At 62.3% G+C, this 57,671-nt stretch carries 50 protein-coding genes (1 of these 50 running past the window's edge); 29 read left to right on the top strand and 21 right to left on the bottom strand.

Annotation, left to right across the window (positions count from 1 at the left end; genetic code table 11):
- A protein-coding gene (locus FBX99_RS21805) for a metallophosphoesterase (RefSeq protein ID WP_178112028.1) crosses the window boundary here: on the bottom strand, positions 1 to 341 show its 5' end (the start). 634 nt of this gene lie to the left of the window's left edge; only the first 341 of its 975 coding nucleotides appear in the window; the start codon lies at positions 339 to 341; the stop codon falls past the left edge of the window.
- Complete coding sequence (locus tag FBX99_RS21800) at positions 338 to 1,228, bottom strand: NAD(+) kinase (RefSeq protein WP_024776985.1); 891 nt, start codon at positions 1,226 to 1,228, stop codon at positions 338 to 340. The genes FBX99_RS21805 and FBX99_RS21800 overlap by 4 nt, the downstream gene beginning before the upstream one ends.
- Before the next feature lie 103 nt (positions 1,229 to 1,331).
- Here FBX99_RS21800 and FBX99_RS21795 point away from each other — a divergent pair, with 103 nt between their 5' ends.
- Positions 1,332 to 2,297, top strand: coding sequence for a DUF1853 family protein (locus FBX99_RS21795; protein WP_144929887.1), 966 nt, complete (start codon positions 1,332 to 1,334; stop codon positions 2,295 to 2,297).
- A gap of 105 nt (positions 2,298 to 2,402) precedes the next feature.
- Here FBX99_RS21795 and FBX99_RS21790 read toward each other — a convergent pair whose 3' ends face one another.
- The 6 genes from FBX99_RS21790 to FBX99_RS21770 all read right to left on the bottom strand — a co-directional run bounded on the left by FBX99_RS21790 (position 2,403) and on the right by FBX99_RS21770 (position 8,663).
- Positions 2,403 to 3,686, bottom strand: a complete 1,284-nt coding sequence (locus FBX99_RS21790) for an arsenic transporter (RefSeq protein ID WP_144924977.1) — start codon at positions 3,684 to 3,686, stop codon at positions 2,403 to 2,405.
- Positions 3,668 to 3,820, bottom strand: coding sequence for an ArsR family transcriptional regulator (locus tag FBX99_RS29665; protein ID WP_371921396.1), 153 nt, complete (start codon positions 3,818 to 3,820; stop codon positions 3,668 to 3,670). The genes FBX99_RS21790 and FBX99_RS29665 overlap by 19 nt, the downstream gene beginning before the upstream one ends.
- A complete protein-coding gene (locus FBX99_RS21785) occupies positions 3,784 to 3,924 on the bottom strand; it encodes a hypothetical protein (RefSeq protein WP_371921397.1) in 141 nt (46 codons plus the stop codon). Before FBX99_RS21785 ends, FBX99_RS29665 begins: the two co-directional genes overlap by 37 nt.
- 172 nt (positions 3,925 to 4,096) lie before the next feature.
- The gene (locus tag FBX99_RS21780) at positions 4,097 to 4,426 is read right to left on the bottom strand and encodes a DUF6124 family protein (RefSeq protein ID WP_144924980.1); all 330 of its coding nucleotides are present in this window, start codon (positions 4,424 to 4,426) and stop codon (positions 4,097 to 4,099) included.
- A 566-nt stretch (positions 4,427 to 4,992) separates the two neighbouring features.
- A complete protein-coding gene (locus tag FBX99_RS21775) occupies positions 4,993 to 7,905 on the bottom strand; it encodes a hypothetical protein (RefSeq protein WP_145132863.1) in 2,913 nt (970 codons plus the stop codon).
- Between the two features lie 200 nt (positions 7,906 to 8,105).
- Complete coding sequence (locus FBX99_RS21770; RefSeq protein ID WP_144924989.1) at positions 8,106 to 8,663, bottom strand: NADPH-dependent FMN reductase; 558 nt, start codon at positions 8,661 to 8,663, stop codon at positions 8,106 to 8,108.
- Between the two features lie 183 nt (positions 8,664 to 8,846).
- Between FBX99_RS21770 and FBX99_RS21765 the strand changes: the two genes are divergently transcribed.
- Both FBX99_RS21765 and FBX99_RS21760 read left to right on the top strand, forming a co-directional pair.
- Positions 8,847 to 9,080 (top strand): hypothetical protein, encoded by a 234-nt coding sequence (locus tag FBX99_RS21765; RefSeq protein ID WP_024776992.1) that lies wholly within the window; start codon positions 8,847 to 8,849, stop codon positions 9,078 to 9,080.
- Between the two features lie 78 nt (positions 9,081 to 9,158).
- Positions 9,159 to 10,052 carry a LysR family transcriptional regulator gene (locus tag FBX99_RS21760; protein ID WP_145132861.1) on the top strand — a complete coding sequence of 298 codons (894 nt, stop codon included), beginning with the start codon at positions 9,159 to 9,161 and terminating at the stop codon, positions 10,050 to 10,052.
- On the opposite strand, the gene FBX99_RS21755 is transcribed toward FBX99_RS21760, so the two are convergent.
- The 4 genes from FBX99_RS21755 to FBX99_RS21740 form a co-directional block, all read right to left on the bottom strand.
- Positions 10,018 to 10,632, bottom strand: a complete 615-nt coding sequence (locus FBX99_RS21755) for a GNAT family N-acetyltransferase (RefSeq protein WP_145132859.1) — start codon at positions 10,630 to 10,632, stop codon at positions 10,018 to 10,020. The genes FBX99_RS21760 and FBX99_RS21755 overlap by 35 nt on opposite strands.
- Before the next feature lie 282 nt (positions 10,633 to 10,914).
- Positions 10,915 to 11,667 carry a DNA polymerase III subunit epsilon gene (gene dnaQ, locus FBX99_RS21750; protein ID WP_145132857.1) on the bottom strand — a complete coding sequence of 251 codons (753 nt, stop codon included), beginning with the start codon at positions 11,665 to 11,667 and terminating at the stop codon, positions 10,915 to 10,917.
- Positions 11,668 to 11,807: 140 nt separating this feature from the next.
- Positions 11,808 to 12,260 (bottom strand): ribonuclease HI, encoded by a 453-nt coding sequence (rnhA, locus tag FBX99_RS21745; RefSeq protein WP_047700958.1) that lies wholly within the window; start codon positions 12,258 to 12,260, stop codon positions 11,808 to 11,810.
- An 88-nt stretch (positions 12,261 to 12,348) separates the two neighbouring features.
- Positions 12,349 to 13,107: a class I SAM-dependent methyltransferase gene (locus tag FBX99_RS21740; RefSeq protein ID WP_047700957.1), complete on the bottom strand. Its 759-nt coding sequence runs from the start codon at positions 13,105 to 13,107 to the stop codon at positions 12,349 to 12,351.
- 65 nt (positions 13,108 to 13,172) lie between these two features.
- On the opposite strand from FBX99_RS21740, the gene gloB reads away from it, so the two are divergent.
- The 9 genes from gloB to FBX99_RS21695 all read left to right on the top strand — a co-directional run bounded on the left by gloB (position 13,173) and on the right by FBX99_RS21695 (position 24,879).
- Positions 13,173 to 13,940, top strand: a complete 768-nt coding sequence (gene gloB, locus FBX99_RS21735; RefSeq protein ID WP_144925002.1) for a hydroxyacylglutathione hydrolase — start codon at positions 13,173 to 13,175, stop codon at positions 13,938 to 13,940.
- A 99-nt stretch (positions 13,941 to 14,039) separates the two neighbouring features.
- Entirely contained in the window at positions 14,040 to 15,500 is a 1,461-nt protein-coding gene (locus tag FBX99_RS21730) for a transglycosylase SLT domain-containing protein (RefSeq protein WP_144925005.1), read from the top strand.
- Positions 15,501 to 15,677: 177 nt separating this feature from the next.
- Positions 15,678 to 17,510: an extracellular solute-binding protein gene (locus FBX99_RS21725; RefSeq protein ID WP_145132855.1), complete on the top strand. Its 1,833-nt coding sequence runs from the start codon at positions 15,678 to 15,680 to the stop codon at positions 17,508 to 17,510.
- Positions 17,507 to 19,360, top strand: coding sequence for an extracellular solute-binding protein (locus FBX99_RS21720; protein WP_144925012.1), 1,854 nt, complete (start codon positions 17,507 to 17,509; stop codon positions 19,358 to 19,360). The genes FBX99_RS21725 and FBX99_RS21720 overlap by 4 nt, the downstream gene beginning before the upstream one ends.
- Before the next feature lie 4 nt (positions 19,361 to 19,364).
- Positions 19,365 to 20,438 (top strand): microcin C ABC transporter permease YejB, encoded by a 1,074-nt coding sequence (locus FBX99_RS21715; RefSeq protein ID WP_144925015.1) that lies wholly within the window; start codon positions 19,365 to 19,367, stop codon positions 20,436 to 20,438.
- A gap of 1 nt (position 20,439) precedes the next feature.
- Positions 20,440 to 21,459: an ABC transporter permease gene (locus FBX99_RS21710; RefSeq protein WP_145132853.1), complete on the top strand. Its 1,020-nt coding sequence runs from the start codon at positions 20,440 to 20,442 to the stop codon at positions 21,457 to 21,459.
- Between the two features lies 1 nt (position 21,460).
- On the top strand, positions 21,461 to 23,071 hold the full coding sequence (locus FBX99_RS21705; protein ID WP_144925021.1) for an ABC transporter ATP-binding protein: 1,611 nt from the start codon (positions 21,461 to 21,463) through the stop codon (positions 23,069 to 23,071).
- Positions 23,072 to 23,090: 19 nt separating this feature from the next.
- Complete coding sequence (gene fabI, locus FBX99_RS21700) at positions 23,091 to 23,885, top strand: enoyl-ACP reductase FabI (RefSeq protein ID WP_003202751.1); 795 nt, start codon at positions 23,091 to 23,093, stop codon at positions 23,883 to 23,885.
- A gap of 169 nt (positions 23,886 to 24,054) precedes the next feature.
- A complete protein-coding gene (locus tag FBX99_RS21695) occupies positions 24,055 to 24,879 on the top strand; it encodes an AraC family transcriptional regulator (protein ID WP_144925024.1) in 825 nt (274 codons plus the stop codon).
- 91 nt (positions 24,880 to 24,970) lie between these two features.
- Here FBX99_RS21695 and FBX99_RS21690 read toward each other — a convergent pair whose 3' ends face one another.
- A complete protein-coding gene (locus FBX99_RS21690) occupies positions 24,971 to 25,558 on the bottom strand; it encodes a LysE family translocator (protein ID WP_144925027.1) in 588 nt (195 codons plus the stop codon).
- Between the two features lie 178 nt (positions 25,559 to 25,736).
- Between FBX99_RS21690 and FBX99_RS21685 the strand changes: the two genes are divergently transcribed.
- The 4 genes from FBX99_RS21685 (at position 25,737) to FBX99_RS21670 (ending at position 29,678) form a co-directional block, all read left to right on the top strand.
- Positions 25,737 to 27,191, top strand: a complete 1,455-nt coding sequence (locus FBX99_RS21685; protein ID WP_144925030.1) for a TrkH family potassium uptake protein — start codon at positions 25,737 to 25,739, stop codon at positions 27,189 to 27,191.
- 76 nt (positions 27,192 to 27,267) lie between these two features.
- Entirely contained in the window at positions 27,268 to 28,350 is a 1,083-nt protein-coding gene (locus tag FBX99_RS21680) for a bifunctional transcriptional activator/DNA repair enzyme AdaA (RefSeq protein WP_145132851.1), read from the top strand.
- Between the two features lie 23 nt (positions 28,351 to 28,373).
- A complete protein-coding gene (locus tag FBX99_RS21675) occupies positions 28,374 to 28,988 on the top strand; it encodes a DNA-3-methyladenine glycosylase (RefSeq protein WP_145132849.1) in 615 nt (204 codons plus the stop codon).
- A 201-nt stretch (positions 28,989 to 29,189) separates the two neighbouring features.
- Complete coding sequence (locus FBX99_RS21670) at positions 29,190 to 29,678, top strand: GFA family protein (RefSeq protein ID WP_144925039.1); 489 nt, start codon at positions 29,190 to 29,192, stop codon at positions 29,676 to 29,678.
- 96 nt (positions 29,679 to 29,774) lie between these two features.
- On the opposite strand, the gene FBX99_RS21665 is transcribed toward FBX99_RS21670, so the two are convergent.
- Positions 29,775 to 30,380 carry a tRNA-(ms[2]io[6]A)-hydroxylase gene (locus tag FBX99_RS21665; RefSeq protein WP_145132847.1) on the bottom strand — a complete coding sequence of 202 codons (606 nt, stop codon included), beginning with the start codon at positions 30,378 to 30,380 and terminating at the stop codon, positions 29,775 to 29,777.
- Between the two features lie 158 nt (positions 30,381 to 30,538).
- Between FBX99_RS21665 and FBX99_RS21660 the strand changes: the two genes are divergently transcribed.
- A complete protein-coding gene (locus FBX99_RS21660; RefSeq protein ID WP_145132845.1) occupies positions 30,539 to 31,402 on the top strand; it encodes a universal stress protein in 864 nt (287 codons plus the stop codon).
- Positions 31,403 to 31,588: 186 nt separating this feature from the next.
- Here the strand turns inward: FBX99_RS21660 and FBX99_RS21655 are convergent, their stop codons facing one another.
- Positions 31,589 to 32,059 (bottom strand): DUF1289 domain-containing protein, encoded by a 471-nt coding sequence (locus FBX99_RS21655; protein ID WP_055128585.1) that lies wholly within the window; start codon positions 32,057 to 32,059, stop codon positions 31,589 to 31,591.
- A 405-nt stretch (positions 32,060 to 32,464) separates the two neighbouring features.
- Between FBX99_RS21655 and acnB the strand changes: the two genes are divergently transcribed.
- Positions 32,465 to 35,065 (top strand): bifunctional aconitate hydratase 2/2-methylisocitrate dehydratase, encoded by a 2,601-nt coding sequence (acnB, locus tag FBX99_RS21650; RefSeq protein WP_144925048.1) that lies wholly within the window; start codon positions 32,465 to 32,467, stop codon positions 35,063 to 35,065.
- 259 nt (positions 35,066 to 35,324) lie between these two features.
- Here the strand turns inward: acnB and FBX99_RS21645 are convergent, their stop codons facing one another.
- Entirely contained in the window at positions 35,325 to 36,605 is a 1,281-nt protein-coding gene (locus FBX99_RS21645) for a serine/threonine transporter (protein WP_145132843.1), read from the bottom strand.
- 229 nt (positions 36,606 to 36,834) lie between these two features.
- On the opposite strand from FBX99_RS21645, the gene FBX99_RS21640 reads away from it, so the two are divergent.
- Positions 36,835 to 37,785 carry a 2-hydroxyacid dehydrogenase gene (locus tag FBX99_RS21640; RefSeq protein ID WP_144925055.1) on the top strand — a complete coding sequence of 317 codons (951 nt, stop codon included), beginning with the start codon at positions 36,835 to 36,837 and terminating at the stop codon, positions 37,783 to 37,785.
- Between the two features lie 104 nt (positions 37,786 to 37,889).
- Here the strand turns inward: FBX99_RS21640 and tssA are convergent, their stop codons facing one another.
- Genes tssA through FBX99_RS21615 form a run of 5 tightly spaced genes read right to left on the bottom strand, consistent with a single transcriptional unit; the run spans position 37,890 to position 45,465 of the window.
- Positions 37,890 to 38,978: a type VI secretion system protein TssA gene (gene tssA / locus FBX99_RS21635; protein ID WP_144925058.1), complete on the bottom strand. Its 1,089-nt coding sequence runs from the start codon at positions 38,976 to 38,978 to the stop codon at positions 37,890 to 37,892.
- Entirely contained in the window at positions 38,975 to 42,841 is a 3,867-nt protein-coding gene (locus FBX99_RS21630) for a type VI secretion protein IcmF/TssM N-terminal domain-containing protein (protein ID WP_145132841.1), read from the bottom strand. The genes tssA and FBX99_RS21630 overlap by 4 nt, the downstream gene beginning before the upstream one ends.
- Positions 42,838 to 43,599, bottom strand: a complete 762-nt coding sequence (locus tag FBX99_RS21625) for a DotU family type IV/VI secretion system protein (RefSeq protein ID WP_144925067.1) — start codon at positions 43,597 to 43,599, stop codon at positions 42,838 to 42,840. The genes FBX99_RS21630 and FBX99_RS21625 overlap by 4 nt, the downstream gene beginning before the upstream one ends.
- An 18-nt stretch (positions 43,600 to 43,617) precedes the next feature.
- A complete protein-coding gene (gene tssK, locus FBX99_RS21620) occupies positions 43,618 to 44,949 on the bottom strand; it encodes a type VI secretion system baseplate subunit TssK (RefSeq protein WP_144925070.1) in 1,332 nt (443 codons plus the stop codon).
- A 51-nt stretch (positions 44,950 to 45,000) separates the two neighbouring features.
- Complete coding sequence (locus FBX99_RS21615; RefSeq protein WP_144925075.1) at positions 45,001 to 45,465, bottom strand: type VI secretion protein; 465 nt, start codon at positions 45,463 to 45,465, stop codon at positions 45,001 to 45,003.
- Between the two features lie 224 nt (positions 45,466 to 45,689).
- On the opposite strand from FBX99_RS21615, the gene tssB reads away from it, so the two are divergent.
- From tssB to FBX99_RS21560, 10 genes are all read left to right on the top strand, one after another.
- On the top strand, positions 45,690 to 46,250 hold the full coding sequence (gene tssB, locus FBX99_RS21605) for a type VI secretion system contractile sheath small subunit (RefSeq protein ID WP_144925081.1): 561 nt from the start codon (positions 45,690 to 45,692) through the stop codon (positions 46,248 to 46,250).
- A 30-nt stretch (positions 46,251 to 46,280) separates the two neighbouring features.
- Positions 46,281 to 47,762, top strand: a complete 1,482-nt coding sequence (gene tssC, locus FBX99_RS21600) for a type VI secretion system contractile sheath large subunit (RefSeq protein ID WP_047700928.1) — start codon at positions 46,281 to 46,283, stop codon at positions 47,760 to 47,762.
- 216 nt (positions 47,763 to 47,978) lie between these two features.
- A complete protein-coding gene (locus FBX99_RS21595) occupies positions 47,979 to 48,476 on the top strand; it encodes an Hcp family type VI secretion system effector (RefSeq protein WP_014337905.1) in 498 nt (165 codons plus the stop codon).
- A 10-nt stretch (positions 48,477 to 48,486) separates the two neighbouring features.
- A complete protein-coding gene (tssE, locus tag FBX99_RS21590) occupies positions 48,487 to 48,930 on the top strand; it encodes a type VI secretion system baseplate subunit TssE (RefSeq protein WP_144925085.1) in 444 nt (147 codons plus the stop codon).
- Positions 48,914 to 50,704 carry a type VI secretion system baseplate subunit TssF gene (gene tssF, locus FBX99_RS21585; protein WP_144925088.1) on the top strand — a complete coding sequence of 597 codons (1,791 nt, stop codon included), beginning with the start codon at positions 48,914 to 48,916 and terminating at the stop codon, positions 50,702 to 50,704. Before tssE ends, tssF begins: the two co-directional genes overlap by 17 nt.
- Positions 50,668 to 51,693 carry a type VI secretion system baseplate subunit TssG gene (gene tssG / locus FBX99_RS21580; RefSeq protein WP_144925091.1) on the top strand — a complete coding sequence of 342 codons (1,026 nt, stop codon included), beginning with the start codon at positions 50,668 to 50,670 and terminating at the stop codon, positions 51,691 to 51,693. The genes tssF and tssG overlap by 37 nt, the downstream gene beginning before the upstream one ends.
- A gap of 1 nt (position 51,694) precedes the next feature.
- Positions 51,695 to 54,238, top strand: coding sequence for a type VI secretion system ATPase TssH (gene tssH, locus FBX99_RS21575; protein WP_145132839.1), 2,544 nt, complete (start codon positions 51,695 to 51,697; stop codon positions 54,236 to 54,238).
- A 55-nt stretch (positions 54,239 to 54,293) separates the two neighbouring features.
- Complete coding sequence (locus FBX99_RS21570) at positions 54,294 to 54,779, top strand: hypothetical protein (RefSeq protein ID WP_144925098.1); 486 nt, start codon at positions 54,294 to 54,296, stop codon at positions 54,777 to 54,779.
- Between the two features lie 25 nt (positions 54,780 to 54,804).
- Entirely contained in the window at positions 54,805 to 56,814 is a 2,010-nt protein-coding gene (gene tssI, locus FBX99_RS21565) for a type VI secretion system tip protein VgrG (RefSeq protein WP_144925102.1), read from the top strand.
- A 13-nt stretch (positions 56,815 to 56,827) separates the two neighbouring features.
- On the top strand, positions 56,828 to 57,370 hold the full coding sequence (locus tag FBX99_RS21560) for a toxin-antitoxin system YwqK family antitoxin (RefSeq protein ID WP_145132837.1): 543 nt from the start codon (positions 56,828 to 56,830) through the stop codon (positions 57,368 to 57,370).
- Positions 57,371 to 57,671: the final 301 nt, after the last annotated feature.

The following is a 57,671-nucleotide window of genomic DNA, read 5'->3' as shown; positions in this document are numbered from 1 at the left end:
TCCTTGAGCAGGCGGGCATGGCGCGGCGTGTGTTCGCGCACATGGCGCTGGCCGCTGCCGGGCGGTGCCGGCGTGCTCCAGCCCAGGGCGTTGAACTCGTGGTTGCCCATGATGCACAACGCCTGGCCGGCCACGACCATGTCGTGGACGATGTGCAACGCCTCGCGGATCCGCGGCCCACGGTCGATGATATCGCCCAGGAATACAGCCATGCGCGACGGATGCCGCCAGACCCCGCCCTGCTTGTGGTAACCGAGTCGGTCCAGCAGGTGTTCCAGGGTCAGGGCGCATCCGTGCACGTCACCGATCAGATCGTAACTGCGCGCAGGATCGAGCATCAGTCGCCTCTACCTCCCAATCGACTGCCCCAGCCGAGCTTGGTCCGGCAGACTTCGTAGTAATTGTGATCCAGAGGATGGATCAGGCGCAGCTTCTGCGCCTTCTTGCTGACGGTGATGGTGTCGCCCGGCGCGCAGGTGAAATGGTTCTGGCCATCGCAGGACACTTGCGGGTAGATCTGCATATCCTTGGACACGACGATTTTCAGCTCACTGTTGCCATCGACCACGATAGGTCGCCCAGACAAGGTATGGGGGTACATGGGCACAATCACAATAGCGTCGAGCTTGGGATGCATGATCGGGCCACCGGCGGACAGCGCGTAGGCGGTGGAGCCGGTGGGCGTGGCGACGATCAGGCCGTCGGCCTTCTGGCTGCAGACGAACTGACCGTCGATGTACAACTCGAATTCGATCATGCGCGTGGATTTGCCGGGATGCAGCACCACGTCGTTGAGGGCGTCGCCCTGGCCGATGGCCTCGGCATGACGGCGGACCTCGGCTTGTAGCAGAAAGCGGTTTTCCACCAGATAATGGCCGTCGAGCACCTCGGCCACTTTGGTTTCCAGCTCATCGGGGCGGATGTCGGTGAGGAAACCGAGGCTGCCTCGGTTGATCCCCAACACCGGAATGTTGTGCCGCGCCAGGGCCCTGGCGGCCCCCAGCAGGCTGCCGTCGCCACCGACCACAATGACCATGTCGCAGACTTCACCGAGCATCTTGCGCGACGACGTCTGCAGGCCATGCCCCGGCAGGACTTCGGCGATGGTATCTTCGAGGATCACATGCAGGTGTCGCTCCAGGAGAAACCGTTTGAGGCGGCGAACGGTATCCAGGACCTGCGAACTGCCCAGGCGACCGATGATGCCGATATTGCGAAATTGCTCCATGGGGCTCCTGCGAGGGTCTGCGGCGGGCGAAAAACCCGATTATGGGCGAAAGCGGCCCATAGACAAAATGCTTTAAGCCTTCCCTAAAGGCTATGCTCGCAAAATGATCCTGTTTCCCGAACTGCTGGACCTGCCCCGCCGCTTGCGCCACCCCGAGGTGCGCGATCTTGCGTGGGTGATACTCGCCCCACCGATGCTCATCGACGCGCCCTGGCCCCAACGTCATCCCCTGACCGGCAGCGATTGGGTGCAGCATCCCCACCAACTGGAACATTGGCTGCAACAGCTGGACCGCGACAGTTACCCGCTGCTGCACTGGCTGTCCCAGGGCCGGACCCAACGCCTGGGCCTCTATTACGAACGGTTATGGCAATTTGCTGTGCGGCATGCGCCGGGCATCGAGCTGATTGCCGCGAACCTGCCGATCCGCCGCGACGGCCAGACCCTGGGTGAACTCGACCTGCTGCTGCGCGATAAGGATGGCATCCATCATCTGGAACTGGCGATCAAGCTGTACCTGGGGCCGCAGCAGGGTGACGGCCGCGACCCCGCGCAGTGGCTTGGTCCGGGCTGCCACGACCGGCTCGACCGTAAACTGACCCATCTGCGGGAGCACCAGCTACCGATCTCGGCGCGCCCGGAGAGCCGTGAAGCCCTGGCGGCACTGGGCGTTGAATCCTCGGGCCTCGAGCGGTTCCGCTCCGAGCTGTGGCTGGGGGGCTACCTGCTCTATCCCTGGCCCGGACAGGCCGAACCGCCAGGGGGCGCGCATCCCAGGCATCTGCGCGGCAGTTGGCTGCGCCAACGCGACTGGCCGGCGTTCATTGCCCAGCGCCCGCCGGGCCGCTGGCAACCCCTGCCCCGCGCCGCCTGGCTGGCGCCGGCCCACTATCCGGCGGAGCAGACCTGGAATACCGGGCAACTGGACGCCTGGCGAATGGCCCTGGACCCGATGGCGCCTGCACAGTTGATGGTGCGCCTGAGTGAAAACGCCAGCGGTGAGTGGGAAGAGGCCGAGCGGGTGTTCCTGGTGGCGGATCCGTGGCCGGATGTGCCGGGTAATGGTTGAGCTTTGCGGCGTCTGAGCGGCCGACTTCGCGAGCAAGCCCGCTCCCACAGAAGGAAGGCATTTCAAATGTGGGAGCGGGCTTGCTCGCGAAGGGGTCACCACAGTTTAAAAGGACAAGCGCAACGCCAGCGCCGCCAACGTCACCAGCAACACCGGCACCGTCAACACAATCCCAACCTTGAAGTAATACCCCCAGCCGATCTGAATATTCTTGCGCTCCAATACATGCAACCAAAGCAAGGTCGCCAGGCTGCCGATGGGTGTAATTTTCGGCCCCAGGTCGCTGCCGATGACATTGGCGTAGACCATCGCTTCCTTCACGGCACCAGTGGCATGGCTGGCATCGATGGACAACGCACCGACCAGCACCGTCGGCAGGTTGTTCATGACCGACGAGAGCAACGCCGTCAACACCCCAGTGCCCATGGCCGCGCCCCACACGCCATAACCGGCGAAAGCGTCGAGCCACCCGGCCAAGTAGTCAGTCAGCCCCGCGTTGCGCAGGCCATAGACCACCAGGTACATGCCCAGGGAAAAAATCACGATCTGCCACGGCGCTTCCTTCATGGCCTTGCGGGTGGAGATCTTGTGACCGCGCGCGGCGACGGCCAGCAGCAACGCGGCGCAAACGGCCGAAATGGCGCTGATGGGAATGCCCAGGGGCTCCAGGGCAAAGCACCCCAACAACAGAATCACCAGCACGGCCCAACCGGCATAGAACGTGGCGCTGTCGTGGATGGCACTGGCCGGATCGTCCAGTTGATGCGGGTCGTAGTCACGGGGGATATCGTGGCGGAAAAACCACATCAGGATCGCCAGACTGGCCGCCACCGCCACCAGGTTCACCGGCACCATCACCGCCGCGTAGCGGTTGAAACCGATGCCGAAGAAGTCCGCCGAGACGATATTCACCAGGTTCGACACCACCAGCGGCAGGCTCGCGGTGTCGGCAATGAAACCGGCCCCCATCACGAACGCCAGGGTCGCCGCCGGGGAAAAACGCAGGGCCAGCAGCATGGAAATCACGATAGGCGTGAGGATCAGCGCCGCGCCGTCATTGGCGAACAACGCCGACACCAGGGCACCGAGCAGCACCATGTAGGCAAACAGCTTGCGCCCGCTGCCCCGCCCCCAGCGAGCCACATGCAGGGCCGCCCAGGCGAAGAACCCCGCTTCATCCAGCAACAGGCTGATGATGATCAGCGCGACGAAGGTACCGGTGGCATTCCAGATGATCTGCCACACCAACGGGATGTCGGAGATCTGCACCACCCCGCTCAACAACGCCAGCAGCGCGCCGAACGTCGCGCTCCAGCCGACGCCGAGCCCTTTGGGTTGCCAGATCACCAGGGTTATGGTCAGCAGGAAAATCAATGACGCGACAAGCATGCGCTACAGCCTTGGAAAGAGGGATTGATAAAAAGCGTCGGCCACCGATCCAGTTGGCGTGACGCAACTGCCAGGTGCCTGGAGATGTTCGGCTGGCTCAGGTCCAGCGCCGCAGTGAGTGCATAGACGCACATTCTTCCTCGCGGGCCACCAACAGCGCAATGCGGGTGCGGGTGCGGGTGCGGCTGTCGTCGGCCAGAGCCTTGAAGACATCGACGGAATTGTGGGGACTGGACATGACGGCAAAAAGTCTGGGCAAGCGAAGGGCGAATATAGGGAAACCCGAATATCCAGTAAAGTAATGGATTGGCATTGCACGCCCCCCGTGGTGAGGGGATTACTTGACCAGTTCAAAGCGCCCCCTGTGGCGAGGGGATTTATCCCCTCGCCACAGGTTGATGCCTGGCAAGTTAGCGCGGATCGCCGTTATCCAGCGCCCGGTTGGCCAGCAATCCGCCCAACTCGATCAACTGCTGAATGCCCAATGCTACATGTCGTCGCGAACCATCCAGCTCGAAGGCCAGGTCGCTGATCATCGCGTCGGCAGAGGCCAGGGTTTCACTAAGGTTGGCGAGCAGGCACTCGGTGTCGACGCCATTCACAACGGTGAAGAGCTGGCCTGGCGGTGGATTCGGGTCGGATTCAGGTTTTAGGTAGAAGTCGAGGGCTCGTTTGGCGGCTTTGTCGAAGTCGGCGGGGTTTGGATCGGTGTCTGGTGGATTGGGTGTTGGTTTGAACATGATGAAACTCCGATGCATTCTGAAAAGGAGCCATCACCCTCTCGCTACCAAACGAATTGGGCGGTGGCCATACGAAGGTTGGTAGACCGGGCATCGGAGCCGGCGCCTCCGAAAAGGCCCTGCGCATGGCCACCAAAAGGCGAAGCGCATGGCTGCGCTTGCAGAAGATGACGCTATGCACCCAAAGCCCGGGCTACCAAACCCGATCACTGATCAATCAGCGACCCGCAAACGATAGAACCCGCCCCCCAGGCGCACAAGCCGGCGGATTCTGGCGCAGTTGTAGGCAATGGCGCAAGGCGGTGTAGCCTGGGAGCGGCTACGTCCTACGCAGGAACTTTCATTCTCGAAATAAATGCGTCCCCTTTCCTCCTACTGTCAGAGCTGACAGTAGAGCGGGGATTTGAAGCGATATATAAAGCCCGTGGCGAGGGAGCTTGCTCCCGCTCGGTTGCGCAGCGACCGCCAAAGGGGCCTGCTGCGCAGTCCAACGGGAGCAAGCCCCCTCGCCACGGAGAGGTGGAAGGTGCCATCTGGCGTGGATCAATTACTTGTCTGATCCGCTGTCAAAGCGAACGAATGCGGATGTCGTCGACTTCAGTCACTTGGTTTTCCGCTTGCTGTTTTCCATTAAAAATTTCTATCTGCACCGTTTCGTGGGTCGGTTCAAAAGTAATTGAGAACGGTCTCCAAATAGAAGTGAGCCCGCTGGGCTCATGTAAATGCCCGGCCACCCTAAATTTTAACAGCCCCTCATGCCCAGCCCCCCTACGAGCGAGCAGACTGAACTCATACCTGGCTCCGGGACGCAACCCTTCTATGTTCCTTTGTATAGTTGACAGCTGTGTAGCTGCAGATCCAAGCCGGCAGTAGTAATTACCGGCCTCCTGTCTGATCGCAACGATTCCGCCAGATAGCCAGCCATTCATGTCCCCATTCGTAAAGGGAGTGTAGTGTTCGAAAGGAGCTTGATTGGCCAAGGCATAGATACGCAACGGGAAGACCACCGCCTCGCTCTCGCTGGTACTGCGGTTGAAGGTAACCTCCAGCACAACCTTCAGCTCGGAGCCATCAAGCAATTTTTCAAGTTCAGCGCGCGGGATGGACCTCGACAGCCCCGCAGTCACTTCGCTCGAATCAACCTCAGTGCCGGTGGCAAGCGTAATCGTCTGGTCCGAGCCATCACTGGCAGTGCCCTCACAACGCAGCCAGACCCGCTGGCCAGCGGCAATCAGCGGCCAGGGTGCCGCCGTGACTCGGGCATCCCCCGTGAAGCTACCCAGGTCCAACTCATTACCGATCCCCCCCTGGGCCGCCTCCAGAATCAGCGGCATCGCCAGGCTGGCCACGGGCATCGCTTGCACATTCAATGTAAACGTATCCGAGGGAGGCGACTCCACGCCAGCCTGGATCACCGTATAGGTGACGGTCACCGCCTTGCCCAAGCTAAACGCCACTACGCGGTTGTCGATCGGCACTTCCCAACCGTCCCTGACCGGCCATTCGTCCGAGGTGTAGGAACCTTCGGCGGGCGTGCCCGGAGCACCGGTCCAGGTGACTTTCAGTTTGTCGTCAGGCAGCAGCGCGGCATTGGTCGGCACCACGACCGTCAGCGTGTCCCTGGCATTGACCGGGTTCAGGGTGGCACCGTTGGCTTCTTTCACCGAGGGGGCCGTCAGTTCCAGGGCCGAACCGACCGTCAGGTGTCGGACGATGGAATTACCCAGCAAGGTAGTGCCCCGGGTGACGGAGTAGCTGACATCCACGGTGCCGTTGAGGTTTTCAGTGACGTACCTGAACGGCACGGTAAAGGGCACCACCTTGCCCGCCGTGTTGCCCGTCAAGGTTCTCGACTGGTCCGGGGCATTGCTCGACGAGCCGCGCCAGCGCAGCACGACGACATCCTCGGGCAGGGTCGCGGTGTAGGTGGCGATGACGTTGGCGCCGATGGCGGGGTTGACGTCGTCCGGGTTCAGCACGTCATTGGGCGCTTCCACCACCGTAGGGATCGGCAGCGACGGCGCGGCCGCACCCACCGTCAAGATCAAGGACTCTGACTCGGGCTGACCGTTCACGCTGTAGTACACCGTGAGCGAGCCGCCATCCAGACGTTTGACCTGTTCTTTTTCCAGGTTCGCCAATACCGGCGCACCAACCGCTTCATCGCCCACGATCGCTATCACTTCATGGTAAGTCGGAAGCGTGGTGGAGGTACGGCCGTCGCAAATGATGATGATCTCATCGCCAGCGACACGTCCCGGATAATAGGGAACGGAAAGCGTGTAGAAATTCAAGTCCGGGTCCAGCGTACCGCCCACGGCCTCGACAATTTCAGGCGCCAGGTATTGGCGGGCATCACCGACCACGGTCACGGACTTGCTTTTCGACGGCTGATCCTCCTCACCACTGCGCACCCGCACGTAACGCACCGAGGCACGGCCCATGGCGATGGCCGCGACATCGGCATATGGGATGGTGAAGTCGTAGAAGTAAGGAATGGTGGTCACCGTCTGTTCCAGCGGGCCGACGATCACCGGAGAACTGTCCGCGGCCGTGCCGCGCCAGGTCAGGCGCAACAGATCATCCACGGCATGTTCATAGCGGTTGGCGGCAACACGCACGATGACAGGGTCCCCGGCCAGCTCGGCGAGATCAATTTCGTCGACGGGAGAACCGTTGACCAGCACCAACGGCGGATCGAGCCCGTCGTTGTTGAGGTCGACGAGAATCTGGGTCACTGCTGACCAGCGCCAGTATCCGCCTGGATAATTACCGCACTCATCCACCACCTGATAAGCGATGGCAAGGCCATCGCTGTCACCGGCTCGTTCGATGGTTTCAAGGGGAATAGTGACGATAATGTCCTGGCCCTCCTCGCCATCGAGCACCTTGCGATAGACATTCTCAGAACCCCAGGCCACATTGATCCTGTCGTTGCGACGCATATGATCGTAAGCCTTGATGGTAATCTCCACGCCGGCCGCGGCCTCTTCCGGTCCAACACCGTTGTCAAGGATGTCCTGAGGTATGGAATAGCGTAAACCCGAGTGGCCCGGCGTGCCTTGGTCCTCATCGAAACCGCCGGGCGGGTCGAGTTTGACCAACAGTTTCCACTGCGGCTGCGACTCTATGGGAATGCTCCCACCGACGCGCAGCACACTGTAGAACACCGGAAAAGCATCGCCCCTGACGATGTGCCCCTCATCGATACGGAAAGTCAGTTGCTGGTCCTTTTGCGCCAGATCGATCGTGGTACTCCAGACGGGGGTGGCCGTGTCATTCCAGTAGAACTTGAAGGTGTCGCCCACTTCCATCGATGTCCAGGGATCGACGACGCAGAGCAAACCGCCTTCCGCCAGCCGAGCCGGGATACCGGCATCATAGTTCTCGACGGGAATCGTCCAGCCGGGGAGCCAAGGGGGATCAAGGCTCAGAGGGTTGTTGTCGGGCACATAACGCGGAGGAAATCGCTTTTTCATGGGAAAACACCTCGACGCTTGAAGGGCTGCCAATAAAACAGTAGAGGCGCAGTGAACGTGAGGTCATTAGGACGCGTTGGGATAAGAGCGTCTACTGTCAGAGCTGACAGTAGAGTGGGGATCTAAATCGATATATAAAAAACCCGTAACGAGGAAACAAGCGCCCCTCGCCACGGGCATCCCTCATGGGTGGGGACGGATCAGACCTTTTTGTACTGCTCGACCCACTGGCCATAGGCATTGATGAATGTCTGCAGGAACGGCTTCACCGACTCCGACACATGACCCGCTTCATCGAACGCCGTGCCCGCATTGCTCAGGTAGCCTTCTGGTTGCTGCATGCACGGCACATTAAGGAACACTAGAGACTGGCGCAGATGGTGATTGGCGCCAAAACCGCCGATGGCACCCGGCGATGCGCTGATCACCGCACCGGGTTTGCCACTCAGGCAGCTCTGGCCGTAGGGGCGCGAACCGACGTCGATGGCGTTCTTCAACGGTGCTGGCACGGAACGGTTGTACTCCGGCGTGACGAACAGCAAGGCATCGGCTGCGCCCACCTGCTGGCGGAAGGTGCTATAGGCAGCGGGGGGCGAGACGTCGATGTCTTCATTGTAGAGCGGCAGGTCGCCTATCTCGACGATCTCCAGCTTCAGGTTGGCAGGCGCCAGATCCGCCAGCGCCAGTGCCAACTTGCGATTGATCGAGGCCTTGCGCAGGCTTCCCACTAAAACGGCCACTGTATAGACATTACTCATTGGATGTTCTCGGCTAGGGATCAAAGGGGACTCTATTTATAGATGATCGGGCGGATTATTGGACCAGCGGAAAACCGAAAACCTGCCGTCTGGACTATTTTTTTCTTGTAGGAAAACTTACCGCGCATGACCTGGGTCTACAGAACCGTAAATCGAGTGATCTATTTCCAGAGGTTCTAAGCAATGGCAGCAGTACTTGTCGGACAATTCCATGCGCGGGACGCCGAAGGTCGCGTCTATTCGGTGCATGAATTCCAGGAATCGACCCCGTCGCCGGACGGAAACGGCAAGGAGCCTGTCACCACTTACAAGCTGGCCATCGGTGATCGTGTCAGCAAGCTCGATGAAGACAGGTTCCTGCTGGTGCAGTCCGGCATTGAATTGGTGCGTGAACCCGAAACGCAAATAGCTTTATGACATAAGCAGAAGTCATGCCCGGACTTGGGTTAGGATTCAGCCATTGAATGGCTCCCCCGCCGCACTTGGACTTCTTGCATGCGACTACGCCACATCGAAGTGATCCAGGCGCTGCTGCAGACTGGCCACCTAGGCACCGCGGCCGAATGGCTGCAATTGCCGGTGGCTGAAGTCGAGTCGACCCTGCGCGATGCCGAAGCTCAGTTGGGCTTCATGTTGTTCGCCAGCGTTCGCGGACGCTTGCAGGCTACTCGAGAAGCCCTTGAACTGCGCGACGGCATCACTGGCGTGTACGACGCCCTCGAGCCGGTGCAGCGCTTGGCCAGCAGTTTGAAACACTATCAGGCGCCGCCCCTGCGGATCATCTGCACCCCGCCACTGGCCCAGCAATTGTTGCCCCGCAGCATGGCCGCCCTACGCCGCCGCTACCCGGATGCGCCGTGTACGCTGCTGAGCCAGCCGACCCGTGAGATCGTCCGCAGCCTGCTGCTGCGCGACAGCGACCTGGGCCTGAGCCTGCATGACCCCGAGCACCCCGACATCCATTGCCAGATGATTGCCCAGGGCAAACTGCAATTGCTGGCCCCCCACGGCTGGCTGCAGCCACGGCAAAAGTACATTTCGCTTCAGGATCTGGCGGGCCAGTCGCTGGTGGGGCTCGATGGCCAGGACCCACTGAGCCCTGCGTTCGACAATAAACTCGGAGCGCTGCGCCCGGCGCCGGTGATCCAGATTCGCGTCCAGACCCACCAGATGATGCGCGCCATGGTCGAGGCCGGCGAAGGCCTGGCCGTCGTCGATCCCTTTACCGCCTCGGGTGCCAAGGATGGCGGGCTGGACGTATGCCCGGTGTCGCCCGCCATCCCCATCTGCCTCTACGCCCTGCACCTGACCGCCGCCTCTCCTTCACCCGCGCTTCAAGCGCTGCTGGAGCTGGTTACGGAACAAGCCGAGGCGTTGCTGAGCCATTGACCGACATGCCCAGCGGATCGTCGAACAACCGGTACCAGAACAACGCCACTTCAGCGGTATGCCGGTCGATGCCGCGATAGCGCAACTGATCGATGCCGCCGAGCACATAGCCACAGCGCTCGTAGAGCCGACAGGCTCCCAGGTTGTTGTTCTGGGTTTCCAGCATGATCCCTGGCAATTTTTTCTTGCGGCTCCAGAATTGCGCCACGTCGAGCAGGGCCTTGGCCACCCCGTGACGACGGGCCGGGGCATGCACCGCCAGTTCGTCGATGTGGGCAAAGCCGTTCCAGTTGGTGCTGATCACCAGATGCCCCACCGGCTGATCGTCCAGGTAGGCCATGAAGATTTCGCTGTCCGGGGCATCGTGGAAGCTGCTGAACTCTTCCGGATCGATGCCATAGCACTTTTGATAGGGAACAATGGGCGTTACCGGCCATTGGCTCACGGGTCGACCGATCTGCGCCGTGCCGTAGGCGCTGACTTCGAAACTGAAATCACTGCCCCATATGTACGCAGCGAAGCCGTCATCGACGACCCGCACCGACAGGCCGGGGTGTTTGGGATTCATGACCGACTGCATACTAAAAAACGTCCTCATTCCTTGAGCCAACCGACGGCGCGTCGCAATCCATTGCCCTTGCCTCTCGAAACTGTGTACATCAAGCGGCTACCCATGGACTGCCGTTTACCTCAGGTTAGAAGGTACTGACGATTGTGGCGAGCGATGAACAATAAACAATGACACTACTGCCCCTGTAGGAGCGGGTTTGCTCGCGAAAGCGGTGGGTCAGACAACAATTGGTCGCCCGATACACCGCATTCGCGAGCAAGCCCGCTCCCACAGGGGGCACTGGTCAATTCCTCACTGGCTGGCCTCAGCCAACTGCGTCCACAGTGCCGGGGCACCGGCGGACTTGGCGATGGCTTCCAGACGTGCGGCATGTTCGGCCAGGTCGTTTTCACTGGCACGGATGATCCGGGCGGGCCGACGGTCGGCGGGCAAACGCCGGATTTCGCTGGCCTGTGCACCCGAGCCCTCGCCGGTCCCATTACCGTCCGACGCGTTGCCGGCCAGGGACAGGCTGGTCTGGCCGCCGGTCATGGTCAGGTAGACGTCGGCAAGGATCTCGGAGTCGAGCAAGGCGCCGTGCAGTTCACGGCCGGAGTTGTCGACGCCATACCGCTTGCACAAGGCATCGAGGCTGTTGCGCTGCCCCGGGTGCCGCTCGCGGGCCATGACCAGGGTATCGAGGATGGTGCAATGCTGGCTGATGTCGGCCCGGTCGTGCTGGCCCATCAAGGCGAATTCGTTGTTGATGAAGCCAACGTCGAACGCCGCGTTATGAATGATCAGCTGCGCGCCCTGGATGAATTCGAAGAACTCATCGGCCACCTCGGCGAAACGCGGCTTACCCACCAGGAATTCGTTGGTGATGCCGTGGACGCCGATGGCGCCCTCGTCACTTTCGCGGTCCGGTTGCAGGTAGACGTGGAAATGGCGACCGGTCAGCCGTCGACCGATCAGCTCGACACAGCCGATCTCGATAATCCGGTGACCATCGGTCACCGGCATGCCGGTGGTTTCGGTATCCAGTACAACAGATCTGTTGGCCATCAGTGTTCAGCTCTCAACGGGCATGCTTGCAAAAGCGGGGATGGTAACACGCGCCTGCCGGGAATCGCGGAACACGCTTTTGTGGCGAGGGATTTATCCCCTCGCCACAAGGTATATATGCCCAATTAAACAGGGCTGCATCAGGCCTGCTTGTATCCCCGCACCTCATCCACCCCACGGTTGGCCAACTGGTCGGCCCGTTCGTTGCCGTGGTGGCCGATGTGCCCGCGTACCCACTTCCAGGTCACGTTATGGCGGTTGACCTGTTCGTCCAGCAGCTTCCAGAGGTCGGCATTCTTGACCGGTTCCTTCGCGGCCGTCTTCCAACCGCGCTTCTTCCAGTTGGCCATCCATTCGTTGATGCCTTTCATCACGTACTGGGAGTCGGTCACCAGCAGTACGTCGCAGGGGCGCTTGAGTTCTTCCAGGCCGCGGATGGCGCCCATCAGTTCCATGCGGTTGTTGGTGGTATTGGCTTCGCCTCCCCAGAGTTCCTTCTCCACGCCCTTGAAGACCAACAGCGCGCCCCAGCCGCCCGGACCGGGGTTGCCCTTGCAGGCGCCGTCAGTGAAGAGTTCTACGCTATCGCTCATGCCCATCCATCCAGAAAAAATGCAAAGGCCTGCCGGTGGGGACCGCCAACCTCCAGGTTGACGACGCCGGGCAGGCCATCAGAAACGGTTATGGCTCGATATGGCGACGATTGACCTTGGCCATCGGCAAGGGAATCAGCTTGCCCATCGGCTCGCGCCGGACCTGGCGCACCGGGCGCAACCCGACTGCGATCTTGCGCGCCACCAGCAGATAGAAGCCACCACCGGACAGTTGCCAGTCGCCCGCCCTGCGCTCCCACCCCGCCAGGCGGGCTTGCCACTTGGGCGACGCAAGCGGCGGACGATAGCACCCGAAGCGGCGTTTCTCCAGCGCGAAGCCCAGCAGGTTGAGCCAGTCGCCCACCCTCGATGCCGAGATGCAGCGAGCCTGGCGCAAGCCATCATGGGCGAAGACATGGCGTAGTCCCCAACTGCTCCAGGGGTTGAGCCCGATGATCAACAGATGCCCACCCGGACGCACGCTGCTGGCGGCTTCACGCAGCAGGCCGTGGGGCGACAGGCAGAAATCCAGGCCGTGCTGCATCACCACCACATCGGCGGCGTGCTCGCTCAACGGCCAGGCCTGTTCCTCGCAGACGATCTCCACCCCGGGCAGCGGTGCGCCCAGGCGCACGTTGCGCTGGACCTGCGGTGCCGACGGCGGTGTCTGCGCCGACGGACCGTAGTGCACCAGGTAACCGCCGAAGAAGCGACCCAGCTCATCTTCGAGCATGCGCCGTTCCTCTTCCAGCAAAAATTGCCCGACGGGGCCGGACAGCCATTCACGGGCTGCGCTGATCAACGCCAGCCAGTCGGGGTCAGCCTGAGCGAACGCTTCGTCAGTCATTGCATTCTCCAACGCGTCAGGAAGTTCTAAGATGCGCCTTTGTTTTCCGCTTGGCGAATTCCACGATGATACAGATCAGTGCCCTGCCCGCCTTCACCGATAACTACATCTGGTTGTTACAGGACCACTCCAGCCGCCGCTGCGCCGTGGTCGACCCGGGTGACGCCGCACCGGTCCAGGCCTGGCTCGAGGCCCACCCGGGCTGGGTCTTGAGCGACATCCTGATTACCCACCATCACCATGATCATGTCGGCGGCGTCCAGGCGCTGAAAAATGCGACGAACGCCACCGTGCACGGCCCTGCCAGCGAGAACATTCCGGCGCGGGACGTCGCGCTCAAGGACAACGACCAGGTCAAGGTGCTCGGCCTGGACTTCGATGTCTACGCCGTGCCCGGCCATACATTGGGGCATATCGCCTATTACCACCATGGCCTGCTGTTCTGCGGCGACACCCTGTTCGCCGCCGGTTGCGGACGGCTCTTCGAAGGCACGCCGGAACAGATGCACCATTCCCTCGGCCGCCTCGCCGCCCTGCCGGACGATACGCTGGTCTACTGCACCCACGAATACACCCTCGGCAACCTGAAGTTCGCCGCCGCGGTGGAGCCCGGCAACCCGGACATCGCCGCCCGCCTTGAAAAAGTCGGCCGGCAACGCAGCGAGGGCGTCATGACGCTGCCGTCGACCCTGGCCCTGGAAAAACTCACCAATCCATTCCTGCGCACCGCTGAAACATCCGTTAAACAAAAAGCAGACGAACGGAACGGCCAGCGAAACGGGACGCCGAGCGAGGTTTTTGCGGCCTTGAGGGCCTGGAAAGATAAGTTCTAAGGCAGCCATCGGCTGATACAAAAATTCTGAATGGTTGACCTGTTGGGGTGCGCTTTCTAGAATCGGCCGACATTTTTGCCCGGAACTTACTTCCAGCCAATGTCGTCATCCATACGCAGGTCCGTCCCGTCAGCTACTTTGACCCGCCTGGCTCAAGCCATCGCGGTGGCTGTGTCCGCCATCCTGGCGGGCTGCCAGAGCTCGGGCCAGATGCCCCAGACCGACACGGCCGCGCCAAAGAACATGGCGGCCCGCGCCAAGCAGAAGCCGGTCTGGCTCAGCGAGAAGCCCAGCCCCCAGGTTCCCCAGGACATCTGGGAACGCATGCGCCAGGGCTTCCAGTTGCAGGAGACCGCAGGCGTCAACCCGCGTATCGAGCAACAGCGCCTGTGGTTCGCCAGCAACCCGTCGTTCCTCGAGGGGGCCGGTGAACGCGGCAGCCTGTACATGCACTACATCGTCGAACGCCTCGAAGAGCGCAACATGCCGCTGGAGCTGGCGCTGCTGCCGGTGATCGAAAGCGCCTACAACCCCATGGCCTACTCCCGGGCCAACGCCGTTGGGCTGTGGCAATTCATTCCGTCCACCGGGCGTTACTTCAACCTGCGCCAGACCCGCTTCTACGACGGGCGTCGCGACATCACCGCCTCCACCACGGCGGCCATGGATTACCTGACGCGCCTGCACGACATGTTCAACGGTGACTGGCTGTTGGCGCTGGCCGCCTACAACGCCGGCGAAGGCACGGTCAGCCGCGCCATCGAGCGCAACGAAAAACTCGGCCTGCCCACCGACTACTGGAACCTGCCGCTGCCTGCCGAGACCCAGGCCTATGTGCCCAAGCTGCTGGCATTGTCCCAGGTAGTGCTCGCCCCCGATGCCTATGGCGTGAACCTCAACCCGATCGCCAACGAACCCTATTTCCAGGTCGTCGAGATCAACCAGCGCATGGACCTGTCCAAGGTCGCGGCGGTGGCGAACATCGACGAAGACGAGCTGTTCCAGCTCAATCCGGCCTTCAAGCAGCGCACCACCATCGATGGCCCTCAGCACCTGCTGGTGCCCACCTCCAAAGCCCAGTTGCTGACCGCCAGTCTGTCGACCATGCGTCCGGAAGAACTGATCAGCCAGCGCTCGCTCAAACCGGTCTTCGAAAGTGCCGATGACAGCGAAGTCGAAGGTGCCCGGCGCAGCTACCGGGTCAAACGCGGTGACAACCTGGCCCAGATCGCCAAGGCCAACAACGTCCAGACCAAGGACCTGCAACGCTGGAACAAGCTCAGCGGCAACAAGCTCAAGGTCGGCCAGACCCTGGTCATGCAGGACGCCAAGGCGACCAAGGCAACCAAGGCCAGCGGCAAGCGCATCAACACCGTGGTGGCCGCCAACAGCAAGGACCCGAAGAAGCAGCAGACCCAGTACAAGGTCCAGCAGGGTGACTCGCTGTACGTGGTGGCCAAGCGCTTCAATGTCGAGATGCAACACCTCAAACGCTGGAACCCGCGCATGGGCAAGGCCCTCAAGCCTGGGCAGATGTTGACGGTCTACTCCCCACATTGACAGGCTCGAGGGATTCTTGTGGCGGTGCGACGTTTCGATAAATCCCCTCGCCACAGGCTCAGCGCCTGGCTGATGCCCTTCAACTGACTGACTCCCTGTTACCTGCCTTTTTCCTGTCGATACAAGCTGTTACTGTACAGGCCATAAAAGCCCAAGCCGCCTGGATCGGTACCAGACTTGATACGTCCCCTCCTCCTGTTCCTGATCAGCCTGGCCCTGAGCTTCCCCGCCAGCGCAACCATCAGCGAAAGCCATGGCTACGCACAATTCGGCACGCTCAAGTACCCGGCCAGATTCACCCACTTCGACTGGGTCAACCCGCTAGCGCCCAAGGGCGGTACCTTGCGGGTCATGGCATTCGGCACCTTCGATACGCTCAACCCGTACACCTTCAAGGGCAGCAGCCCGGTCTCCACGGCGAATTTTCTGCAGTACGGCATCAACGAACTGAACGAGCCACTGATGGTCGGCACCGGCCAGTACGCGCCTTCCGGCGATGAGCCTACGTCGAGCTATGGCCTGATCGCCCAGAGTGTGGAATACAACGAAAACCGCAGTTGGGTGGTCTTCAACCTGCGGCCCGAGGCGCGGTTTCATGATGGCGTGCCGATCACCGCCTATGATGTGGCGTTCTCCTACCGGACGCTGCTCAAGGAGGGCCACCCGCAATACCGCACCAGCCTGCAGGAAGTGCTGCGGGTCGACATCCTCAATCCGCTGAAAATCCGTTTTGTCTTCAAGCGCGCGGGCAATCCCTTGTTGATCCTGCGCCTGGGCGAGCTACCGGTGCTGCCCCAGCATTATTGGGAGCACCGCGACTTCAAGGCCACCACGTTCGAGCCGCCCCTGGGCAGCGGCCCGTACCGTATAACCCAAGTGCAGCCGGGTCGCCAGCTGGTGTTCGAGCGGGTCAAGGATTACTGGGGCAAGGACCTGCCGGTCAATCGCGGCAAGTACAACTTCGACCGGATGGAAGTGGAGTTCTACCGCGACAGCGACGTGGCCTTCGAAGCCTTCAAGGCGGGCGAGTTCGACATCTACATCGAGCACCAGGCCAAGAACTGGGCCAACGGCTACGACTTTCCGGCGGTCAACCGCGGCGAGGTGATCAAGGCGCAGATTCCCCACCAGATCCCGACCCAGACCCAGGGTCTGTTCATGAATACCCGGCGCAGCACATTTGCCGAGGTCAAGGTACGCGAGGCGCTGGGGTTGATGTTCGACTTCGAGTGGACCAACCGCACGCTGTTCAGCAGCGCCTACAAGCGCACCCTCAGTTATTACCCCAACAGCGAGTTCTCCGCCAGTGGCCTGCCGGTGGGGCACGAATGGCTGTTGCTCAAACCGTACCGCGAACAATTGCCGCCCCGGCTGTTCACCGAGCCCTTCAGTCTGCCCCATACCGACGGTCGCGGCATCCCCCGGGAAACCCTGCGCAGGGCCCTCGGGCTGCTGAAAGAAGCCGGATGGACTCTCAACGGCCAGCGCCTGTTGAACGCCGACGGCCAGCCCCTGAGTTTCGAGATCCTGCTGGTGAACCCGAACCTGGAGCGCATTCTGCAGCCCTACATCGAGAACCTCACCAGCATTGGCATCCAGGCCCGTCTGCGCACGGTGGACCGCGCCCAGTACAAACAGCGCCTGGACCAGTTCGACTTCGACATGGTCCTGCTGACCCTGAACCAGACGCTCAGCCCGGGCCTGGAGCAATGGCAGTATTTCCACTCCAGCCAGGTCGGGGTCAAGGGCAGCAAGAACTACGCCGGGATCGCCAACCCCGTGGTCGACCATCTGCTGGAAAAGCTGCTCGCCGCGCAGACCCGCGACGAACAGGTCGCCGCCGGCAAAGCCCTCGACCGTGTGCTGTTGTGGCAACACTACTGCATTCCCAACTGGTATCTGAATTATCATCGCCTGGCCTACCGTAACCGGTTCGCCTTTGTCACCACGCCGCCCTACACTTTGGGCCTGAGCGCGTGGTGGCTGAAATCTTCGGAGAAAGATCAATGAAGCCTTTACGCGCCCTGCTCCTGCAGGCTGGCGGCCTGCTTTTCGCCGGGCTGGCCTGTGCCGCGCCGCAGCACGCCGTGACCTTGTACAACGAGCCGCCGAAATACCCGGCCGATTTCAAGCATTTCGACTATGTGAACCCGGACGCGCCCAAAGGCGGGATTTTCCGCCAGGGGGGCTTTGGTGGTTTCGACAGCCTCAACCCATTCATCAGCAAAGGCGTGCCGGCCGATGACATCGGTCTGATCTACGACACCCTGGCCAAGCAAGGCCTCGACGAACCGTTCACCGAATACGGCCTGATTGCCGAAAAAATCGAGAAAGCCCCGGACAATGCCTGGGTGCGCTTCTACCTGCGCCCCGAAGCCCGTTTCAACGACGGCCATCCGGTACGCGCCGAAGACGTGGTCTTCAGCTTCCAGACCTTGACCAAGGACGGCGCGCCGATGTTCCGCGGCTATTACAACGACGTCGCTGAGGTCATCGCCGAAGACCCGCTCAAGGTGCTGTTCAAGTTCAAGCACACGAATAACCGTGAACTGCCGCTCATCCTCGGCCAACTGCCGGTCTTGCCCAAGCATTGGTGGGCCGATCGCGATTTCAACAAGGGCAACCTGGAAATCCCACTGGGCAGCGGCCCCTACAGGGTCACCGAGGTGAAAGCCGGGCGCTCGGTCCGCTATGAAAGGGTCAAGGACTATTGGGGCAAGGACCTGCCGGTCAATCGCGGCTTCTACAATTTCGACGTCCTGACCACCGACTACTACCGCGACAACACCGTCGCGGTCGAGGCGCTGAAAGCCGGGCAGTTCGATTTCTGGCTGGAAATGACCGCCAAGAACTGGGCCAACGCCTACAACATCCCGGCCGTCACCGAAGGCCGGTTGATCAAGGAGCAGATTCCCAACGGCAACCCCACCGGCATGCAGGGCTTCGTCTACAACCTGCGTCGCCCGGTGTTCCAAGACGTGCGGGTGCGCAAGGCCCTGAGCCTGCTGCTGGACTTCGAATGGACCAATAAACAACTGTTCAACGGTGCCTATGCCCGCACCCGCAGTTATTTCGAGAATTCGGAAATGGCCGCCACCGGCCTGCCCGGCGAGGACGAACTGAAGATCCTCGAGCCCCTGCGCGGCAAGATTCCCGAGCAAGTCTTCACCGAAGCGTTCCAACCTTCGATGTGCGATGGTAGCGGCATGATCCGCGACCAGCAGCGCAAGGCCTATCAATTGCTGCAGGAAGCCGGCTGGCGCATCGTCGACGACAAGATGGTCGATGCCCAGGGCAAACCGGTGGTGCTGGAGTTCCTGCTGGCCCAGACCGAGTTCGAACGGGTACTGCTACCGTTCAAGCGCAACCTGAGCGACCTGGGCATCGAGCTGGTGATCCGCCGGGTCGACGTGTCCCAGTACATCAATCGCGTGCGCTCCCGGGATTTCGACCTGATGGTGGGCAGCTTCCCGCAGTCCAGCTCGCCGGGGAACGAACAGCGCGAGTTCTGGATGTCAGCCGCGGCCGACAAGCCCGGCAGCCGCAATACCATGGGCTTGAAGGATCCGGCCGTCGACCAGTTGGTGGAACAACTGATCAACGCCGATTCGCGCAAGAGCCTGGTCGCCCACGCCCGCGCCCTGGATCGCGTGCTGCAATGGGGCTACTACGTGATCCCCAACTGGCACATCAAGACCTGGCGCGTGGCCTACTGGAACCACATCGGCCATCCGAAAGTCACGCCGACCTATGACATCGGCACGACCACCTGGTGGGTCAAGCCGGACACCAAACCTGCCGATGAAGTTAAGCAAGTAATCGAACAACAGAACAACGCTGCCCCGGCGAGCGTGGAGTAACCCGATGCTGGCTTATATTTTCCGGCGGCTGCTGCTGATCATCCCGACTCTGTTCGGCATTCTGCTGATCAACTTCGTCATCATCCAGGCCGCGCCCGGCGGGCCGGTGGAGCAGATGATCGCCAAGCTCGAAGGCTTCGAAGGCGCTACCAGCCGCATCGCCGGCGGCGGTGCCGAAGTCTCGGTGGCCGGTTCGTCGTATCGCGGCGCCCAGGGCCTGGACCCGGCGCTGGTCAAGGAAATCGAACGGATGTACGGCTTCGACAAGCCGGCCCCCGAACGCCTGTGGATCATGATCAAGAACTATGCCCACCTGGATTTCGGCGACAGTTTCTTCCGCGACGCCAAGGTCATCGACCTGATCAAGGAAAAGATGCCGGTGTCCATTTCCCTCGGGCTGTGGAGCACGCTGATCATGTACCTGGTGTCGATCCCGCTGGGGATCGCCAAGGCGACGCGACATGGCAGCCATTTTGATGTGTGGACCAGTTCGGCGATCATCATCGGCTATGCGATTCCGTCATTTCTGTTTGCCATTCTGCTGATCGTGGTGTTCGCCGGCGGCAGCTATTTCGACTGGTTCCCGTTGCGCGGCCTGACCTCGAATAATTTCGATCAATTGAGCTGGGGCGGCAAGATCCTCGATTATTTCTGGCACCTGGCCCTGCCGGTGACTGCCCTGGTGATCGGCAACTTCGCCACCATGACACTGCTGACCAAGAACAGCTTCCTCGATGAGATCAACAAGCAATACGTGGTCACCGCCAAGGCCAAGGGCCTGACGCGCAACCGGGTGCTCTACGGCCATGTGTTTCGCAACGCCATGTTGCTGGTCATCGCCGGTTTCCCTTCGGCGTTCATCGGCATCTTCTTCACCGGTTCCTTGCTGGTGGAGGTGATCTTCTCCCTCGACGGGCTCGGGCTGATGAGTTTCGAGGCGGCGATCAACCGCGACTACCCGGTGGTCTTCGGTACCTTGTTCATCTTCACCCTGCTGGGGCTGGTGGTGAAACTGATCGGTGACCTGACCTATACCTTCGTCGACCCACGCATCGACTTCGAAAGCCGGGAGCATTGAGATGAACCTGTCCCCCCTCAATCGCCGCCGGTTCGAACTGTTCAAGGCGAACAAGCGTGGCTGGTGGTCGCTGTGGCTGTTCATGATCCTGTTTGTCCTCAGCCTGGGCGCCGAACTGATCGCCAACGACAAGCCACTGGTGGTGCATTACGACGGCGGCTGGTACTTCCCAGCCCTCAAGCGCTACCCGGAAACCACCTTCGGCGGCGAATTCCCGCTGGAGGCCAACTACAAGAGCCCCTACATCCGCGAACTGCTGGCGGCCAAGGATGCCTGGGTGCTGTGGGCACCGATTCCGTTCAGCTACCAGAGCATCAATTACGACCTGAGGGTCCCCGCCCCCGCACCACCTTCTGCGGTGAACTGGCTGGGCACCGACGACCAGGGCCGGGATGTACTGGCCCGGGTCATCTATGGTTTCCGCATTTCGGTGCTGTTCGCCCTGACCCTGACACTGCTCAGCTCGATCGTCGGCGTCATTGCCGGGGCCTTGCAGGGCTTCTATGGCGGTTGGGTCGACCTGGCCGGCCAGCGCTTCCTGGAGATCTGGTCTGGCCTGCCGGTGCTTTACCTGCTGATCATCCTGGCCAGTTTCGTCCAGCCCAACTTCTGGTGGCTGCTGGGGATCATGTTGCTGTTCTCCTGGATGAGCCTGGTGGACGTGGTGCGCGCCGAGTTCCTGCGCGGGCGCAATCTCGAATACGTGCGTGCCGCCCGAGCCCTGGGCATGCAGAACGGCGCGATCATGTTCCGGCATATCCTGCCCAATGCCATGGTCTCGACCATGACCTTCATGCCCTTCATCCTCACCGGCGCCATCGGCACCCTCACCGCCCTGGACTTCCTCGGTTTCGGCCTGCCGGCCGGCGCGCCGTCCCTGGGCGAGCTGGTGGCCCAGGGCAAATCCAACCTCCAGGCGCCCTGGTTGGGCATGAGCGCGTTCGCCGTACTCGCGATCATGCTGAGCCTGCTGGTATTCATCGGCGAGTCCGCTCGCGATGCCTTCGATCCGAGGAAGTGACATGAACCAGGACAATCTGATCGAAGTCCGCGACCTGGCGGTAGAATTCGTGGTCGGGCAACATCGCCAGCGCGTGGTCGAGGGCGTCAGTTTCGACATCAAGCGCGGCGAAACCCTAGCCCTGGTGGGAGAAAGCGGCTCGGGCAAGTCGGTAACGGCCCACTCGATCCTGCGGTTGCTGCCGTATCCGCTGGCCCACCACCCCACCGGCGCCATCCAGTACGCCGGGCAGAACATGCTGGGGTTGAAGGAAAAAACCATCCGTCACATCCGCGGCAACCGGATCGCGATGATCTTCCAGGAGCCGATGACCTCCCTCAATCCGCTGCACTCCATCGGCAAACAGATCAATGAAGTGCTCGGCATCCACAAGGGCCTGACCGGCAAGGTCGCGACCCGACGGACCTTGGAGTTGCTGGAACTGGTGGGCATCCCCGAGCCGCACAAGCGTCTCAAGGCCCTGCCCCACGAACTGTCCGGCGGCCAGCGCCAGCGGGTCATGATCGCCATGGCCCTGGCCAACGAGCCGGAACTGCTGATCGCCGACGAACCGACCACCGCCCTGGACGTCACCGTCCAGCTGAAAATCCTCGATCTGCTCAAGGATCTGCAGGCACGATTGGGCATGTCGCTGCTGCTGATCAGCCACGATTTGAACCTGGTCAGAAGAATTGCGCACCGTGTATGTGTCATGCAGCGCGGTTGCATCGTCGAACAGGCATCGTGCGCAGAATTGTTCCGCGCGCCGCAGCATCCGTACACTCGGGAACTGCTGGCCGCCGAGCCCAGCGGCAACCCGACGAGCAACGTGGTCGGCCCGCCGCTGTTGCAGGTCGAGGACCTGAAAGTCTGGTTCCCGATCAAAAAAGGCCTGTTCAAGCGCACGGTGGACTACATCAAGGCCGTGGATGGCATTCGCTTCAGCCTGCCCCAGGGCCAGACCCTGGGGATCGTTGGCGAAAGCGGTTCCGGCAAGTCCACCCTGGGGCTGGCGATCCTGAGATTGATCGGCAGCCAGGGCGGGATCCGCTTCGAAGGCAAGCAGCTGGATAACCTGACACAGCAGCAGGTGCGACCGCTGCGCCGGGAGATGCAAGTGGTGTTTCAGGACCCGTTTGGTAGCCTGAGCCCGCGGATGTGTGTGGGCCAGATCGTCGGTGAAGGCCTGCGGATCCACAAGATCGGCACCGAAGCCGAACAGGAACAAGCGATAATCGCGGCATTGAAGGAGGTAGGCCTGGACCCGGAAACCCGGAACCGCTACCCCCATGAATTTTCCGGAGGGCAACGGCAGCGTATCGCCATTGCCCGGGCCCTGGTGCTCAAGCCGGCGTTGATTCTGCTGGATGAACCGACGTCGGCCCTGGACCGTACCGTGCAACGCCAGGTGGTGGAGCTGTTGCGGTCGCTGCAAACCAAGTACAACCTGACGTACCTGTTTATCAGCCATGACCTGGCTGTCGTCAAAGCGCTGAGCCACCAATTGATGGTGGTCAAGCATGGCCAAGTGGTCGAACAAGGTGATGCCCGCAGCATATTCGCCGCGCCGCAACACCCCTATACACAGCAGTTGCTGGAGGCCGCCTTCCTGGCCCCAACAACTGCCGAATAACCTGAAAGAGGAGCAACACATGGGTTTTCTCGCCGGTAAGCGCGTACTGATCGTCGGTGTCGCCAGCAAGCTGTCCATCGCATCCGGCATCGCCGCCGCCATGCATCGCGAGGGCGCTGAACTTGCCTTCACTTATCAGAACGACAAACTCAAGGGTCGTGTCGAAGAGTTCGCCCAAGGCTGGGGTTCGAGCCCTGAGCTGTGCTTCCCGTGCGACGTGGCCAGCGATGAAGAAATCGCCAAGGTCTTCGAAGAACTGAGCAAGAAGTGGGACGGCCTGGACTGCATCGTGCACTCCGTGGGCTTCGCCCCAGGCGACCAGCTGGACGGCGACTTCACCGAAGCCACCACCCGTGAAGGCTTCCGCATCGCCCACGACATCAGCGCCTACAGCTTCGTGGCCCTGGCCAAGGCCGGCCGCGAGATGATGAAGGGCCGCAACGGCAGCCTGCTGACCCTGTCGTACCTGGGCGCCGAGCGCACCATGCCGAACTACAACGTCATGGGCATGGCCAAGGCTTCCCTGGAAGCCGGCGTGCGCTACCTGGCCGGCTCCCTGGGCCCGGACGGCACTCGCGTAAACTGTGTCTCGGCAGGTCCGATCCGCACCCTCGCCGCTTCCGGCATCAAGAACTTCCGCAAGATGCTGGCCGCCAACGAAGCGCAAACCCCGCTGCGTCGCAACGTCACCATCGAAGAAGTCGGCAACGCCGGCGCCTTCCTGTGCTCCGACCTGGCATCGGGCATCAGCGGTGAGATCATGTACGTGGACGGCGGCTTCAATACCACCGCCATGGGCAACATCGAAGAGTAATCTGCGCCGCGCATGAAAAACGCCGCTCGTCCTGGAAGGGACGAGCGGCGTTTTTCATTCCCGGTGCCCTGCCCCCCATTCCGCTCGCGATAGCATGACTGAATCGGACGGGCATTTGCCGACAAGGGCTTATACACTGAGGCACAGGTTCAATAAGAGGCGCTGACCAATGAAGCCCATTTCCCTGGATTCCGCCCCTCGTTTCTGGCGCGACGCGGCCTTGCCCTTCATCGAAGCCAGGGCCATCGCGGATGGGCGCAAGGTCTGTTATTCGCGGCATTCCCATGATCATTTCTCCATCGGGGCAATCACCGCCGGATGCAGCACCTACATGCATGGGCAGTCGAACTTCAAGATCGAAAGCGGCACCGTGGTGCTGATGAACCCTGGTGATGTCCACGCCTGCAACCCGATTGACAACCAGCCATGGTCATACGTGATGCTCTACGTCGACACCCTATGGCTCAGGGACCTGCAGCGACGGATCGGCTTTGACGAGCAGTTGGATTTCCAGGGCTTTGCCACCACCCACAGTCGCGATGCCGAGCTGTTTGCCGCATTGCAAGGGTTGTACGGGCAATTGGTGGATGAACGGCTCGCCCCCTCGTCCAAACAGGCCGCCACCGAGGCGTTCTTCATCGATCTGCAGCAACGTCTCAACCCCGCGGGGCGTCCGGACCGGGGCAGCCATCCGGGGTTGATGCGGGCGGCACAGTTCATCCATGACCATTGCACCGAGGCCTTGACGCTCGAAGACATCTGCGCCGCCGCAGAGCTGTCGCCGTCGTACCTGAGCCGGGCTTTCAAGCGCCACTACGGGATGACGCCCCATGCCTTCCTGGTCAATCGCCGGATCCAGTACGCTCGCCGGCAATTGCGCGAAGGCAAGCTGATCGCCGATGTCGCTCTGGACAGCGGTTTTGCCGACCAGGCGCACTTCCAGCGAGCCTTCAAGCAGCATCTGGCGGCTACGCCGGGGCAGTATCGCGGCTGATATCGTCTTCGCGAGCAAGCCCGCTCCCACAAAGCTCACGCGAACTCCTGTGGGAGCAACTGTCTTGGATGATTTATTTAGCCATTCTTTTTCAAGGCACCAACAGATACACCGCACTCGCCACCAGCAACACCGCCATCGCCCGATTGAACAGCCGCATGGTTGCCGGATTACCCAGCCAGTTGCGCAGAAAACTGCCGGCATACGCCCAACAGCCCACCGAGACGTAGCAAATCACCAGGTAGATGGCCGCGAACTGCCAGACCAGCCTTGCCTCGCCATCAGCCACGAAGGCGCCCATTCCCGCGACACAGGCCAACCAGGCCTTGGGGTTGAGCCATTGCATCAGTGCACCGTAGAACATCGAGGGTGCCCGCCCCTCGTCATTGGCGCCCAGGTGACCATTATCCATTACCAACTTCCAGGCCATGAACAACAGGAACGCCACGCCGCCCCATTGCACCACCCGCGTAAGAGCGGGCCAGCGCTGTAGCACTTCATGCAACCCCAGCCCCATCAGCACCAGCAACAGGACGAACCCCAGGGTGGCGCCGGCCACATGGCGCAACGTCGCACGAAAGCCGTACCGAGCCCCGGAACTGAGGGCCACGATATTCACAGGGCCCGGCGTGATGGAGGCGACCAGGGCAAATGCCGCCATGGAGAAAAACAGAGTCATCGCATACCTTCTTCATGTTGGTGAGGTAGCGCACACAGTAAATCTGCGAAAGCCGCGGGTATTGAATAAAACTGCCCCATCGCAACCACGCTGTACCGTGGTGATTTTTACGTAAACTTTATGCAGTATCCGGCCAGCGGAGCCGATACTGTGCGGCTTACTCAATCAGGCGTGCCCTATGTCCTTTGCGGTAGTGCGATTCATCGGCTTCATTCTCGGTATTTTCCTGATCACGCTGGCCGCAAGCATGGTTATTCCACTCATCACCCTGATGATCTATGGGCGAAACGATGACCTCTCGGCGTTTTTATGGTCGAGCCTGATCACCTTCACCTGTGGCATCGCGCTGGTGGCCCGCGGACGGCCCGCGCACACGCAGATGCGCCCTCGGGACATGTACCTGTTGACGACCGCCAGTTGGATTGTTGTCTGCGGGTTCTCCGCGCTGCCGCTGGTGCTCATCCAGCACATCAGCTACACCGACGCCTTTTTCGAGACGATGTCAGGCATCACCACCACCGGCTCGACCGTCCTGACCGGGCTGGACAACGCATCCCCCGGCCTGCTGATCTGGCGCTCGATGCTGCACTGGCTTGGCGGGATAGGCTTTATCGGTATGGCGGTGGCGGTCCTGCCGCTGCTGCGGGTCGGCGGGATGCGACTGTTCCAGACCGAGTCATCGGACTGGTCGGAAAAAGTCACTCCACGCTCCCATGTCGCGGCGAACTACATTCTGTGGATCTATATAGGATTGACCGCTCTGGCAGCCCTGGCCTTGTGGCTGGCAGGCATGACGCCTTTCGAAGCGATCAATCATGCGATGTCCCTGATCTCCACGGGCGGCTTTTCCACGTCGGACGCCTCCCTGGGGCATTGGCCTCAACCGGCGATTCATTGGGTATCGGTCGTTGTCATGATGGCCGGTTCGCTGCCATTTACCTTGTATGTAGCCACCTTGCGCGGCAACCGGCGAGCGTTGTTCAAGGACCAGCAAGTCAAAGGGTTTGTCGGTTTCCTGGTCGTCACCTGGCTCGTGGTCGGAACCTGGCTGAGCCTGAACAGCGACTACACATGGTGGGACTCGGTTCGTATCGTGGCCGTCAACGTGACTTCCGTGGTCACCACCACCGGCGTTGCGCTGGGTGACTACACCCTGTGGGGCAGTTTTGCCTTGTTGTTGTTCTTCTACCTGACGTTCGTCGGCGGTTGTTCCGGCTCGACCGCAGGCGGCCTGAAAATCTTCCGCTTTCAGGTGGCCCGAGCCTTGCTGATGGGCAGCTTGAAACAACTGATCCATCCGCGGGCAGTGATTCAGAAAAAATACAACAACCATCCCATCGATGAAGAAATCGTTCGCTCGCTACTGACGTTTTCATTTTTCTTCACCATCACCATCGGCGTTATCGCCCTGGGTCTGGCACTGATCGGCCTGGACTGGACAACCGCCTTGACCGGCGCTGCCACCGCCGTGTGCAACGTGGGACCGGGGCTGGGATCGATCATCGGGCCAGCGGGTAACTTCTCGACCTTGCCGGATGCCGCGAAATGGCTGCTGACCGTTGGCATGTTGCTGGGTCGCCTGGAGATCCTGACGGTCTTGGTATTGTTTACCCCGGTGTTCTGGAAGTACTGAATCCTTCGCCTTTTGCACAATATTCACTGTCGATTTTTCGGTGGAGCTGTACCGGACGCAGTTCTATGCTCAGCCCATGAACAGACAAGACTCGCTGCTCCCACCCCATGCCGAGATGGTCCGCGCCATGCTCGAACGAGACACCACCTACGAGGGGGTGTTCTTCACCGCGGTCAAGACCACCGGCATTTTCTGTCGCCCTGCCTGCACGGCGCGCAAACCCAAACCGGAGAACGTGGAGTTCTTCGCCCACGCCGACGAAGCCCTGTCGGCCGGCTACCGCGCCTGCCTGCGCTGCAAACCCCTGGACGCTGCCGCCATCGCACCGGACTGGATCCAGGCGCTGCTCAAGGCCGTGGACGCCGAACCCGATCTGCGCTGGACGGACGCCCTGCTGCTGGAACAAGGCATCGAGCCCTTGAAATTGCGGCGCTGGTTCAAACTGCATTTCGGCATGACCTTTCACGCCTACCTGCGCACCCGGCGCCTGGGTATCGCCCTGGGTGGCATCAAAGAAGGTAACTCCATCGACAACGCGGCGTTCGATTCGGGCTACGAGTCCCTGAGCGGGTTTCGTGACGCGTTCGTGAAGTCTTTCCACATCACGCCCGGCCGCGCAGCCCACCGTGAACCCCTGCTGTTCACACGTCTGACCACGCCATTTGGACCCATGCTGGCCATGGCCGAACGACGCGGACTGGTGCTGCTGGAGTTTCTCGACCGCCCGGCCCTGACCCGGGAAATAGAGGAACTGCAACAGCGCTACGGCTACACCGTCGCGCCGGGGCACAACGCGCACTTGCAGCAGATCGAAACCGAGCTGACGGATTATTTCGCCGGAAACCTCACGACCTTCAGCGTCCCTCTGCATATGCCGGGCAGTACCTTCGCCGTCCGGGTCTGGACCGAACTGCAAAAGATCCCCTATGGCGAGACTCGCAGCTACGGCGCCATCGCCGCCGTACTCGGCAGCCCTGGCGCCAGCCGCGCCGTGGGGCTGGCCAATGGGCAAAATCGCCTGGCCATAGTCGTACCATGTCACCGGGTGATCGGTGCGGACGGTTCCCTGACCGGCTATGGTGGCGGACAACCGCGCAAGGCCTTCCTGCTGCGACTGGAAAAAGCCGCCGTGCAGGTTTCACTGCCCCTGGCGTTTTGATTGACATGCCGAACGAGTATCTGATGCCAGCGCCCTACCATGACGCCAGTGTCTTCCTGGCAAGTCTGGACGAGGACTGGTGCCGTCATATCGAGGCAATTGGCCCTTGCCTGCTGCAACCCAAGCCGGCCCGCGATCCCTACGAAGTCCTGGTGCGGGCCATTGCCTACCAGCAACTGCACGCCAAGGCCGGCGACGCGATCCTCGCTCGGTTGCTGGCACTGTTCCCGGCGCTGACATTCCCCAGGCCTGAGCAGATCCTGGCGACTGATTTTGCGCAAATGCGCAGTTGTGGGTTTTCCGCCAGCAAGATCGCGACCATCCAGGGCATCGCCCAGGCGGCCCTCGACGGCGTAGTGCCGGATTACGCCACCGCACGGGCGATGGAAGACGAAGCGTTGATCGAGCGCTTGGTCAGCCTGCGCGGCGTCGGGCGTTGGACCGTGGAAATGCTGCTGATCTATAGCCTGGAGCGGCCGGACATCCTGCCAGCCGATGACTTTGGGGTGCGCGAGGGCTATCGACGACTCAAGGGATTGGCGCACCCACCCAGCCGCAGGCAAATGGTCGATGTCGGCCTGGCCTGGCGCCCTTATCGGACGGTGGCGGCGTGGTATTTGTGGCGGGTGCCGAAGTGATGTTGGCTGTACCGACGCCTTCGCGAGCAAGCCCGCTCCCACAGAGGATCTGCGTCGCTTATGGATCTTCTGCCCACTCTCGGTCAGTGTGGGAGCGGGCTTGCTCGCGAAGGCGGTCGCATGGCCACTCTCAATTCAACTATCAAGACACAGATTGTCTAGGCTGTACTGAGTGATTTCCAATCCCACTGGAGGTTCCCCATGCAGCTAGAAGGATCCTGCCACTGCGGCGCCGTATCGTTCAGCCTGGCCTGCGCCCACCCCTACCCATACCAGCGCTGCTACTGCTCGATCTGTCGCAAGACCCAGGGCGGCGGCGGTTTCGCGATCAACCTGGGCGGCGATGCCCGCAGCCTCAAGGTGCGCGGTCGCAGGCACATCTCGATCTACCATGCGCGGCTCAAGAACGAAAGTGATAAACGCGCCCACCGCAGCAGTGCCGAACGGCATTTCTGTTCTCTTTGCGGTTCGGGATTGTGGCTGTTCAGCCCTGAATGGCCGGAATTGATCCACCCTTTCGCCTCGGCCATCGACACGCCACTGCCGGTTCCGCCGGAGCACACCCACCTGATGCTCGGCTCCAAGGCCCCCTGGGTGGAAGTCGACGCACAGCCGCGCGACCAGCGGTTCGAGGTTTATCCCGAGGAATCCATTGCCCAGTGGCATGAACGCCTGGGGTTGACGGCTTAACGCCCCCATCGCGAGCAGGCTCGCTCCCACAGGAGGAATGCGTTTCCATGTGGGAGCGAGCCTGCTCGCGATGGCGTCAGTACAAACGACGCAGTACTAAAGCGCCGGCACCCCACTGTGAAACCGAAACTCCACATCCGGCGACTCGATCAAGTCCCGCTCGGCCTCACGCACCTTGTCGATCACCTGGACGATGTCCTTGGCATCGCCATACTGGTAGGCCAGTTTCAGGTAACCCTGGAAATGCCGGGCCTCGCTTTTCAGCAGGCCGAAATAGAATTTGCCCAGTTCTTCGTCCAGATGCGGGACCAGTGCTTCGAAACGCTCGCAACTACGGGCCTCGATGAACGCACCGACCACCAGGGTATCCACCAGCTTGACTGGCTCGTGGCTGCGCACCACCTTGCGCAAACCCGAGGCGTAGCGCCCGGCGGAGAGCTGGCGCAAGCCGACCTTGCGCTTTTTCATCAGGCGCATGACTTGCTCGTGGTGCACCAGTTCTTCCCGGGCCAGGCGTGACATCATGTTGATCAGATCGACATGGGAATGGTACTTGGCGATCAGGCTCAGGGCGGTGCTGGCGGCCTTGAATTCGCAGTTCTTGTGGTCGATCAGCAACGTTTCCTGGTCGGCCAAGGCGGCCTGGACCCAGGCATCGGGGGTGCGGCAGCCAAGGAACTCGTGGATTTCGGGAAGGATCATGGGGCTCACGGGAAAGGTAGTCGAGCGAAGGGCGCCGATTATACCGGGCTGCCTCCAGACCACCAGTCACGGCCGTTGATATGCATCAAGTCGACGACTCACCGGCAAGAACTATAGTTGAGCAACACCATGCCTTTTCATCGCTGGAGACGCCGATCATGCAAGCCATTCGCAGCATCCTGGTGGTCATCGAACCCGAACACTCGGAAAGCCTGGCGCTCAAGCGCGCCAAGTTGATCGCTGGCGTGACCCAGGCCCACCTGCACCTGCTGGTATGCGATAGACAGCACGACCATGCTGGCATGCTCAGCGTACTGAAAGCCGCGCTGCTGGCAGATGGCTACAGCGTCACCACGGAACAGGCCTGGAACGAGAGCCTTCACGAAACCATCATCGACGTGCAGCAGGCCGAAGGCTGCGGACTGGTGATCAAGCAGCATTTCCCGGACAGCCCGCTGAAGAAAGCCCTGCTGACGCCATCGGACTGGAAACTGCTGCGCCATTGCCCGACCCCGGTATTGCTGGTGAAAACCGCAGGTTCCTGGCGGGACAAAGTGATCCTGGCCGCCGTTGACGTGGGCAATGCCGACGGTGAGCACCGGCACCTGCATACCACCATCATCGACCACGGCTATGACATCGCCCGCCTTGCCAAGGCCCACCTGCACGTCATCAGTGCCCACCCTTCGCCCATGCTCTCGGCGGCCGACCCGACGTTCCAGCTCAAGGAAACCATCGAGGCCCGCTATCGCGAGCAGTGCCGCTCGTTCCAGGCAGAGTTCGACATCGATGACCAGCACCTGCACATCGAGGAAGGCCCGGCGGATGTATTGATCCCGTTCATGGCGCATAAACTGCAGGCGGCGGTGACCGTGATCGGCACCGTGGCCCGCACGGGGTTGTCAGGGGTACTGATCGGCAATACCGCCGAAGCGGTGCTCGATGCCCTGGAAAGCGATGTGCTGGTGCTCAAGCCGCAGGAGGTGGAGGATCACCTGGTGGAGTTGGCAGTCAAGAGTTGAAGCGGGTCGCCATTGGCCATTGTGGCGAGGGGATTTATCCCCGTTGGGGCGCGGAGCGGCCCTAAACCAGGCGACTCGTGGGTCGATTAGATCCGGGGGCTGCTTCGCAGCCCAACGGGGATAAATCCCCTCGCCACAATAAATCCTATCGCCACAGAAGTGTTTCTACAGTTTCTCTGTGGAGCATCAGCCGCCCATCGCATCCTTCAGGAACCCCGGCGCGATGTAGCGCTGGTAATGGGCTTCGGATAGCAGGAAGAATTCCCGATCGATGGCATCGCGCAGGTCCGGCAGTTCCCAGTCGCGGAATTCAGGTAGCAGCACCATGCCGTAGGCTTCGAGGTTATTGATCACCCGGGCGCCCCGGGCGATCAACTGATAGGCCCAGCAGTATTCCGACTGATGCGCCACGAAGCGGATCTGGCGCGCGACCAGTTGCTCGCGCAGCAGCACCGGGTCGAACACCTCGAGCTTGGCCACCATGACTTGCACCAGCAGTTGCTCCAGGCGCATCCACACCGCGCGTTTCTCGTCCTCGTTGTAGCCGTTCCAGTGAATCACCTCGTGGTGGAAGCGCTTGCAGCCACGGCATACCAGATCACCGTAGACAGTGGAGCAAAGGCCGACGCAGGGGGTCTTGATGAGCTGGTTGGGCATAACGGAACGCACACGCAAAAGCAGGACAGGCCGGCATGTTAGCCCTTTGTCTAAGATTGATCACCCCTCAAACTTCCCGGCCCAACTTACCTTTAATTTTTTTTTCCCGTAGAATCAGCCAGCCTTTTAAGGCGCCAATGTCCGTTAGAAGCTGTTTTCAAAGCGTCACGAGCACAGTCGTTCCTTCAGAACGGTGTTGGCGAAGGGTCTTTCCAGCGGGGAAAGCCCGACGCCAACCCTCATCAGCTCCCCGTTCTGCAGGCGTAAAACTTTGAAAGCAGCTTCTGTGAGGAACCCCGGAAACCCTGGCGTGGTGGCCCAAAAAGCCCCCGACGTGCATGGGTACCGCGGTTTCTGGATGAGCGTCCCGGACACCCATTTGGGACCACTGATGAGGGTAATACTGTGCTTGAAGCCTACCGCAAACATATCGAAGAGCGTGCAGCACTGGGTATCGTTCCCCAGCCGCTCAACGCCGAACAAACCGCAGGCCTGGTCGAGCTGCTGAAGAATCCCCCGGCTGGCGAAGAAGCTTTCCTCGTTGACCTGATCACCAATCGCGTTCCACCGGGAGTCGACGAAGCCGCCTACGTCAAGGCTGGTTTCCTCTCCGCCCTGGCCAAGGGCGAAGTCCAATCCCCTCTGCTGGACAAGAAGCGTGCCGTTGAACTGCTCGGCACCATGCAGGGCGGCTACAACATCGTGACCCTGGTGGAACTGCTGGACAACGCCGAGCTGGCGCCAGTGGCCGCCGAAGAACTCAAGCACACCCTGTTGATGTTCGATGCGTTCCACGACGTGGCTGAAAAAGCCAGGAACGGCAACGTCCACGCCAAGGCCGTGCTGCAATCCTGGGCCGATGGCGAGTGGTTCAAGAAGCGTCCGGTACTGGCCGACAAGATCAGCCTGCGGGTTTTCAAGGTTCCTGGCGAAACCAACACCGACGACCTGTCCCCTGCCCCGGACGCCTGGTCGCGCCCCGATATCCCGCTGCACGCCCTGGCCATGCTGAAAATGGCCCGTGACGGTATCGTTCCGGATGAGCAAGGCAAGACCGGCCCGATGAAGCAGATCGAAGAGATGCGCGGCCAGGGTTTCCCGATCGCCTACGTCGGTGACGTGGTCGGTACCGGCTCCTCGCGTAAATCCGCCACCAACTCGGTGCTGTGGTTCTTCGGTGACGACATTCCGTACGTGCCGAACAAGCGTGCCGGTGGTTTCTGCTTCGGCAGCAAGATCGCCCCGATCTTCTACAACACCATGGAAGACGCCGGCGCCCTGCCGATCGAATTCGACGTTTCGAACATGAACATGGGCGACGTGATCGACCTGTACCCGCATGCCGGCAAGGTCTGCAAGCACGGTACCGACGAAGTCATCACCACCTTCGAAATGAAGACCCCAGTCCTGTTGGACGAAGTCCGCGCCGGCGGCCGTATTCCGCTGATCATCGGCCGCGGCCTGACCGAGAAGGCCCGTGCCGAGCTGGGCCTGCCGCCGTTCGACCTGTTCAAGAAGCCTGAAGCCCCTGCCGCCAGCACCAAGGGTTTCACCCTGGCGCAGAAAATGGTCGGCAAGGCGTGCGGCGTAGCCGGTGTGCGTCCTGGCACCTACTGCGAACCGAAGATGACCACCGTGGGTTCCCAGGACACCACCGGTCCGATGACCCGTGACGAGCTGAAAGACCTGGCCTGCCTGGGCTTCTCCGCTGACCTGGTGATGCAGTCGTTCTGCCACACCGCGGCATATCCAAAGCCGATCGACGTGACCACCCACCACACCCTGCCTGACTTCATCATGACCCGTGGCGGCGTTTCCCTGCGTCCGGGCGACGGCATCATCCACTCGTGGCTGAACCGCATGCTGCTGCCAGACACCGTCGGTACCGGTGGCGACTCCCACACCCGTTTCCCGATGGGCATCTCGTTCCCGGCCGGTTCCGGCCTGGTAGCGTTCGCCGCTGCCACCGGCGTCATGCCGCTGGACATGCCGGAATCGATCCTGGTGCGTTTCAAAGGCAAGATGAAGCCTGGCATCACCCTGCGTGACCTGGTTCATGCCATTCCTTACTTCGCCATCCAGAACGGCCTGCTGACTGTCGAGAAGAAAGGCAAGAAAAATGCCTTCTCCGGCCGCATCCTGGAAATCGAAGGCCTGGAAGGCCTGACGCTGGAACAGGCTTTCGAGCTGTCCGACGCGTCGGCCGAACGTTCGGCTGCCGGTTGCACCATCAAGCTGTCGAAAGAGTCGATCACCGAGTACCTGCAGTCCAACATCACCCTGCTGCGCTGGATGATCGGCGAAGGCTACGGCGATGCCCGTACCCTGGAGCGTCGTGCCCAAGCGATGGAAGCCTGGATCGCCAACCCTGAGCTGATGGAAGCCGATGCCGACGCCGAATACGCCGAAGTCATCGAAATCGATCTGGACAACATCAACGAGCCAGTGCTCTGCGCGCCGAACGACCCGGACGACGCCCGTCTGCTGTCCAGCGTGGCTGGCGAGAAGATCGACGAAGTGTTCATCGGTTCGTGCATGACCAACATCGGTCACTTCCGCGCTGCCGGCAAGCTGCTGGATCAGGTCAAGGGTCAGCTGCCAACCCGTCTGTGGCTGTCGCCGCCGACCAAGATGGACGCTCACCAACTGACCGAAGAAGGCTACTACGGCATCTACGGCAAGGCCGGCGCACGCATGGAAATGCCAGGCTGCTCGCTGTGCATGGGTAACCAGGCACGCGTCGAGCCGAACAGCACCGTGGTGTCGACGTCGACCCGTAACTTCCCGAACCGTCTGGGCGACGGCGCGAATGTCTACCTGGCCTCGGCCGAATTGGCATCCGTTGCGTCGATCCTGGGTCGCCTGCCGACCGTCGAGGAGTACATGGAATACGCCGGCAAGATCGACAGCATGGCAGCGGACGTGTACCGCTACCTGAGCTTCGACCAGATCGCCGAGTTCCGTGAAGCGGCTGCAAACGCCAACATCCCGGTCGTTCAAGCCTAAGGCTTCGACGCTCGACTGAAAACGCCGCCCTTCTCGCGAAGGGCGGCGTTTTTTTATGCCTGGGCTTTTGATGCAAGCCGGGCCGCCGCTATCGCGAGCAGGCTCGCTCCCACGGGGGATTTGGAGTGGCTGCAATTTCCATGAACACCCCAAAACTCAGTGTGGGAGCGGGCTTGCCCGCGAAGACGGCGGCATATCCAACATCGCTGCCAGCTGAACCACCGCTTTCGCGAGCAAGCCCGCTCCCACAAGGTGATGGTCAAGCCATCAGCGAGTAGACCAGCGCAGTAATCGCCACCAGCCCCACCAACACCACGAACACATTCGATGCCTGGCCACGATAGCGGGCCATGGCCGGGACTTTGCGGATGGCGTACATCGGCATCAGGAACAGGATGGCCGCGATCACCGGGCCGCCCAGGGTTTCGATCATGCCGAGGATGCTCGGGTTGAGCGTGGCGACGATCCAGCACACCAGCAGCATGAACACTCCCGTCATGCGGTCCAGGGTCTTGGTTGCCGGGCGCCGGCCGCTCTTGACGATCAGCCCCTTGAGGCCTTCACTGGCGCCGATGTAATGGCCCAGGAACGACTTGGAAATCGCCACGAAGGCAATCAATGGCGCCGCAAACGCGATGGTCGGGTTGCTGAAATGGTTGGCCAGGTAAGACAGGATCGACAGGTTCTGCGCCTTCGCTTCGGCCAGTTGCGCCGGCGACAGGGTCAGCACGCAGCTGAACACGAAGAACAGCACCATCACCACCATCAATATATGGGCGCGGGACAGGATCTGCGCGCTGCGCGCCTCGGCGCCGTCCCCGTAGCGACGTTTCTGGTCCACCGCGAACGCCGAGATGATCGGCGAGTGGTTGAACGAAAACACCATCACCGGAATCGCCAGCCAAAGAGTGTGCAGCAGCGCCGAAGGGGCCGGCAGCGTGGCCGCGGTGCTCAGGATGCCACCGCTCCAATGCGGGATCAGGAATACCGCCAGGAACAGCAAAGCAACGATGAACGGGTAGACCATCAGGCTCATCGCCTTGACGATGGCCTGCTCGCCACACCGCACCACCGCCAGCAGGCCCAGGATCAATACCAGGGACAACACTGCGCGGGAAGGCGGCTGGATATGCAGTTGATGCTCCAGGAAGCTGCCCACCGTGTTGGTCAGCGCCACGCTGTAGATCAGCAGGATCGGGAAAATCGCAAAGAAATACAGCAAGGTAATCAGCGCGCCGGCCTTGATGCCGAAATGCTCCTCCACCACTTCGGTGATGTCCGCGCCATCACGACCGGACAGCACGAAACGGGTCAGGCCCCGGTGGGCATAGAACGTCATGGGGAACGCCAGCAACGCCAGGATCAGCAGCGGCCAAAAGCCACCCAGGCCCGCATTGATGGGTAAGAACAAAGTGCCTGCACCGATGGCGGTGCCAAACAGACCCAGCATCCAGGTGGTGTCCTGGCGACTCCATTGGCTGAGGGTGGCTGGGGCTGTCGATTCAAAGCGCTCTTCGACGCTATTGGCCTGATCATTCATCCGGTCGGATCTCCGCTTTCCGGTCACATGCACCCGGCCGGGACGAGTCGGAAAACCCCGACAGGCAGCGCCCTGGCCGAAACAGGGGCGCGATTGTCCGGGATTAGCGAGCAGAAGCAAAGGCTTAGCTGAGGAGCGGTGGTGAATGGCAAAAAATGCCAGTGCATGAGGTATCGCCGCTTTGCCCCAGCTCCTACACTCAGGAGGAGAATCCACACAGGAGCCCAGCATGACCGCAACCGTCCTGGTACTGGTTGAAACCGTCAACGACTACCTGCCGATCCTCGAACGCCAGGGTTATCACCTGGAGCTGGCACCCACGCCAGCCGAGCGCAAAGCGGCGATTTTCGAGCATGGCGAGCGATTCAATGCGGTGCTGACACGCGGTCCCTTGGGTCTGACCGCTGAGGAAATGGCCGCCCTGCCCAACCTGCAGATCATCTGCGTGATCGGTGCCGGCTATGAACAGGTGGACCTTCAGGCTGCCCGTAGTCGCGGTATCGTGGTCACCAACGGTGCCGGGGTCAACGCGTCGTCGGTGGCCGACCATGCCATGGCGCTGCTGCTGGCGCTGGTGCGCGACATCCCCCGGGCCGATGCCTGCATGCGCCGGGGGGAATGGACCAAGGTCATGCGCCCATCCCTGGCCGGCAAACGCTTGGGCGTGCTGGGCCTGGGCGCGGTGGGCATGGCGATTGCCAGGCGCGCGGCCTTGGGTTTCGACATGAGCGTCAGCTACCACAGCCGACGGGTGCGCAAGGATGTGCCCTACACTTTCTGCGCCACGCCCACCGAGCTGGCCCGGGTGTCGGACTTCCTGATCGTCGCCACGCCCGGTGGCCTCGACACCCGGCGCTTGATTAACAAGCAGGCCCTCGATGCCCTGGGTCCCAAGGGCTTCCTGGTGAACATCGCCCGGGCCAGCGTGGTCGCCACCGACGAGTTGATCAGCGCTCTGGAACATCGACGCATCGCCGGAGCGGCCCTGGACGTATTCGATCACGAACCCGAAGTGCCCGAAGCGCTCAAGCACCTGCCCAATGTGGTCCTGACGCCCCACGTCGCCGGCCTGTCGCCGGAGGCGACCCGAGGCACGGTGGAATTGGTGGGCCAGAACCTGAACGCGTTCTTTTCCGGCAAACCGGTGCTGACACCGGTACCGATGCCAGAGCCGGATTGATCACTGGCCCTGTCCACTGATCATTGGACCGGTGCAATCATTGAACCTGTGGCGAGGGGATTTATCCCCTCGCCACAACAACCCGTTCGCCTGACAGATTAAACCTACAGAACCCCCAACAGCGTCCACAACCGCCGGGACTCGGCGTCGGCGCTGATCAGTTCCCCCAGCAACTCGCTCAACGGCTTATTGCCCCATTCCACACCCCGTCGGATCAGGTAAGGCACCGGGCTGTGGGGTTCGGTGCGCGACAGGTAGCCGGCGATGACCAGCAACTGCCGGTAGGCTTCTTCGCGACTGGCCGGTTCCTGGAAGACCTGGGCCGGCGCTGCAGCCGCCTGGGGCTGGGCAGACGACGGTGCGGCCTCGGGTGAGGCAGGCACCGGCACGACGCTGGGTTGCTGTGGATGCATCGCGATGAACTCCTCTACCAGCGCCAGCAAGGCCTGGATCACGTCCTGCAGGGATTTGTAACCCGGGGCCAGGCTGCCCAGGTAGGCGTCGCTCCAGGCTTCGAGCCGTTGCAGATGCTGCTGGCTCAACATGAGGCTGCCCTGGCGATGCAGCCAGAACGACAAAGGCGTGCCACGAATCAGCTCACTGAGCTTCTTCTGATCGCTGCGTGCCGCTTCCGCCGAGGCCTTGGCATTCTTGCTGTCGTTGGCCTGGACTTGCTGACGCTGCAAGCGTTGCCAGTCGTCCAGGCAGAAACCGTCGAAGGCCGAGTCGCGGCCATTGAACAATGGCACCCGCGTCAACAGTACCTCGCTGTAGCGCCGGGCCAGCCATTCCAGCGGGATCACCCGCCATGACTGGTCACCCTCTTGGGCCTGGGGATGCAGCTGATCGGGGTAGCGCTCGCACAAGCCCGCCACCAGCGCCAGGCTGCCCGGCAAGCCCTCCAGCCCGGCCAGGTGCAGCCAGGCCTCCCCCAGCCAGGCGCTGATCATCAGGTCCTTGCTGCGTTCGAGCAGCAGCGCGGTGGCGAGTTTTTCCAGCTCCGGCCACTGCGCACGCTTGACCTGGGACTGCCACACGCCGGTGGGCAGGCTGGTGTCGTCCTCCCGGCGTAGTTCCCGCAGTTGATCGTATTCCGGCTCATAGCGCAGGTCCTGGCCACAAGGCGATTCGGCGCTGACCGGTTCGAGCAGCTGGCTGATCAGCTCGGGCAAGGGAGAGATAGGTACGCTCACAGACCCTCCTCACGGGTGGCGACGGCGGGGCTCGACGAGGTCGCCATGAAAGGTGAACGGGGTGCCCGGGTTGGCAGCGGCGGTATCGACAGCGGCAACTTCGAGCCCTGGCTCATCAGTGACAGGCGCAGGAACATCAACGTCTGCTGCGTCGTGCGGGCCTGGAGCTGAGCCTGGGCCGGGCTCTGGGCTGGAATCTGGCCCGTTACCGGCAGTTGCAGGGTCAGCGGGAAATCGGTGTAGTCGACGTTCGGCTGGCGTTGCACCGACACCAGCGAACGCATCAGGCGCAGCAACGACCACGGCCCCTGGTATTCCCAACCGGCCTCCAGGTCGCGCACCACCAGGTTCGGCTGCAATGGGTCGTTGACCGGTCGCTGGTAACCGTTGCGGGCCCAGCGCAGGGTCAGCCGCACGGGCTGGCCGACCATCCAGCGCAGGTTCTGCTGGGCGTCGCCGGGGTAGTTGATCTGTTGGTTGCCGGCGTTCAGTCCCCAGGCGATCACCTGGTCGGCGCCGCGCTCTTCGTTGCGGTCGGTGCGCCAGCGCACATCCATTTCCACGCCGAGAATGCCGCTCTTGTCCCGCACGAACAGCGGCCCCAACCAGGTGCCGGCCTGCTTCAATCGGTTGAGAAAGTCCTCGGCGGCCAGACGCTCCGGAGTCTGGCTCAGCGCCAGCCCGGCCTGGGCCAGGGGCAGACGCGTATCGATCAGTTCCAGCAAGCGTTGCACCCGCGCCGGGTCGGCGTCACTGGCCCGCAGGTCCTGGGAAAACGGAAAGCGCCCGGCCAGGTATTGATTGAAATAGTTGGCCACGTCGTTCCAGGCCGTCGCCGCCTGATTCTGTTGCAGGTACAGGCAGCGTTGCAGCGCACTCTGCTGCAAGCTGACGGCGCGCTGGGCCAGGTCGCCACGACCGCCGGACAGGTTGGAGGTCTGCAGAATCTGCGCACAGGAGGCGGTGTCCATCTGGTTGAAGTCCCGGCTCACCAACTGCTCCAGTTGCGCCGCCGAACTGGCCGGATTCTGGCTCTTGTACTTGAGCAACTCGTCGTTGATGGCCATGAAGCGCGACACCCGATCATACTCCAGGGCCGAGAGATCGTCCTGCTGGACGATCAACCATTCCAGGGCCGGCGTGCGTTGCTCGGCGATCTGTACCATAGCGTCGAACTGCTGATTCAGGCTCAGTTTCAGACCTTGCGGGTCGCTGGCCCCGTAGAGCTGCAAACCGAAATTCTTCGAGCCGTCCCAGCGCTGGACATCGGCCCGTTGGCTGAACAGGGGCTGGGCATCGATTTCATCCAGCCCACTCTTGATCTGCGCCAGGGCACGGCGGTTGAGCAGACGCTGGAAGCGTGTCGCCAGGTCGCCACGGTGCACATCCATGAACGCCTTTTGCAGCGCGACGGCCTGGCTGGTCTGGACATTGAAGCCCATACCCGGCAACTGCTCCTCGCTTTCATCCAGGCTCAGCCACATCGCCCGGGCCGCGGCACCTTCGGCCGCCTGGATCAGGGCGTCGCGGTAGTCCGGCGGGATGCGCGGCAGTTCCTCGCTGGTATAGCTCTTGTAGCTGGCGAAATAGTTCAGGGCGACGCTGAAGTCGTCGCTGCCGCCCTGTCCCATGGCGTCGGAATTGTTGCCGGACGGATCCTTCTGCAACGCCAATGCTACGAAATCACGCTTGAACAAGGCCTTCACCGCCTCATCCAGGGCCGTGACATGCTCCTGCAACACCAGCAAGCCACTGCCCTGCTGGACCAACAGGTTATCGCGGGAACCGCTCTGGACGATCCACTGGTCGCGAAAGCTCTGTTGCAGCTTCGCCGCCTGGCTCTCCAGGTCCTGGGCAAGCTCCGGCCCGAGCAAGGTACTGTGGCTAACCTTGTCCATCATCTGGGTGTAACCGGGCACCAGGTCCTGACCCTTGCCTCGCCCCCAGGCTGCGTTGGTCAGGTTGACCAGGGTCTGCAAATCGTCAACCAACGCCATCAGGTCTTCGAGCTCGCTCAGCGAGTTGCCACTGCCCGCCTCCAAGCGTTGCAGATGCAACTTGAGATAACCGGCCTGGCGCACGAAATTGTCGGCCAGGAAGTAATGATCGAGCCAACGCTGCATCAGGCCGGTGAAGTTATCGCCGATCACCGTGCGCGCCGCATTCAGGTCCAGCCCTTGCAGGTCCTGCTCTTGTGCGCCCATGTTTTTTGCATCGAACAGCACCCGGTTGTAGAACCGCGCCCGACTCAGCGTGCCGGCATTGAGGCTCAGCGACAGGGCGTTATTGCTCAATTGCACCAGCTCATCCAGCGGTGCCTTGGGGTTGCTCACCGCCTGGCTGAACATCTGGTTCTGCTGCTCGAGGCGCACCGCACGTTCCACCAGGTCCTTGGCCTTTACATAGCTCTGCCATTGCGCCGGGTCTTCGCTTTCCACATTGCCCCGCCGCTCGGTGTTGCGGATGGCCTTGAGCTGCTCCAGGTCCGACACCAGCAGGTCACGCAGGGGCAAGACCCAGTGATGCCGGGCGGTCAGGCGCAAGCCCTGTTCCAACTGCGTGTCCACGTAGGAGAACCACGAGGTCGGGAACACCACCGCAACGAAGCGCCAGCGTGGGGCTTTTTCCAGCATGTTCCAGTAGGCCTGCACGTTGTAGCGGGTCGGCTCCAGCTGCGGTTGATCAGGGTCGACCACCACGTAGTTCTTATGGGTGCGCAGGATCAACTGCGACAGCTCCCCGGCCTCTTCCACCGAATCGTGCCAGACCCAGAGCATGCCCCCCAGCCAGACCAACCCGACCACCAGCGCGACCCCACCGGCCAGCCGATGCCAGCGCTGACGCAGACGCAACAGGCGCGGTACGGGCTGGGCGAGGCCGCGTTCAGCGACGAAGCGCCGCGCCCACAGCTGCCGGGCGAACACCGTCTGGCGCAAGCCCTTGTCGCTGGGGGCAAAACCATCCCCAGTGACGGTCGAGGCCTGGCTCGCGGTGAAGTAAATACCGCGAAAGCGTGGCGCCTCGCCCTGGGCATTGCCCTGAAACACCGGCTCCAAGAGGACCTGCAAGGCCCGCCGCAACCCCTCGAAGCGCTCCGGCAACCCATACAGATCGCCGCTCAGTTGCCCGGATAGCGCGCCGATTTCGACGATCGACTGCGACAGCGCGGCGTTGACCTGGTCCAGCGCCTGATCGCTCCAGTGCGACTGCCAGGCTGCGTCCGGCGAGTACGGCGACGACCAGCCCAGGGTCGATTCCCGGGCGTCGGCGGGCAACGCGCTGACCAATTCCTGGAAACCGGGCAACTCTTCCATTCCGGTAATCACCACGTACACCGGCAGGCTGAGGCCGAATCGCTGCAGCAAGTCGATGAAGCAGCGGCGGACCTTGAGGCTCAGTTCAGTGGTGTGCTCGATGTCGTCGAGCCGGCCGAATGGCACGGTCCAGATCACTGCATCCATCGGCCGCCGGCTGCGCAACCGCAGGATCAGCCCCAGCAGGCGCCACCAGTTGCCCCGCTGCCGGTTCATGCCTTCATCGGGCAGGAACAGTGCCTGGGGCACCACCAGCACCGCGCCCTCGGCATCCGACCACCAACGCCCGAACCATGCAGCCTTGTCCGTCGGCTGCAAATGCCACTGAGAGCACAGCCGGGCACCGTCGGTTTCGTTGCCGAGCATCAACAGCCAGGGGATCTGGTAGCGGTCCCGGGTGCCCTGCTCCTGTTCCATGTGACGGACCGCCCCATAGAAACTGCGGATCGCCGCGCCACCCTGAGTCCGCAACCACCAGATCAATGCCGCGACCAGCAGCACCGCGACAATGGCCAGCACCACCAGGGCGACGATGCTCAGCGGGCTCATGAGTCTTGCTCCTGGACCACCGACTCGTTCAATTGCAGCACCGGCTCCAGCTCCGAGCGGATGTCACGCCAGAACATGTGCCCCAGCCCGGTCAGTAGCAACACCATCGCCAGGATCGCCAGCCCCAGGCGCAACCCGTCCGGCAACGAAGTCTGCGCCGGCAGGCGTACCGGCGGTGCCGCCGCAGACATCGCCAGGCGCTGGCTGACGTCGACATAGTCCGGTTCATGCTGCCAGGCAAAGGTGAACAGCGCCGCGCGCCATTTTTCATGCTGGATCTGGCCGGGCTCGCCGCGCAGGCGCCCCTGGAACCCGAGGATCAGGCATTGCAGGTAGACATTCGCCAAGTCCCGGGTGCCGGGCATCTGCTCATCCAGCAACTTCTTGATGGCCGCGGGCAGCCGTTCGCCGGCCTGGCGGCTGGAGTACATGCGTGACTCAAGGGGATGCTGCTGCCAGGCCAGCTGCCCCGGCCAAGGGGTGAACAGCAAGGTTTCGTCCACCAGGGCGACGAAGGCATAGACCAGCGACTTGACCTGCTCGGTCGCCGAGTCGCCGACAGTAGCAAAGGCCACCCGCCACAAGCGCTGGGCGCTACGACCGGAAAACTCCACCACCCGGCTGACCAACGCCGCGGAGTCGTTGTCCTTGGGCAAGTCCTGCCATTGCTGGAACCATTTCAACCAGGCCTGACGGAACGCGCTGCTCAGCGGCGCCTCATGCAGACCCCGGACCGCCCCGCCACTTCCGTCAGGCATACGACTCCCCTCTTGCGATCAGGCACTTTCAACGACTTGCGGGACAAACAACACCACTTGCCACGGGCTGCTGGCCTGGGTCGACGCCGGCGCCACGATGTGCAAGGGCAGTTGCCCGTCGAACCATTGGCCGCTGGCGGCCACCACGAACAACCGGGTGTCGTCACCCACGCTATAGGCCACCTGCTCGTTGCGGCTCATGGCCTGATGGGGTAACCCGCTCATGCGTTGTCGGCTCAACAGCGGGACATGTGGCGCAGAGGCGATGATCGCACCACGCAACCAATCGGCAGCCGCCTGCTCGCTGGCACCGTTGGGCATGCGCAGGCCGATCACCAGACGTTGGCTCGGCTGGTCGTCGGGCAGTTGGATGGAGAAAACCTGCTCATTGCGCTCGAAAGCCAGGCTGCGATAACCGGCGCGAACCAGTTCCAGGGTGGCGTCGAGCCAGTCGAGCAACGGTTCATACCCGCGTTGCAATTCGAGGAAATCCAGCGGCGCAAATGCCGGCACACCGGCCAGCGGATCAAGGGCCGACCAGGCGCCAGCCAGCCCCAGCAACAAACCGTACAACGCCTGGGGAGTGGCCACCCGGGTGTTCAGGCTGCCTTCGACTTCTGGCAGGCGCGCCCACAAGGCGGTCATCTGCCGACGGATCTCCAGCGCATCGTCCTGATTGCCGGCCGCCTGGGCCTGGCGCAACCGACCGGCGAGGAACAGGCACTTTTCCCGGGCCCGGGCACACAGCCCGGCCACCCGCCGACCGAGCGCCGATTCGGGCAACAGCACCGGCGTGGGGGGCGTATAGGGCAGCCGTAGGAAGCCACCGCCTTCCTTGCGAATGCGCAGCAGCGGCAGGCAGATCGAATCGGCCTTGCTCAGTTGCGTGCACAGCCGCGGGTTCGGACGCCAGACAGTGATCGATTCAGGAAACTCGCCACTGGTGAGGTCCGGCAGCGCATCGCCGACCACCGATTGCAGGCGCCCCTTGAGCGGGAGCAATTGCCCGGCGCGCCAGAGCGGGCTGATCGCCAGGTACACGGTGACGGTGGCATCGTCGGTCTTGTTGACCGCCTCGGTGATGTCCAGCTCCAGGGTCGGCCCGACACCGGCCTGGAGATTGACCGGCAAGCCGTCCGGCAAGGTGCCTTGCAGTTGCAGCAACCGCACTTGTCCGGCACTGAGGGCCGAAGGGTCGACCTCCAGTTGGCCGACACCCCAGAACCAGGGATTGCAGGCGGCCGCGACATGGGCGGCCAGGGCCTCGGCGCGCAGCCCCTGCAGTTGAAAATGCTGGGGCAACAGTTGCATGCCCTCATGCCAGCACACCGCGTCAGGTAACAGACTCATACGACTCCCTTCGACATCCCAGTGTCGCCGCGCAAGGCGGCCCGCGGTCACTCAAGGCTGACTGGCATTGCGTTGGCCATCGTCGACGAGATTCATCTCTCGACTGTCGAACTTCAGCCAGGCCTTGCGTCGATCGTCCAGCCGGAGCCGGTGGGCTCCGGGAGTGTTATAGCTGGCGAAGACCAAAAGTCCAGCGGCGCGCCGGCCCTCCAGTGGGAAGGGTTGGCGGTCGATGAACTGCCCCGGGACCAGCTCCAGCCCCCACACCGACATGAGTTGACGATAGTCGCGCTGGAACTGTTCGCGCTCGGCGAACCACTGGCGGGCAGTGATCACCGACAGTTGCTTGAGCAGGTCGGGATCGTTCACCGCGATGAAATCCACGGCGATGGGCGTGTCGTCGTTGGCTCCGGACGCGACGTCGAGGGTCAGGCTGTCCAGGTCGACGCTGGGCGCAAAGAACGAGCAACCGCTGAGCGCCAGGCTGAAAAAAAATCCATAAAAAAACACACGCAAAATGAATCTTCCTTTTCGTCGCGGTCAAAAATCGTTTTTGCTTGCATTTTTATAGACCTGTTCTAGCGTCTTGGATAGTTCGACCTGCACGGTCGAATGGACCAGGTTCGTCAAGGGAATGACAGGTTTTCTGCCCTCCATTTGCAACCTGCGGATCAGCAAGGGAATGCGATGAGCGGGCCTCCCGATGCATTGCTCCCCCACATGCATCGGAGTCGGCCGCCATGGCAGAAAGTACCCAGCACAAGCTCGACAGAGTCCGTCCTCCCCGCGTCCAGATCACCTATGACGTGGAAATCGGCAATGCCATCGAAAAGAAAGAATTGCCACTGGTCGTCGGCATTCTGGCCGACCTCTCGGGCAAACCACTGGACCCGCTGCCCAAGCTCAACGAGCGGCGCTTCACGGAAATCGACCGCGACAATTTCAACGAGGTGCTCGCCTCGATCTCCCCCCGCGCCACGCTCCAGGTGAACAACACCCTCAGCGGTGACGACAGCAAGCTCAACATCGAACTCAACTTCCGCCATATCGATGACTTCGACCCGGTCAAGGTCGTGGAGCAGGTTACGCCGTTGCGCCGCCTGTTCGAAGCCCGTCAACGCCTGCGCGACCTGCTGACCAAGCTCGACGGCAACGATGACCTGGACAAGTTGCTGCGCGACGTGATCGCCAACACCGAAGGCCTGCAAGAGATCAAGTCGGCCCGGCCCCAGGACATACCGCAGGAGCTGCCGACCGTGGCCGCCAACGATGATCCGGCCCCGGCCGAACCACAGGCCTGATCGTGCTCATCATTCAAGGGAGATAAAGCCATGCCTGCTTCATCCAGCGCTCAAACCAGCGAGAGCACGACCCAGACCCTGTCCCTGCTGGACAAGATCATCGCCGAAGGCCGTATGGCCCATGACGACAGCCAGCAGGATTACGCCCGCGACATGCTGGCCGAATTCGCCACCCAGGTCCTCGACGAAGGCATGGCCATCGACAAGGACACCGTGGCGATGATCAACGATCGGATCAGCCAGATCGACCAGTTGATCAGCGCCCAGCTCAACGAAGTGCTGCACCACCCCGACCTGCAGAAACTCGAAGCGTCCTGGCGCGGCCTGCACCTGCTGGTGCAAAACACCGAAACCAGCACGCGGCTCAAATTGCGCCTGCTCAACGTCACCCAGAAAGAACTGCAGAACGATCTGGAGAAAGCCGTCGAATTCGACCAGAGCGCGCTGTTCAAGAAAATCTACGAAGAAGAATACGGCACCTTCGGCGGACACCCGTTCAGCCTGCTGGTGGGCGACTACACCTTCGGCCGGCACCCGCAGGACATCGGTCTGCTGGAGAAACTCTCGAACGTCGCCGCCGCGGCCCACGCCCCATTCATTGCCGCCGCCAGCCCGCGCCTGTTCGATATGACCAGCTTCACCGAACTGGCGGTACCCCGGGACCTGTCGAAGATTTTCGAGAGCCAGGAGCTGATCAAGTGGCGCTCGTTCCGTGAAAGCGAAGACTCGCGCTACGTATCCCTGGTGCTGCCACACTTCCTCCTGCGCCTGCCCTACGGCCCGGACACCCGGCCGGTGGAAGGCATCAACTACGTCGAGGACGTCAACGGCACCGACCACAGCAAGTACCTGTGGGGCAACGCAGCCTGGGCGCTGGCGCAACGCATCACCGAGGCCTTCGCCAAATATGGCTGGTGCGCCGCGATCCGCGGTGCCGAGGGTGGCGGCGCGGTGGAAGGCCTGCCAGCCCATACCTTCCGCACCAGCTCCGGGGACCTGTCGCTCAAGTGCCCGACCGAGGTAGCGATCACCGACCGCCGCGAGAAAGAACTCAACGACCTGGGCTTCATCGCTCTGTGCCACAAGAAGAACAGCGACATCGCGGTGTTCTTCGGCGGCCAGACCACCAACCGGGCCAAGGTCTACAACACCAACGAGGCCAACGCCAACGCGCGGATCTCGGCGATGTTGCCCTACGTGCTCGCGGCCTCGCGTTTCGCCCACTACCTGAAGGTGATCATGCGCGACAAGGTCGGCAGCTTCATGACCCGCGACAACGTGCAGACCTACCTCAACAACTGGATCGCCGACTACGTGCTGATTAACGACAACGCGCCCCAGGAGATCAAGGCGCAGTACCCGTTGCGCGAGGCGCGGGTGGACGTGACGGAAGTGGCCGGCAAGCCCGGGGCTTACAACGCCACGGTATTCCTGCGGCCGCACTTCCAGCTTGAGGAACTGACCGCCTCGATCCGTCTGGTGGCGACGTTGCCGCCACCGGTTGCTGCCTGACCCAAAAATCCTGTGGCGAGGACGCTTGTTGTGGCGAGGGGATTTATCCCCGCTGGGCTGCGCAGCAGCCCCCTTGAGCAGTCAACTCATCCATCGGATACACCGAGTTGACTGTCTTCAGGACCGCTTCGCGCCCCAGCGGGGATAAATCCCCTCGCCACAGGTTCGGCGTAACAGTATTGGGCACCCCTTTGTCTTCTTCTGGAGTTCCACACCATGGATGCAATCATTCTCGACCTCGGCGGCGACATCAAGGGCGATAGCCTGCTGGAGGGTTTCACGGACAAGATCGAGGTCATGTCCTACAGCCACAACGTGGCGATGCAAGTCACCAATGACGTCAGCAACTCGGAGCGCACCTCCGGCCGACCGCACATCGGTGAGTTCACCCTGACCAAATTCATCGACAGCTCCACACCGTCCCTCAACGAATATTGCTGCGCCGGCAAACCGATCCCCCAGGCCGTCATCACCATCGGCCGCAACGCCGCCGAAGGCAGCGGCCAGATCATGCCCTTCATCGTCTACACCCTGACCAACGTCGTGCTGTCCAACGTCAGTGTCAGCGGTGGTACGGGCGGCAAGCCGGTGGAAACCCTGTCGCTGAATTTCACCAAGATCAAATGGGAACTCACCGCTCAGAAAGACGACGGCACCAAGGAAGGCACGGCGGGCACGACCTGGGACCTGGCGGCCAACAAGATGACCAAGTAAGAGCGCCGCCATGGCTGGCTTCGGCCTTCGCCCACCGCTGTTCGAACGCCTGGCCAGCCAGGCGGATGACCACGGTCGGGTATTTGACCGGCAGGCGCTGCAGGACTCGGTCCACGCCGAACTGCAGCGCCTGTTCAACACCCGACGCGGTCCCCGGGCACTGACCGACCCGCCGAGCATCCTGGATTACGGCATTGCCGATTGGACCGCGTTGCAACAACAGCGCAGCGATGACCGGCGCCTGCTGACCCGGGAAATACACCAGGCTATCAGCCATTTCGAACCTCGCCTGCAACTGGGCGAGGTCCAGGTCGTCCCGGTACCGGGCCACCCGCAACAACTGGGCATACGGCTGTCGGGGGTGCTGCGTGGCGATCCGCACGCATGGCCCGTGGCATTTGTCATCGAGCACGCCGGCGACGGTCTTGAGGTGCGACATGAGCGACTCGATTGACCCGCAACTGCTGGATTACTACCAGCGCGAACTGACTTGGTTGCGTCATGCCGCAAGCCTGTTCGCCGAACGCTATCCGAAAGTCGCCCGGCGCCTGGAACTGTCTCCCGGCGAATGCCCGGACCCGCACGTCGAACGGCTGCTGGAAGGTTTCGCGCTGCTGGCCGCCCGGCTGCAACGCCGGCTGGACGATGACTACGCCGAATTCAGCGATGCCTTGCTCGAACAGCTGTATCCCCTGGCCATGCGTCCGTTGCCTTCCTGCGCCATCGTGCAGTTCGAGCCCGACCCGAGCAAAGGCAACCTCGACGACGGTTATCCCTTGCCCCGGGACACGCCCCTGTTCGTCACCACCGACAAGGGCCAGAGCATTCACTTTCGCACCACCGCCGCCGTGCACCTGTGGCCGCTGGAAGTCAGCGAAGCCGTACTGCTGGGCAGTGACGAAGCCCAGGCGCTGACCGGCGTGGTCCAGGCGCGTTCGGCTTTGCGCCTGAACCTGCACTGCCTGGGCGAGCGCCAATGGTCGACCCTGGAAATCGATTACCTGCGGGTGCACCTGGCGGCCTCGCCGATGATCAACGCCTGGCTGTACGATTTGCTCGGCGCCCACACGGTCAAGGTCCTGGCCGGCGCGCCGGGCAGCGTGCCGGAACCGTTGGCCGGCCTGCCGCGGATTGTCGGTTTCGCCAGCGACGAAGCCCTGCTGCCGGATGAGGACGGTGTGCATCCGGGCATGCGCCTGCTGGCGGAATATTTTGCCTTCCCCGACAAGTTCGCTTTCTTCGACCTGCCCCTGGCTGGAGCGACCAGCGACAGCTCATCCCTGTACCTGTATATCGTCTTCGATCGCGCCCCCGCCAATCGCTTGCCGCTCCAGGCCAGCGATATCGCCCTGGGCTGCACGCCGGTGATCAACCTGTTTCCCAGGACCAGTGAACCGCTGCGCCCGGACGGCACTCGCAGCGAATACCGGCTGGTGGCCGACAGTCATCGGGAAAACAGTGTCGAGATCCACAGCATCCGCACTGTGCGCGCCACGTCCAGCCAGGGCGTGCGCAAGGTGCCGGCCTACTACGGCAGCCAGCACGGCAACGACCAGACCTGCTACTGGCATGCGCGACGGGTCAGCGGCATGAGCCCGAACCGGCTGGGCACCGACTTGATGGTCAGCCTGGTGGACACCCAGCTCGACCCACTCGCCGATACCCGCGACTACAGCCTCACCGCCGAATTGTTGTGCACCAGCCGACACCTGGCCCAGAGCCTGCCGGCGGGCACGCCGCTGGGCTTCGAGCGGCCGGGCCCGGTGGCCTGGGCCCGCCTGCGCAATCCGCCGAGCCCACAGAGCCTGCCACGCCTGGACGGTGAATCGCGCTGGCGGCTGGTGTCGCAATTGACCCTCAACCATTTGTCCCTGGTGGAAGGCCCCCAGGCATTGGATGCGCTGCGCGAGATCCTGACACTGCACAACCTGCGGGACGAGGCCAGCGCCCATCGCCAGATCGAAGGGGTCATGGGCCTGGGTTGCGACCGGGTCATCGCCCATGTCGGCGAAGACGCCTGGCGCGGCTGGCGCAATGGCCTGGAAGTGCGCCTGCAACTGGACCCACAGCATTTCGTCGGTAGCAGCGCCGTCTTGTTCTCCGGTGTACTGGCGCAGTTCTTTTCACTGTATGCCACCGCCAATCGCTTCGTGCGCACGGTGCTGGTCCAGTCCGACAGGGAGGTGAAGACATGGCAACCCCAAGCCGGCAAACCCCTGACGCTCTGAACCTGAGCCAACGCCTGCGACACGACCCGCAGCGTTTCGAATGGCTCCAGGCATTGTTGCTGCTGGAGCGTGAGCATCCCCAGGCCGAGCCCCTGGGCAGCGGCACCGCGCCCCATGCCGAAGCGTTGCGCCTGCGGGGACCATTGACGCCGCTGTTCGCCGCCAGCGAAGTCGAGAACCTGAGCGAGGAACCCGGCTCGTCGCCCGTGCTGACCACGCCGATCTTTGGCCTTGGCGGCCCCGACGGCCCGTTGCCCTATGCCTATCAGGAATGGCTGCAGCAACGGGCGCGGGCGCGGGATCATGCGCCGGCGGAGTTTCTCGACCTGTTCCAGCACCGCCTGCTCAGCCTGCTCTACAAAGTGATGCGCAAGCACCGCATCGCCTTGGGCTTCACCCCTCCGGGCGCCTCCGCCGTGCAGGCCCAACTGCGAGCCCTGACCGGCCTGCTGCCCAAGGCCTTGCAGGAACGCCAGGCCGCCCCCGACTCCGCCGCGTTGGCGTGCAGCGCGCTGTACGCCGACGGCCGCCGTTCCCTGGCCGGGTTCGCGGCCATTGTCCGCGAGCAGTTCGGTCTGCCGGTGGAGCTGAGCGCGTATGAAGGTGGTTGGCGTGAAATCCCGCCGGCCAGCCGCAGCCGCTTGCAAGCGGGCGGCCGCAACTTGTGCCTGGGTCGTAGCGCGGTGGCCGGTACGCGGGTCTGGGACGAGCATGCCGGCGTGCGCCTGACCCTCGGGCCATTGAGCGCAACCCAGGCCGGAGGATTGCTGCCCAACGGCGAGACCCATCCGCTGCTTGCCAGCCTGTATGCCTTGTATTTCGGCCCCGACCTGGATTGCACCCTGGTGCTGCTGATTCGTGGCGCCGGTCCACTGCAACTGGGCCATCAGGCTCCGCCGCGACTGAACTGGAACGGCGGCCTGCAACGGCAGTCGAGCCTGGCCCTGCAACGCATCGAAACCCGCCTTCGTCAGCCGGAGATCGCCTGAAATGGAACTGGCCAGCCTGATCGGACGCCTCAACCCGGACAACCGTCGCGCCCTGGAGCGGGCCGCGCAGCGCTGCATGCAGCGCAGTCATCACTACGTGGAAATCGAGCACCTGTTGCTGGAATTGCTGGACATCGAAGGCGGCGACTTCGCCTGCCTGTTGCCGCGCTTCGGGCTGGAACGGGACGCGGTGGCGACAGAAACCAACAAGGCCCTGGATCTGTTCAAGTCCGGCAGCACCCGCACGCCCGCCCTGTCCGCGCAAACCATTGGCCTGTTGGAAGACGCCGTGGTCCAGGCCAGCGTGCTCGGCCTGGACAGCATCCGCTCGGGGCTGTTGCTACTGGCGCTGCTGGACCGCGATGAGCGCCGCAGTCTGTTGCTCAACAGCGCCTCGTCGCTGCTGCGCATTCCCCGAGACACCCTGCGCGCCCACCTGTTGGAATGGACCGAAAGCTCCCGGGAGCATGTCGGCGTTACTCGTCCGGCCAAGCCCGGGGAGGCAGTGCAAAAACAGGATCCGGTGCTCGACCAGTACACCCAGGACCTCACCGACGATGCCCGCAACGGCCGCATCGACCCCATCGTCGGCCGCGACGGCGAGATCCGCCAATGCATCGATATCCTGCTCCGGCGTCGGCAGAACAACCCGATTCTGGTGGGTGCGCCGGGGGTCGGCAAGACCGCCGTGGTGGAAGGCCTGGCCCTGCGCATCGCCGCCAGGGATGTGCCGCCGTCGCTGCAGGAAGTCACGCTGCGGGTGCTCGATCTGGGCCTGTTGCAGGCAGGCGCAGGAGTCAAGGGCGAATTCGAGCAGCGCCTCAAAGGCGTGATCGACGCGGTACGCAGCGCCGAGAAGCCGATCATTCTGTTCATCGACGAAGCCCACACTCTGATCGGTGCCGGCGGCACGGAGGGCGGCAGCGACGCAGCCAACCTGCTCAAACCGGCCCTGGCCCGGGGCGAGCTACGCACCCTGGCTGCCACCACCTGGCTGGAATACAAGAAATACTTCGAGAAAGACCCGGCCCTGGCCCGGCGCTTCCAACTGGTGCAGGTCGAGGAGCCGGATGAACTCACGGCCGTGGAGATGCTCCGTGGCGTGGCCAGCAAGCTGGAACAGCACCATGGGGTACAAGTGCTGGATGCGGCGATCCACGAAGCAGTGAAGCTCTCTCATCGCTACATTTCCGGCCGGCAGCTGCCAGACAAGGCCATCAGCGTGCTCGACACCGCCTGCGCCCGGGTCGCGCTTGGCCAGCACGATGTGCCGCCGCCACTGGAAAGCCTGCGGCACCGGCAGAACAGCCTCCAGGACGAAGTCGAACGCCTGCGCCGGGAGCAGGCCACCGGGCTGGACCATCGTGAGCGCATTATCCTGCTGGAAGGTGAATCCACCGACAACGTGCAGGCCATCCGCGAACTGGAAACCCGCTGGGGTGAAGAACGCGAAGCCGTGCGCGAACTGCTCGACACCCGGCGCGAACTGCTGGCCCTGAGCGAACGCGCCGACGCTGAAAAAGCCGATACCGAAATCGATAACCGTATCGACCATCTGGCCGCCGAACTGCTGCGCCTGGAAGCCGGCCTCGATGCCATTCGCCAGGACGACCCACTGGTGCCCGAACAGGTGGACAGCAAGACCGTGGCCGCCGTGATCGCCGGCTGGACCGGCATCCCCGTGGGCAAGATGCTCGCCGATGAAGCCCATGCCGTGCGCACCCTCGGCCAGCGCATGGGCCTGCGGGTCATGGGCCAGGGCACCGCGCTCAACACCATCGCCCAACGCCTGCAGGCCTACCGCGCCGGCCTCACCGATCCGCAGAAACCGGTGGGCGTGTTCCTGCTGGTCGGCCCTACCGGGGTAGGCAAGACCGAAACCGCCTATGCCCTGGCCGATGCCTTGTACGGCGGCGAGCGCAACCTGATCAGCATCAACCTCTCGGAGTACCAGGAAGCCCACACGGTCAGCCAACTCAAAGGCGCCCCACCCGGCTATGTCGGCTACGGCAGCGGCGGCGTACTCACCGAAGCAGTGCGGCGCAAACCCTATTCGGTGGTGCTGCTGGATGAAATCGAAAAGGCCCACCCGGACGTGCTCGAAGCGTTCTACAACGTCTTCGACAAAGGCCTGATGGAGGACGGCACCGGCCTGGTGGTGGACTTCAAGAACACCGTGATGCTCGCTACCAGCAACGTCGGCGCCGAATTGCTGCTGGATACACCGGCCGCGCAAGTGGGCAGCGATGCCTTCAACGAAGCCCTGCACAAAGTGCTGCTGCAAGCGTTTCGCCCGGCGTTCCTGGCGCGCATGACGGTGGTGGCGTATCGGCCGCTGGATGAGGCGACGCTGGAAGGGATCGTGCTGGCAAAGCTGGAGAAATTGCGCGGGCGCTACAAAGCGGCGACGGGCAAGCCGTTCGAATTCGATGCCGGGATCGTCAAAGCGGTGCTTGCCAAGTGCAGCGCGGCGGGGGCGCGGGATGTCGAGAATGTGTTGATGACCCAGGTGACGGGGAAGTTGGCGGAGTGGGTGTTGGAATGACACCTGCTGCGCTGATGCCCACTTTGTTATTCAGGCTGCAAGCAAAGGAGGCAGCATGGCAGGCGATCTGATACTCGCGAGTGTGAACGACATCACCCTTACAACGTTAACCGATGCAGGGGGCAGGATGGGTGGGGAGATCTTTCATGCCGACAAATTCAGCCAGCAAAACTGGGATCTTTTACGAGCCAGGGTGGTGGAGGCAGGTACCGGAAGTGTCACGAACAATAGAACCGGGCTTCCCCCGCATTTCTATATCAGCTTCAAGCAATCCGACTATAAAGGCAGCGGCAACGCAAAATTCAAGAAACTCATACGTTTTGCCACTCGCCCCCTCACGGTCGTCAGCAGCCATCCCGGACTGACGGATTGGAATAGCAATGTTGCCGATGAGGTGTCTGCGGAGAACTGCTTTCGTGAGGCGTTGCAGAAAGCCAGTGTGACATTGGAAGTCTATAGATATGACACCAACGATTTGATCGGCAGAGCCACGGGTAACGTTAACGACAATCTCACCTACATGAAACTGATCAACGAATGAACCTTCGCTCTGCCGAGGATGCAGGATGCCCCGTTCCACCGACAGCAACACCACCCTCTCCCTCAGCGCCGCCACGGTGGCGGCGCTGTACCCCGAATCGCTGTCCGGTGAAGAAAGCCTCAATACCCTGGGCTCGCATATCCTCAATGGTGTCGTCGACGGCGCCCCGCTGACGCTCGCCAGCGCAATCGCCAGCCATGTCACCACCACCCTGCACAAGGACGCCCTGCTGCGCCCGCTGGATTGGCTGGTCGCCGAAATCCGCCAACTGCCCGCCGATGCCACCGCCGAGCGCTATCAGCTGCTGCTCAGGCCCTGGCTCTGGTGGCTGAGCCTGGCCAGCAACAACCGGGTGTTCCAGAACCTCGCCACGTCAGACATCGTCACCACGATCTTCAAGGCCCACGGGTTTACCGATTTCCAGCTCAAGCTCAGCGGCAGCTACACGCCGAGGGAGTACTGCGTGCAGTACGGCGAAACCGATCTGGCCTTCGTTTCCAGGCTATTGGAAGAAGACGGGATTTTCTGGTTCTTCAGCCATGAAGCCGGCAAGCACACCCTGGTGTTGGCCGACAGCAACGACGCCTTCGCACCGATTCCCAACGGGCCGACGGTGAACTATCTCGGGCAAGGAATGGGCGAGCGGGAACTGCATGGCATTCGCTCGGGGCACGTGTCCCTGCAAGCGGTGGCCGGGGTCTATCAGGCAACCGACTACGAATTCACCACACCGACGACCTCGCTCTACAGCCAGGCCGAGGCCGTGGCCGGACCCAGTTCGATATACGAGCATCCGGGCGGCTACAACGCCAAGTCCCAGGGCGATGCACTGACCAAGCAGCGGGTGGACGGCTTGCGCAGCCAGGCGCAGCGGTTTGTCGGCGAAAGCGATTGCCGCTGGCTGGTGCCGGGGTATTGGTTCACCCTCGCCGGCCACGAAGACCCGTCGTTGAATATCGACTGGGTAGTCACCTCGGTCAGTCATGAAGCCAGCCACGACAGCTATCGCAATCGCTTCGAAGCGATCCCCAAGGCCACGCCATACCGACCGGCCCGCCTTTCGCCGAAACCGCGCATGCACACCCAGACCGCGTTGGTGGTGGGCAAGGCCGGTGAAGAAATCTGGACCGACGAGTACGGGCGGATCAAGCTGCAGTTCCCCTGGGACCGCACCGGCAAGAACGACGAAACCTCGTCCTGCTGGGTGCGGGTGGTCCTGCCTTGGAGCGGCAAGGGTTTTGGCATGCAGTTCGTGCCGCGGATCGGCCAGGAAGTCATCGTCACCTTCATCGACGGCGACCCCGATCGCCCGCTGGTGACCGGCTGCGTCTACAACGGCGACAACGCCCTGCCCTACGCGCTGCCGGCGAACCAGACCCAATCCGGGATCAAGACCAACTCGTCCAAGGGCGGCGGTGGTTTCAACGAGCTGCGCTTCGAGGACAAAAAGGATGCCGAGGAGGTGTTTCTCCAGGCCCAGAAAGACTTCAACATCAACGTGCTCAACGACACCACCGCCACCGTCGGCCACGACGAAACCCTCACGGTGCAGAACGCCCGCACCCGCACGGTCAAGGACGGCGACGAGACCATCACCCTGGAGAAAGGCAAGCGCAGCGTGACGATCCAGACCGGCAGCGACAGCCTCGATGTCAAAGACACTCGCACCGTGACCGTGGGCTCGGACCAGACCCACAACACTGGCGGTAACTACACGCACAAGGTCACCGGTAACTACGAACTGACCGTGGACGGCAACCTGACCATCAAGGTCAGCGGCACCCTGACCCTGCAAAGCGGCGGCAGTTTCGCGATCAAGAGCGGCGCAGACCTGGCGGCCCAGGCCAGCACCTCCATCAGCCAGAAGGCCGGCACCGCCTTGAGCAACCAGGCCGGGACGTCACTGGAAAACAAGGCCGGCACCACCCTGACCAACGACGCCGGCATCAGCCTGGTGAACAAGGCCGCCGCCGAACAGACGGTGGACGGCGGCGGCATGCTGACCATCAAGGGCGGCCTGGTGAAGGTCAACTGACAGGAGCGCAACGATGGCCTCGAAGAAGCTCGATGTGGAACGTGGCGACAGCCAACTCAGCGGTCAGTTGATCGACGGCCGGCTCGACGGCCCGTTGTACATCGAAGAAGCCCGACGCCCGCAAGCGAAACTCAACTACAGCCAAGGTGAACTGCAAGGCACCAGCACCCTGTATCACCCCAATGGCAAGGTTTCGGCAGTGCTGCCGTTCGTGAAAGGCAAGCTGCAGGGCGTGGCGAGCTTCTACGCGGCCGAAGGTGGGTTGCAACGCCAGGCCACCTATCGCGACGGATTGCTGCACGGCGAAGCCAACAATTACTTCCCCAATGGGCAACTGGCCGAGGCCGAGTTCTATCGCGACGGCGTGCGCGACGGCCGCTATCGCCGCCTGCACCCCAACGGTAACCCGGCGGTCGAGGCCCGTTACCTCAACGGCCAACTGCTGGAACCGGCCCACGCCTACGCCGAGGATGGACGACCGCTGGATGCGGATGGCAAGCCGATCTCCCGACTGCGCTGGTGGTTCCGGCGCTGGAACGACCCGGCGCAGGCTTGAGCACACCGGGGAGCTGTCCAGCATAGATTTTCTGCCCACCATAGATCCCCTGTGGGAGCGGGCTTACTCGCGAAAGCGCTGTATCAGACGACGAATAGGCTAACTGACCCACCGCCTTCGCGGGCAAGCCCGCTCCCACAAAAGGTTCGGCGACGAACACTCTGCCATGAACACTTCGGAACAAACTGTGGGAGCGGGCTTGCTCGCGAAAGCGGTGTAGCAGACGACGAATAGGCTAACTGACCCACCGCCTTCGCGGGCAAGCCCGCTCCCACAAAAGGTTCGGCGACGAACACTCAGC

The sequence above is a fragment of the Pseudomonas sp. SJZ074 genome (assembly GCF_007828215.1).
Taxonomy (GTDB): domain Bacteria; phylum Pseudomonadota; class Gammaproteobacteria; order Pseudomonadales; family Pseudomonadaceae; genus Aquipseudomonas.
The sequence above is the reverse complement of the archived record's forward strand: the minus strand, read 5'-3'. Positions and strand labels throughout refer to the sequence as shown.

Excerpts from the sequence above, each read along its gene's own strand:
- FBX99_RS21790 (WP_144924977.1), bottom strand. The coding sequence starts at position 3,686 with ATGCTTGTCGCGTCATTGATTTTCCTGCTGACCATAACCCTGGTGATC.
- FBX99_RS21795 (WP_144929887.1), top strand. The coding sequence starts at position 1,332 with ATGATCCTGTTTCCCGAACTGCTGGACCTGCCCCGCCGCTTGCGCCAC.
- FBX99_RS21715 (WP_144925015.1), top strand. The coding sequence starts at position 19,365 with ATGCTGGCTTATATTTTCCGGCGGCTGCTGCTGATCATCCCGACTCTG.
- FBX99_RS21765 (WP_024776992.1), top strand. The coding sequence starts at position 8,847 with ATGGCAGCAGTACTTGTCGGACAATTCCATGCGCGGGACGCCGAAGGT.
- rnhA (WP_047700958.1), bottom strand. The coding sequence starts at position 12,260 with ATGAGCGATAGCGTAGAACTCTTCACTGACGGCGCCTGCAAGGGCAAC.
- tssH (WP_145132839.1), top strand. The coding sequence starts at position 51,695 with ATGGAACTGGCCAGCCTGATCGGACGCCTCAACCCGGACAACCGTCGC.
- FBX99_RS21780 (WP_144924980.1), bottom strand. The coding sequence starts at position 4,426 with ATGTTCAAACCAACACCCAATCCACCAGACACCGATCCAAACCCCGCC.
- tssF (WP_144925088.1), top strand. The coding sequence starts at position 48,914 with ATGAGCGACTCGATTGACCCGCAACTGCTGGATTACTACCAGCGCGAA.
- tssK (WP_144925070.1), bottom strand. The coding sequence starts at position 44,949 with ATGAGTCTGTTACCTGACGCGGTGTGCTGGCATGAGGGCATGCAACTG.
- FBX99_RS21760 (WP_145132861.1), top strand. The coding sequence starts at position 9,159 with ATGCGACTACGCCACATCGAAGTGATCCAGGCGCTGCTGCAGACTGGC.
- FBX99_RS21740 (WP_047700957.1), bottom strand. The coding sequence starts at position 13,107 with ATGACTGACGAAGCGTTCGCTCAGGCTGACCCCGACTGGCTGGCGTTG.
- tssI (WP_144925102.1), top strand. The coding sequence starts at position 54,805 with ATGCCCCGTTCCACCGACAGCAACACCACCCTCTCCCTCAGCGCCGCC.
- FBX99_RS21625 (WP_144925067.1), bottom strand. The coding sequence starts at position 43,599 with ATGCCTGACGGAAGTGGCGGGGCGGTCCGGGGTCTGCATGAGGCGCCG.
- FBX99_RS21705 (WP_144925021.1), top strand. The coding sequence starts at position 21,461 with ATGAACCAGGACAATCTGATCGAAGTCCGCGACCTGGCGGTAGAATTC.
- FBX99_RS21755 (WP_145132859.1), bottom strand. The coding sequence starts at position 10,632 with ATGCAGTCGGTCATGAATCCCAAACACCCCGGCCTGTCGGTGCGGGTC.
- FBX99_RS21570 (WP_144925098.1), top strand. The coding sequence starts at position 54,294 with ATGGCAGGCGATCTGATACTCGCGAGTGTGAACGACATCACCCTTACA.
- tssB (WP_144925081.1), top strand. The coding sequence starts at position 45,690 with ATGGCAGAAAGTACCCAGCACAAGCTCGACAGAGTCCGTCCTCCCCGC.
- FBX99_RS21695 (WP_144925024.1), top strand. The coding sequence starts at position 24,055 with ATGAAGCCCATTTCCCTGGATTCCGCCCCTCGTTTCTGGCGCGACGCG.
- tssG (WP_144925091.1), top strand. The coding sequence starts at position 50,668 with ATGGCAACCCCAAGCCGGCAAACCCCTGACGCTCTGAACCTGAGCCAA.
- FBX99_RS21670 (WP_144925039.1), top strand. The coding sequence starts at position 29,190 with ATGCAGCTAGAAGGATCCTGCCACTGCGGCGCCGTATCGTTCAGCCTG.
- FBX99_RS21770 (WP_144924989.1), bottom strand. The coding sequence starts at position 8,663 with ATGAGTAATGTCTATACAGTGGCCGTTTTAGTGGGAAGCCTGCGCAAG.
- FBX99_RS21775 (WP_145132863.1), bottom strand. The coding sequence starts at position 7,905 with ATGAAAAAGCGATTTCCTCCGCGTTATGTGCCCGACAACAACCCTCTG.
- FBX99_RS21730 (WP_144925005.1), top strand. The coding sequence starts at position 14,040 with ATGTCGTCATCCATACGCAGGTCCGTCCCGTCAGCTACTTTGACCCGC.
- FBX99_RS21680 (WP_145132851.1), top strand. The coding sequence starts at position 27,268 with ATGAACAGACAAGACTCGCTGCTCCCACCCCATGCCGAGATGGTCCGC.
- FBX99_RS21640 (WP_144925055.1), top strand. The coding sequence starts at position 36,835 with ATGACCGCAACCGTCCTGGTACTGGTTGAAACCGTCAACGACTACCTG.
- gloB (WP_144925002.1), top strand. The coding sequence starts at position 13,173 with ATGATACAGATCAGTGCCCTGCCCGCCTTCACCGATAACTACATCTGG.
- FBX99_RS21675 (WP_145132849.1), top strand. The coding sequence starts at position 28,374 with ATGCCAGCGCCCTACCATGACGCCAGTGTCTTCCTGGCAAGTCTGGAC.
- FBX99_RS21595 (WP_014337905.1), top strand. The coding sequence starts at position 47,979 with ATGGATGCAATCATTCTCGACCTCGGCGGCGACATCAAGGGCGATAGC.
- FBX99_RS29665 (WP_371921396.1), bottom strand. The coding sequence starts at position 3,820 with ATGTGCGTCTATGCACTCACTGCGGCGCTGGACCTGAGCCAGCCGAAC.
- tssC (WP_047700928.1), top strand. The coding sequence starts at position 46,281 with ATGCCTGCTTCATCCAGCGCTCAAACCAGCGAGAGCACGACCCAGACC.
- FBX99_RS21720 (WP_144925012.1), top strand. The coding sequence starts at position 17,507 with ATGAAGCCTTTACGCGCCCTGCTCCTGCAGGCTGGCGGCCTGCTTTTC.
- FBX99_RS21655 (WP_055128585.1), bottom strand. The coding sequence starts at position 32,059 with ATGCCCAACCAGCTCATCAAGACCCCCTGCGTCGGCCTTTGCTCCACT.
- FBX99_RS21685 (WP_144925030.1), top strand. The coding sequence starts at position 25,737 with ATGTCCTTTGCGGTAGTGCGATTCATCGGCTTCATTCTCGGTATTTTC.
- FBX99_RS21690 (WP_144925027.1), bottom strand. The coding sequence starts at position 25,558 with ATGACTCTGTTTTTCTCCATGGCGGCATTTGCCCTGGTCGCCTCCATC.
- tssE (WP_144925085.1), top strand. The coding sequence starts at position 48,487 with ATGGCTGGCTTCGGCCTTCGCCCACCGCTGTTCGAACGCCTGGCCAGC.
- FBX99_RS21645 (WP_145132843.1), bottom strand. The coding sequence starts at position 36,605 with ATGAATGATCAGGCCAATAGCGTCGAAGAGCGCTTTGAATCGACAGCC.
- FBX99_RS21800 (WP_024776985.1), bottom strand. The coding sequence starts at position 1,228 with ATGGAGCAATTTCGCAATATCGGCATCATCGGTCGCCTGGGCAGTTCG.
- FBX99_RS21660 (WP_145132845.1), top strand. The coding sequence starts at position 30,539 with ATGCAAGCCATTCGCAGCATCCTGGTGGTCATCGAACCCGAACACTCG.
- fabI (WP_003202751.1), top strand. The coding sequence starts at position 23,091 with ATGGGTTTTCTCGCCGGTAAGCGCGTACTGATCGTCGGTGTCGCCAGC.
- FBX99_RS21710 (WP_145132853.1), top strand. The coding sequence starts at position 20,440 with ATGAACCTGTCCCCCCTCAATCGCCGCCGGTTCGAACTGTTCAAGGCG.
- FBX99_RS21665 (WP_145132847.1), bottom strand. The coding sequence starts at position 30,380 with ATGATCCTTCCCGAAATCCACGAGTTCCTTGGCTGCCGCACCCCCGAT.
- FBX99_RS21785 (WP_371921397.1), bottom strand. The coding sequence starts at position 3,924 with ATGTCCAGTCCCCACAATTCCGTCGATGTCTTCAAGGCTCTGGCCGAC.
- dnaQ (WP_145132857.1), bottom strand. The coding sequence starts at position 11,667 with ATGGCCAACAGATCTGTTGTACTGGATACCGAAACCACCGGCATGCCG.
- FBX99_RS21560 (WP_145132837.1), top strand. The coding sequence starts at position 56,828 with ATGGCCTCGAAGAAGCTCGATGTGGAACGTGGCGACAGCCAACTCAGC.
- FBX99_RS21630 (WP_145132841.1), bottom strand. The coding sequence starts at position 42,841 with ATGAGCCCGCTGAGCATCGTCGCCCTGGTGGTGCTGGCCATTGTCGCG.